A 57671-nucleotide genomic window follows, 5' to 3' on the forward strand; every position below is an offset into this window, starting at 1 on the left:
CGCGGTGCGCAGCTTGGGCAGATGTTTGACGTCGATATGGACAAAGCCCAGGTCATAGTCCTGGAAGCGCCCCTGTCCTTTACGCGGCTGCGCCGTGGGCTTGGGCGGTCGTCGATTGAGCCCTTCGACCTTGAGTACCCTGTAGATGCTGTCGCGATTGAGGTGTGGCAGGAAGTGCCGGAGCACGAAGGTCAGGTCATCCAGGGCAAAGCCTGTCGCCCTGCGTACAGCACAGATGATCGCGCGTTCTTCCTCATTCATACGCCAAGCCAGACGATGGGGCCGACTTGGGCGATCCAGGATCGCCTGCTCTCCTCGCTTGCGCCATTTGCGGACCGTCTCATCGCTGATGCCATAGCGTTTCGCCACGACACTGGCAGGCTCGGTCGAACGGGCAATTTCCGCCCTTACAGCAGGCGTGGTTCGAGCCTGGGGATGTATCTGCACCATCACGAAACCTCATCAGCAAGGACGGCAAAGCGCCACGCGTGATCCGCGATGGCATTCTTTACCATATCCCAATGATGTGTCGCAACCAGACAGCTAGTCCTCCCCTGATTGCGTCATCACGCAGATACCCAACAGGAGGAGGAAGAAGCGCGCCGTCACTCGGTCAGCGCCCCTCCCCGGCATGGTTGCACAACGGTCACCGCTGGCTCCATCCAAGTCCCAACGCCTTTTGCAGGGCGACAAATGCACGATCAAGTTCGCCAGTCGCCTCCAGCACCGACTGATCGGCAGCCAGCGCCGCCCGTTCGGCATCGATTGACGTGGTCATCGGTATCGCTCCCTGCGCGTATCGCTGCCCGGCATAGGTCGCTGACTGCCTGGCGCCGTTCCGGCTTGCGATACTCGAAAACAGATTACGGCGCTGATTACCGAAGCGGGTCAGGCTGGTTTCCGCATCCGACAGCGCGCCGAGGACTGCCTTGCGATATTGCGCTTCCGCCTCGTCGCGGTCGGCCCGGGCCTGCTCGACCCGAGCACGATTACGGCCGAAGTCGAGGAAGCTCCAGCTGATCCGCGGCAGAAGAAGGCCCGCGATGCTGTCAGGATCGATCACATCGGCAATATTGGGGCCACCGAGGCCGATGATACCCATGATGCTGACGGATGGGAACTGCCGGGCGACGTTGACTCCGATCTTTGCGTTCGATGCCGCCAGCTGCCGCTCGGCTGCGCGAATGTCCGGCCGGCGTCGCAGCATGGCGGCCGGATCGCCAATCGCGACAGTCCCGGGGATCATCGGGATCGGCGCGGGGGTAGACAGCGCGGCGTCGTGTGCACCGGGTTCGTCGCCGGTGAGCAGGGCAAGCTGGTCGAGCGTGGTTGCGATCTGCCCTTCAAGCGGCAACAGCCCGGCCTCCGTGCGGGTCAGCTCAGTCTGGAGCCGAACCACCTCGTCGCGCGACGATGCACCGCGTTGCTCACGCTGTTGAAGCAGGGCGAGTGATCGCTGCTGAAGCTCCGCGGAGCGACGGGCCAGGATCAGGCGCTGCTGAAGTTCCCGCAGGGTCACATAATTCTGGGCGACCTCCGCCGAGAGACGAACCTGCGCATCGGCCCTGCTGGCTTCGGCTGCCTGAGCCTGGGCTTCGGCACCTTCGGCGGCACGGCGTCGCCCGCCGACCAGATCGATCTCCCAAGACGCGTCCAGGCCGGCGTTGTAGAATTCGGCCCTGATACGATCGGATTGCTCGCCTTGCGTCGGCAGCGCGAGCGAGCCGGCGGGAAGATCGGCAACGATCGCAGTCCCCGACGCCGAGACGGTGGGAAGCTGGTTTGTGCGCTGTTCGCGCAAGCTGGCGCGCGCCTTGCGGATGCGCGCCTCGGCGATCACCACGTCCGGATTAGAGGCAAGCGCGCGGTCGATCAGCATCGTGAGTTGCGCGTCGCCCATGCCTTCCCACCAGCGTGCGACAAGGGGCTGCGGTACCGTGACTGCCTGATCCGCGCGGCGAAATGTCGATCCGGCGCGCTCGCCGCTCGCGACGCTCGGCGGGCCTCCATAGTCGGGTCCGACGACGCATCCGGTCAAAAGGGCGGGGAGAATGGTCCAGCCAAGTCGCTTCATCAGTGCATCGCCATCTGCGTGTCGGAGGAGATCGGGCGGAGGAACAGCGCCAGCGGCGTGGTGATCGCGATCGCGACGCCGAGCGCGAAGAACAGGTCGTTATAGGCCATGACGGTAGACTGTTTGAGGAGTTGACCTGCGAGCTGCCGATAGGCGCCGGCTTCGCCGGACGGCATGGCCATAACCCTCGTGAACCATTCCTGTGTGGTCGCCGCGTTGGCCGACACCGTTTCGCTCAAGCGATTGAAATGGAGGAAGGTCTGACGGTCCTGAAGGGTGGCCATCATGGCAAGGCCGATCGATCCGCCGAGGTTGCGCCCGGCATTGAACAGTGCGGAAGCATCGCTGGCATCCTCGGGCGCCACGGCGCTGATCGCGGCTTGGTTTAGGAACATCATAGCGAAAATCTGACCGGCGCCGCGAATAATCTGCGAAGCCGTCAGATCGCCACCCGCTGACTGCGCCGTTAGGTGCCAGTCCATGGCGCAACTGATACCTATCAGCGTCATGCCGAAGATCACTGCCACACGGACATCCAGATATTTGAATGCGAGAGGAAGAAACGGCATTAGCATGATCGCGGGAATACCTGAGACGAAGACGACCTGTCCCGATTGTAGAGCACTGTAATTTGCCATTACTGAGAGAAACTGCGGGATTAAAAAGGTGACGCCGTAAAGGACAACGCCGATGACAAGGCTTAGAATGAAAACACTTCCAAATGACCGGCTGAAAATCAGCGTTAATTTGAGAACGGGTTGCGAAGACCGGACTTGCCCGATGGCGATGAGTGTGAAGCCCAGCAACGTCGCTAGAGCGAGCTTCACGATCATGGCGGACTCGAACCACATCTCGCTCTGCCCTTCCTCAAGCATCACGGTGAGCGCACCTAGGCCAATTGCGAGCCCTGCGATTCCGAGCCAGTCAGCATGGCGCAACTGGTCGAGCCGAAGATGCTCATGCTTTAGCCCTAGCAGAAGGAGGAGGACGAGCCCGACGCAGACCGGCACGTTGAGGAAAAAAGCATAGTGCCAGCTGTAGTTATCGGTCAGCCACCCACCGATGATCGGTCCAAGCACCGGGCCAAGGATGGCCGTGCCGCCGAAGGCAGCGGTGCCGATCGGCTGCTGTGATGGCGGTAGCCGGGTTGCGATGATGGTCATTGCGGTCGGAATCAAGGCACCGCCGGTAAAGCCTTGGCCAACGCGCCCGGCGATCATCATCGGCAGTGTCGTTGAAATACCGCACACTATCGAGAAGCCGGTGAAGCTGACCGCTGCACCCAGAAGGAAGTTGCGCAGGCCAAACAGGCGCACGAGGAAGGGGCTGAGCGGGATCATGACGATTTCCGCCACGAGATAGGAGGTCGCGACCCAGGTGCCCTCAGTTCCGCTCGCGCCGATCTCGCCCTGGATGGTGGGCAAGGCCGCATTGACGATCGAGATATCGAGCAGCGCCATGAATGACCCGATTGTTCCCGCCGCGACGGCGAGCCAGTCGCGCAGGCCTGCGCGTTCGGCGGCCATCAGCGCGCGCCCTGCATCTCACCGCGCTTCAGCCGCTCGGTTTCCTGCTCGATCCGTTCCCGGCTTCCCTTTGCGCCGATCGTGTCGACCGTGACCTCGACTGACAGGCCGGGCCGCAGCACCCGGCGCGCTTCCGGACCCGCCTCAATGCTGATGCGCACGGGCACCCGCTGGACGATCTTCGTGAAGTTCCCGGTCGCGTTCTCGGGCGGGATGAGCGAGAACTGCGCGCCTGTCCCTGGAGAGAAGCTGGCGACCCGGCCTCGCAGTTCGGCGCCGTCCAGTGCATCAACCTTGATGGTCACTGGCTGCCCGACGCGCATCAGAGCGACCTGCGTCTCCTTGAAATTCGCCTCGATGTAGAGCTGATAGACCGGCACCACCGACATCAGCCGGGTCGCCGGCTGGACATATTGCCCGGCCCGCACCGCCTTGTCGGCGACAACGCCGTCGATGCTGCTGCGGATCTCGACGGCACCGAGATCCGTCGAGGCGCGCGCAAGCTGCGCCTGCGCGGTGCCGCGCTGCGCCTCCGCCTGGCCGATGCGAGCCGCTTGTGTCGCGATACTGCGACGGGCGGCGAGGTAGGCGGCGCGCTGCGCGCGCAGATCGGCGGCGGTTCGATCACGCTGAAGGACAAGGTTTGCCAGACGCTCACGCGATTCCGCCCCTGTCCGAGCGAGGGGCTCGTAGCGTCTTACCTCGTTCTCTGCCGCTGCCGCGGCAGCCTCGGCGCTCGCAACCTGGGCGGCGGCCTGAGCGACAGTGGCCCGTTGCTCGTCAAGCGTCCGGCGTGCGGTCGTGATGTTGGCGCCGGCTGCGGCGATCTGAGCTTGCGCCTGATCGACATTGGCGCGGTAGTCACGAGGATCGAGGATGGCAAGCAGCTGGCCGCGGCGGACATGCTGGTTGTCGGCGACGAGGACACGCTCGACGTAGCCGCCGACCTTCGGTGAAACGGTCACAAAGTCCGCGCGCACATAGGCGTTGTTGGTCGATTGGAGGTACTGGCCGCTTGCGCGGTAATTCATATACCAGACGATGGCCGCGATGATGCCGGCGGCAAGCGCGGCGATGAGGACGTAGCGGACTATCGGGTAGCGCTCGAGAAGCGAGGGCTTCTTCTCAGCCTGGGTCTCCGATTGCGCATCCTGCTTAGGGTCACTGCCGTTTTCTTCAGCCCGCTCGTCAGCCACTCTACAACCCTATGATATGTAAACCGCGCCGTATCATAGTGGGCTTCGGATATTATTCCACCTGTTCTGATTGATTTTCGTATGGAGCTTAACTCCGGCAGCCCGACAGAGCGGCGAGTGTTGGGTTCGCGTTGTTCCACCCCCCAATCTTTAATGATCGAGGAAGTCACATGAACCCCACCTTTAAATGCTGAGCTTGTTAGCGTGAGCTCATCAGAGACGACAGCCTCGGGATATGGCGGCTCCCCGTAAAAAGCCCCGCCGCGCAAACCCCGCATCGATTGCGGTATTGAGGCGACGTAGTGCTGGGGCTGCGCCTGTTATTTCCCTCACCAAGCCACGAAAAGGTATGATCGAGTTGACAATCGTCTTTCCACCAGCTTCCGCCACTTTACCAAGACGATTTTCGTTACGGTCCGCTCCTACATCGTAAGCGTGGGCTGGAGCTTCCAATTACCCACATCTCGCCGCACGACTGATTCCGCTCGACTCATGGCTATTGCCTGAAGGGAGCGGCCCATGATTCATCCCCAAGCACCATTTCGCTGGAGCGGGGGTGCAAGGTGGGAAATTCTGTTTTCGATGCGGCCGGATGGGCTGATGGAGAAGTTGATCCCGGCGCCTTTCGTGATAAGCGGCTGGGCGAACGGCTTCGCACGATGCTTGAGCAGATGGCAGGTGCGATCGGCGCGCCGATTCCGATGGCTTGTCAGGACTGGGCCAATACCAAGGCGGCGTACCGCTTTTTGTCGAACGGCGCGGTCAACGAGGGTGAGATTCTCGCCGGGCATTTTCAGGCAACTCAGGCGCGTGTGGCTGCCCTTGACGGGTTCATCCTCGTTTTGCAGGACACCACCGAATTTTCCTATCAACGGCGCAATCCCGAGCGGATTGGTGCCATCGGTCTTTCACCGAGCCGGCGCGATGAATGGTCGGCTTCGGCTTCATATGGTCTGCGGCCTGCTCATGCACTCCAGCCTGGCGGTCACAACCGAGGGATTGCCACTGGGCCTGACAGCGGCGAAATTCTGGACCCGTACCAAGTTCAAGGGCACCAACGCGTTGAAGCGGCGGATCAACCCCACTCGGGTGCCGATCGAGGAGAAGGAGAGCTACCGCTGGCTCGAAAATATGCGCCAGTCGACGGCGCTGCTGGGCGACCCGGGGCGACTGGTTCACATTGGCGACCGGGAGAACGACATTTACGAGTTTTTCTGCGAAACACAGGCGCTCGGCACGCATTTCCTGGTGCGCACCTGTGTCGACCGTCTGGCCGGTGACGGTGGCCATACAATAGCCGATGAAATGAGCGAAACCACCGTGAAGGGCGTGCATCGGGTCAGCGTTGGCAAGGATGATCATGCCGACATTGAGCTACGCTATCGGCGCATCCAGGTTTTGCCGCCGATTGGAAAGCAAAAGCGCTATCCCTCCCTCAGCCTGACCATCTTGCACGCCCGTGAGTGTGGAACACCGGAGGGTCGACCCCCGATCGACTGGCGGCTCATCACCGATCTACCGGTAACAACGCCGGACGAAGCCATCGAAAAGCTCGACTGGTACGCCCAGCGTTGGAAGATTGAACTTTTCCACAAGATACTCAAATCCGGCTGCCGAGCCGAGGATGCACGGTTGCGGACCGCCGAACGCCTCGCCAACCTGATCGCCATATTCTGCATTCTGTCCTGGCGTCTGTTCTGGATGACCATGATCAACCGCACCGCTCCTGATGCATCGCCTCGGCTGGTCCTGACCGATGGTGAAATCACGCTGATCGACCGTCTTGCGGCGTACCGGAAGAACGGATCCGCAAGCAGAACCCTCGCCGATTATCTGACCCAAATCGCTCGACTCGGAGGCTATCTTGCGCGAGCCCATGATCCACCTCCCGGCAACATTGTCATCTGGAGTGTAAGCGCCGACAGAAGGTGGCGTTGACGCGGCCAGTCAGGCTTTGCGGCGTGTCCGCGGCGCCCATTTTTTCGCGAGCGCTTCCAGCCTTGCCTCGATCAGGGGGATATCGGGCTGGGCGTTGGGATCATGGTCGTCGCCGAGGGTCTCCAGCGCCTCTTCATGATATTCATGTTGGGGGTCGCCGAGCGCTTCGAGCTTTTCAGCATAGCCCCACGGGCCACCGCAGTCTTCTGGCGGCCTCATGCCTACTGCGTCGAGGATGAGCGGATATGTCAGGTCCGGCCTGGCCGGGCTGACGCGCTCGATCTTGACGCTGTGATCCCAGGCATCGCCAAAGTCGTAGAGATATTGGAAGGTCTTGCGCCTGGTATCCGCCAGAACCTGGGCGAGGGTAGCTTTACGGGCGTCGAGCGGTCCGTCGAAGCCGTATTCAGGATCGGGGATGCCGAAGCCGGTTTGCCCGAAGCTCATTTCCCACAGGTGAGAGTCCGTCCAGGAAAAGGCCGTCTGGAAGACGGTGTGCAGGCGATCGAGCCGGATATTGAGCGGGACCTCCAGCGTCCGACTGACGGTCGGTGTGACATCGTCCAGCGTAATCTTCATCCGCACCACGGTGCCGTTGCTCACGCAGCCTTCTCCAGATCGTTGGTCATCCTCGATGTCTGCCAGTTCCAGGGCAAGAAGTCATCGATCCGATTGATCGGATGGTTGCCGATGCGCTCGATGACGTCGGTAAACCAGGCCTCGGGCTCGACACCGTTGAGGCGGCATGTGCCGGCCAGCGAGTAAAAGAGCGCGGCGGCCTCTCCACCCTTCATGGAGCCGACGAACATCCAGTTCCGGCGCCCAAGAGCGACACCGCGCAGCGCGTTTTCCACCAGATTGTTGCTGATCTCGAGCCGACCATCATCGCAGTAGCGGATCATGGCCCGCCAGCGGTTGAGCGGATAGCGACAGGCACGCGCCAGATTGCTGTCGGAAGACAGGCCACGATTCTGGGTTTCGAGCCAGACGCGCAATGCCTCCAGCTTCGGCATCGCCTTGATTTGGCGGATACGTCTTCGCTCATCAGGTGGCGCACCCTTGATATCGCGCTCGATGGCGAAGAGTTCGGCGATCCGCACGACCGCCTCCGCCGCGATCGGTGACGGGCTCTTTTCCAGTATGTCGGTAAATTTCCTACGACTGTGACTCCAGCATCCAACTTCGACGATGTCCCTGGGAGCCTTGGTTTTGGGGTCGCGGTAAAGCGCGTTATAGCCCGCAAAACCATCCGCCTGGAGATACCCCTGATAGCCGGCGAGATGCTTTGCCGGATGCGCTCCGCCACGATCTGCGCTGAAGCGGAAGGCCACGGCGGGCGGGCTCATGTCGCCGCTGGAGCGATCATCGCGCAGATACACCCAGAAGTGCCCGGTTCGACTGCCGTCGCCATTGCCCAGCAGCGTGACCGACGTGTCGTCCCCATGGATTTTGGCGGCTTCCCGGATATAGGCGAACAACCGCTCGCCCAGCGGCGCCAGCAGCCACGCCAGTTTTCGCGCCCAGCGGCTCATCACATCCCGATCAATGTGAAGCCCAACGCGGCGGAAGATTACCGACTGCCGGTGCCAGGGCTGGTGATCGACAAAGCGATTGACGACGAGGTGGGCCAGCAGGGCGCTGCTCGCCATCACCTTGGGCAGCGGCAGATCGACAGCGGGCGCTTGTCGGATCTGTTCGCAGGATCGGCACGCCAGCCTGGGCCGGACATGGCGGATGACCCGGAAGCGCGCCGGGACATAGTCGAGAACCTCAGTGACGGCCTCGTCGATCTGCACTGACGGTCCATTACAACCGGCACTGCACGGGCCGGGCTGATGATCGACGGTCTGACGCGGGAAGTGTGCGGGAAGCGGAACGCGGCCGCCGGCTTTGCGGGCCGATTTCATCACGGGCGGCGCTGACACCTCATCGTTTGCCGGTTCCGGGGCTTCGACCTCCTCGAACATCAGCCGCAGCTGGGCGATATCCATTTTCTCGGAGCTGCGGCCGAACTGGACGCGCAGCAGCCGCGCGACACGATGCTCGAGCTTTTCGATCCGCAAGGTCTGGGCTTTGACGGTGGCTTGCGCCGCCGTCAGTTCGGCCCGTTCCTGCTCCATGACATCGGCCATCTCCAGCAGCATTTTCTGCAAGAGAACCGGGTCTGTGGGAAGGCGATCAAGGGCGAACCGCATGCCGCCGATAATAGCCGAAGCCCACGGTAAATCCTACATAAAATGGCGGTTTTCCTGATCTTTTTGGCTATGCGAGCCTCGGCGTGATCACCTCGTCGTGGACGATCGCCTGCTTCCAGTTCAGCCCTTCAACCAGCATCGCCATCTGGGCTGCCGACAGGCGGAGCGCGCCCTCATGAGCACGAGGCCACACGAACTTTCCGCGCTCGAGACGCTTCGCATACACGCATAGCCCGGACCCGTCCCAGACCAAGGCCTTCAACCTGTCGCCCCTTTTCCCGCGGAACAGGAAAACCGCCCCCGAGAAGGGATCAAGCTGAAGAATATTGCGCACCTGCGCCGACAGCCCATCAAATCCCTTGCGCATGTCGCACGGCGCCAGCGACAGATAGATTTTCGTCGAAGGCGGGAACGCCAGGCTCAATGATCCAGCTCCCGCAGGACATCGAGCACCTGTTTCAGGGCGGCCCGATCGACCTCGCCATCAACCAACACCGTCAGGCCGCACCGCCCGCGGACCTCGATCCGCCCTGGTTCCCCAGTTTTAGCCGACGGCGAAGACGATGCCAGTTCGACCGGCACGAAGCCTGCCATCGCTCCGCGGAGCAGCTGCTTGCGCCAGGTATAGAGCTGGCCTGTTCCAATGCTGTGCCGTCGAGCTACGGTCGATATGATCGCGCCAGGCGCCGTCGTCTCCTTCAGGATCGCCAGCTTCTCCTCGTCGCTCCAGTTCCGACGCCGCTCCAACCGTACAAGCGCTCCGCCATCACCGCGACCGCTCATACGAGGCTCGTTTGACTGCTCGATGTCCATGCTCACGCCTCCTCAAAAGCCGCGAGCTTTCCTATTCCGCTGCCGGCAGCAAGGCCGCCTTCCGTCGGCGCTTACTCTGGAGTGGATGGTCCCGACTGATGGACATCAAAATCGGTGCCGACGTCAGCCGTGTCACTTGTGGGTAATTGGAAGCGTCAGACCCCGCTTACCCTACATCGAAATCCGGTCCGAGAACATCGTCCAACTCAGCGATATTACGCTTTATCTCGTTGCAGGTGCGGGTCGATGCCCGATCATATGGGTTAGAAGAAGCGCTTAAGAGAATGGGTGGGATATCCTGCTTTACCGCTCCAACGTCTTTAGCTGGTTGGGAGGCAATAGATCGAACTGAATCCGTTCCGGTATTTTTGGATTCCTTGTGTCCCTCCTGAGCCGCGCCGGCAGACGCAAAAGTCAGTACCAAGATAGTAAAGGCAGCTGAAAATTTCGTCATATCCGTCCCTATCTACTATGATAATATTCAGATATTCCTGTACCACAGGGTAATCTCTTGTGTGATATTGGAGACGCCAGCACGATAAGCTGCAACGATGGACGTCACCGTCGCATCAGTGGCTCTTGTTCGCGATTCGAAGGACCGCACTGCCACATCACGTGCTGCCCCGCTTGTGACCTCTGCGCGCACGACAATAGTGATCAATGGGGGAGCCTTCAGTCCCTGATCAAAGGTGGCCGTGAACTGCGAAATTTCCGCCGACATGATGTCCGCCGGTTTTTGGAAGTCGCTTCGCGCAACTCGCGTTCGGGAAGACTGCTCCAGCTGGTCAATCAGAGCTAGACGGAACATCTCCGGGACGGGTTGGGACCAACGTGCTTTTGCGAGAGCAGCAACCCGCGAGTTGGCATTGGTTTCAATGCTGTCAGGCCGCAGATTATTCGGAAATGAAAGCTGGCGGACAGCAACAACCCGTGCATCGGCATCAGGCTGCCTTTGCGGGGGCTCACTGCGAAAGGAATATAGGTCCGCAGGCTTACCTCCGCCCAGAAGCCCACCAACACAGCCCGACAGCGAGACTAAGAGGAGCGCTGAAGAGATTTTTAGCAAACTTTTCACTTTGGCAGCTCCACTTCTCGCGCTTTCCCTCTTCCGAGAACAGAACGCGGATCTTGCTGTATTTGTCGGGTAAGTCGATCGAGTGACTCGGCAGCCTTTTCAAGCCCACGTAGAGCCCCCGCCACACGATTACCTTCTGGCCCCTCAAGACCTTCTGCACTCGCGTTCAACTTAGCTATAAAAGCCCGTGCATCGTTCGTCGCGCTCTTCGCATTCGCGGCCGCTTCTCGGATGTCTGCAAAGGCTTGCGTACCATCGCCCTGAATAGCGGTTCTCGCAGCCGCCGCAGCCTGCTCGATGTCACCCGACGCTGAATCAAGGCGACGGATTGCATTTTGAGCATCCGCAAACATTGCCTTTCGACTGTTAAGTTCTGCCGTCACTGATCTGATGTCAGCGAGCATGCCATCGACCTTTGCGATATTTCGGTCAGAAAGCACCCGATTGACCCGATCGAATGATTCAGAAACCTTAGCGAGGGTCTGCCCTCCCGCTTCCAGCACCGAATCCAACGACCCGGGCTTCGCCCTTATTATCGGGGGCTGCTCACGCGAAGCATCGCGAAGCAGTGGCCTTGTAGGCGAACCAGGAGTTAACTGGATAATGCTGACCCCTGTCACACCTTGGGACTCTTTTGAGGCAAATGTATCTACCCTTATGGGTGTACTCTCTTCGACCTTCACATCGATAATCACACGGCGAGAATTCGATGGATCTACACGAAGCTTCGTGATCTCCCCGACCTTGATGCCGTTAAAGTCAACTTCGCTACCTTCGGTTAGGCCGCGCACAGGTCCGTCAAAAACAACTCGATAATGGTCGAAGCCTTTACCAAATTGGTCGTTACCTAGCCAGAGAATGAAGCCGATCGCTGCCACCAGCAGACCAACTGTCAGACTACCCACCAGAGCGTAATTGGCATGCCTCTCCATTTAGTCGCCACCTGAGTTGAATCGCCGTGCTCTTCGGCTTTGAAAATAAGAGCGTGTCCATTCGTCTTCAGAATCACGCAGTTTCTCGACTGCGTCAGACGCGACGATCCTTTTGTCCGCCAGAACCGCTACTCGATCAGAAATTTGAAACAGGCTGTCCAGGTCGTGGGTGACCATGACGACAGTCAATTCCAAGGCATCACGCAGCGATACGATCAAGTCGTCAAACTCTGCAGCCGCGAGGGGATCGAGGCCTGCCGTTGGCTCATCTAAAAAAAGAAGCTTGGGATCGAGCGCTAGTGCACGTGCAACGCCAGCACGTTTTCTCATGCCGCCGGAAAGTTCTGCCGAGCGCTTATAAGCTGCATCATTAGCAAGCCCAACCAGAGAGATCTTCATCTGGGCCAATCGGCTTAGAAACTTGCCTCGAATTTCGGTATGTTCAAGAAACGGCGCTTCGACATTCTCTTGAAGCGTCAGGGACGAAAATAGCGCACCGTTTTGAAACATGACGCCCATGTTCGATGCGAGCCATTGCCGATCAGGACTATTAAAGATGTCCTGACCGTCTACTATTACCGATCCAGAAACTGGTCTCTGTAATCCCAACATCGTATTGAGCAACACGGATTTTCCGCCGCCCGAAGCGCCAACTATTCCAAGAATCTCCCCGCGATAGACGTCGAGGTCTAAATCTTCATGGATTACCGTTTTACCGAACGCTGTTTTAAGGTCGCGTACTTCGATCACCCTTTCCCGCTCGGCCATCACAGGTCCAATTTCATGAAAACGAGGGCGAAAGCTGCATCGAGGAGGATGATGGCGAACAATGCCTGAACGACTGCGGTCGTGACGTTTCTACCCAACACCTCGACGTCGCCACGGACGGCCATTCCCTGGCGGCAGCCAGTCAGTGCAATGATGATGGCCATTACAGGTGTCTTGATCAGACCAAGCCAGAAATGCTGAAGGTCCACCGTCTGCCGAAGACGCTCTACGAAAAACACTGGTGAAATATCTAAAGAAGCCCAGCTCACAAGCAGGCCACCAAGAATGCCGGCAATCATCGCTGCGACTGATAAAAGCGGGAGAGTAATGATCATCGCCAGCACGCGTGGGGTTACAAGCGCCTCCGTGAGATCGACACCCATGACCACCATTGCATCTGTTTCTTGGTTCATTCGCATAGCTCCGATTTGGGCAGCGAATGTAGACGTCGATCTGCCAGCCAGAAGAATTGCTGGTATTAGCACCCCAAACTCGCGCAACACCGATACCCCAACGAGCTGAACGGTGAAAACCGATGCCCCCAAGTTCCGCAGCAGGTTCGTGCCGACCAAAGCCACCACTGCCCCGATGAAGAATGTCATCGTCATGATGATTGGGAGCGCCTCGAGACTTCCCTGCTGCATCACGCTTACTAGCGCTCGCACGCGTAACCTGCGAGGGTTGATAACCGCTCTTCCAACGCCCACCTCAGAGCGGCCCAGGAACAGGATGTTACCATATAGTTCGCTTAGTCCTGCAACCACTTTGCGGCCTAAGCGTGTGAAAAAACCGTAAGACTTTTTGGGTTTTTCGGTCGCATGTTCCTGGATTGCGGGGGCAACGATGTCTAGGACACGCCGAAGCCGATCTGGTACATCGTTTCCTAGATCGCTGGCACCAAGCGCCTGAATAAGCGCGAACGCGCCTGCACTGTCGACCCGCCCTAATTGGCTCCAGTCGATCTGCTCGTCTGAAGCCAGCAAATGGCCATCGGTCGTTGCTCCCGCCGATTGGACCGTTGAGGCCAACCAATCGCCCGAAATTTTCGTTACGTTGTTTTCGGAATGAATGACGGGTTCAGAGAACGGCAAAATCACACCCAAAACCGTTTATGGTACGATACGGTATACTTAACGTGAGGGGATGTGCAATAGGGCAGGCTTACCGTGCTGTTCGCACACCGAGAATCGGCGTCCTTCAGGCACTGGCTGATGTGCGGGGACGGTACGGCCTAAAACTTACCTGCCGCCTTAATGGGATATCATCTCGATGGAGACACGGTCGAACAGCTTTCTGGTTCTCGCGGTGACGGGCTTGCTGCTGGGCACCTTGGTCTTTACGCTGTGGCTGTTGGAGCCTCGCAACGGGAACCGCAGGCCCTATATGATCCGCTTCTCGGGAAGCGTCGCCGGCATTGAAAAGGGATCACCGGTGACATTTTCGGGCGTGCCGGCTGGGCATGTTACATCTGTCGGATTCGACAGCCAAGACCCGTCCGTGGTTCTGGTAGCTGTCAATTTGGAACCAGAAATCCCTATCGTTACCGGCGTCAAGGCTACGATTGTCCGATCAGCATTAGGCGGAACGGCGAACATCAGTCTCGATGGCGCAACACATGATGCGCTCCCGATCGTTGCCGCAAAAGACGGGGAGTTCCCGATCATTCCTGCCAAGGAGGACGGGCTTCTTGGTGGTGGGGGAGACCCGATAGCACTTGTGGAGAAGGTAAGCCGCACCGTGGACTCCGTTTCACGCAACCTTGGTGCCGCTCAGCAGCAGCGCGCGAACGAGCGTCTTGCGGTGCTCGCGCACAACTCCGCGGGGTGGGTAGACAAGGTTGGAACGGCGTCGGAGGGACTCATCGGTGCGCGAGGGCGTATGGTTGCCTTGGGAGAGGGTTTGCAACGGTCAGGCAATCGCGCCGAAAGTCTGAGGGTCACCTTGAAAGATCGCGGTCCATCCGCTCTTGCTAAGGCGAACCGCAAATTAGGGATCGCTCGTGACTCAGCTGAAGGATTCGCTGCCCGCGCCGAGGCTCTGAGGCCCGAGATCGAGCGGGCGACCGCCCTGCAGGACCGCCTGGTCGAGACAATAGGTTCAGTAAGGAGCAAGGTAAGCGCCGTCAGGGAGACGGCCGTTCGTATCGATCAGGAGGGGCTGGGTCTAGGCTCTCCGTCCCTCCCCACATACAAGCCTGACGCAGAGCCTGGGAAATAATCTGCTTGCAACGTTTTCAAGCCGTCGGCGGAGTCCGAGCCGCGGCCACGGAGCCTACGGTCCTTGCGGCATTGCTCGTCAAAGTGCTCGGATCGCGCTATTCTCGGTCCAGGAGAAAGAGATTGAGCGATGATGAGAAGAAAAAGGCGCGGCGCCCCCGAAAGATGGGCAGACCGACCACCGAGGACGCGCTCCGCCTGACCTCGCACATCCTCAAGAGCGCTCGCCAACTGTTCTTCGAACACGGGTTCGATGGCGCCAGTGCCGACATGATCGCGGACCAAGCGCGCATCTCCAAACGAACACTGTACGCGCGCTTCGGTAGCAAGGCGCGCGTGTTCGAGGCGGTGATCCTCGACGAGATCGATACGCAGCTGCGCGCGCTCGAACCCTCCGGCAGCGACGAACCCGACATTGGAGCGCGCCTTCACGTGATTGCCGATCGCCTGCTCGAGTGGCTCCTGACGCCCCGGATCGCCTCCATGGAACGCGTCGTCATTGCGCAAGCGGTGCGTTTCCCCGCGCTCGCGGCGAACATCCACGACTTCGGTTACCAGCGGGCCGTCCAGTGGGTGGCATCGATCCTCGCCCACGCCAATGCCAAGGGAGAGCTTTCGCTGGCCGACCCCGTGTTCGCTGCCGAGCAGTTCGTCACACTCGTCGTGGTTGCCCCCATGCGCCGTGCAGCGCTGGGGTTGTCTCCGCCAGCTTATGACGAGGCGGCGCGCGATCGTATCTCGCGCGGTATCGACCTGTTCCTTGATGGCTGCCGCCCGCGAGACGGGGATGGTTGCAGCAAGTGATGCCCGCCACGGACGACGAGCCTCAGATCGGTGAGCGTGCGCGCCTCGCAGAGCTTATCCAGATCATGGGGCGCCACGGCCTGAACGGGCTCGCCTCTCGCCTGGGCCTGCTGCCCGGTCGTTCCGAGCAGCCGGTGGACGTCGGTACGCCCGAGCGGGTCGTCGCGCTGCTGCGGGACCTTGGACCCGTTGCGGTCAAGCTGGGGCAGGTGCTGGCGACCCGTGAAGACCTGCTCGGGCCGGAATGGGTGCGCGCGCTGTCGACGCTGCAGGACCGGGTGACCCCGTTGCCGTTCGAGGCGCTGGAGCCGACGATCCTGGCTGCGCTTGGCTCCCCGATCGCGGACGTGTTCGCGAGCTTCGACCGCGAGCCGATCGCCGCGGCCTCGATCGCGCAGGTTCATGCAGCCACCCTGAGCGACGGAACCGAGGTCGTGGTAAAGGTACGCCGACCGGGGATCGCGGAACGTGTCGATGCCGACCTGAGGCTGCTCCGCCGCATTGCGCGGCTCGCCGCGAGACACTCACCGGAGATCCGCCGCCTCAGGCCCGACGAGCTGCTCCGGTTCTTCGCGGAGAGCCTGTCGCAGGAAATGGACCTCAGTGCCGAAGCGGCAGCCTGCGAGAGCATCGGCGCGTTCCTGCAGCCGCTCGGCGTTCGCACGCCCGCCTTCTACTGGGATCAGGTCGGCCGCCGGATCAATGTGCAGCAGCGGCTCGACGGCATGCCCGTCCGCGCTATCCTTGATGGAGCGGGAGACTGCGGTGCGGATATCGCCGGCAGATATGCAGATGCAGTCCTGCGGATGATAATCTTCAACGGCCGGTTCCATGCGGACCCCCATCCCGGCAATGTCTTTGTCCTCGCCGATGCGTCGCTGGCGTTCATCGACTTCGGGGCGGTCGGCGTGCTCAGCCCCGCCCGACGAAACGAGGTTGTTACGCTCGTCCTTGCGATCGCCGGTGAGGACACGCGATCGGTGACGGACGTGCTGCTGCAATGGTCGGGCGAAACAGACGTCGATCGCCAGGCGCTGACCCGCGAACTCGACGCGCTGATCGGCCAGTTTCGCGGGGCGGTACTCCAGCAGATCGAGCTCGCCGACGTCTTCGGTCGCGTCTTCGCGCTGCTGCGCACCTACCGCCTGGCGCTACCACCCGATCTGGCCCTGCTGCTGCGAACCCTGCTGATCGCCGAAGGGTTCGTACGACGGCTCGATCCCGGCTTCGACATCGCGGCGCGCGCCGCACCGATCGCGCGCGAACTGCTGCGGGAGCGGATCGGCCCGGCCGGCCTCAAGCGGGGCGGACGCCGGCTGGCGACGAGCCTGGGCCGTCTCGCCGCCGCCTCGCCCGAGCTGGTGGCTTTCGCCGAGCGGGTAGCGCGGTCGGGCGCGCTGCCGATCGAATTACAGGGAGGCGCGGTTTCCCCAAATCCGACGTCGCCCTGGCGCGCCGATCCCAACATCCTGTCAGCCGGGCTGCTCGTCGCCGGCGCGATCCTTCAGCGCGACCATGATGTTGTCGGCGCAATGATGATGGCATCTGCGGTGCTGCCAGCAGCCTGGGCTTGGTTCGCAAGCAGGCAGAGGCGCTGAGGGAGTGGAACAATCCAGGACAGGTGGCGTTTTTCCGAAAAGTAAACCGGTCGGTATATATATTGCCGCCTAATTTCATCGAACAGGGGCCTATCTTTCTTGTCCGAACTATTGGAAAACCGATCGCATGTATCGACTGAGGAGTGGCCGGAATTTGGCGCCGCATTGAGCGACCTGATGCCTAGGCTGGCGAGCTATGCGCGATCGCTGGTCAGGAATTCCGATACTGCACAGGACCTTGTTCAGGAAGCCGTGCTGAAGGCCTGGCGCCACCGCGCGTCGTTTGAGCCCGGTACGAATTTGAAGGCTTGGACTGTCAATCGGCGTGCAAACGGGACCCCCTTTCGAGTATGGCACGACGGTCGAGGAATGCTCCTTGCACTGCGAGCGGCGTAGGGAGGGCGGAGCCCGACCGGAGGCGCGCGCAGCGCAAGGCATCTTAATCCCGGCGTGCCGCAGGGATCAGTTTCGGTTCTTGAAGCGCCAGCTGTCATTGCCGGTCTCGATGATGTCGCAATGATGGGTGACACGATCGAGAAGAGCGGTGGTCATCTTGGGATCGCCGAACACGGTTGGCCATTCCCCGAACGCCAGATTGGTCGTGATGATGACGCTGGTCTGCTCGTAAAGTTTGCTGACCAGATGGAACAGCAACTGCCCGCCTGAGCGGGCGAACGGCAGATAGCCAAGCTCGTCTAGGACGACGAGATCGAGCCGGGCGAGCTGGGCGGCAAGCGCGCCGCTCTTGCCGATCCGGGCTTCTTCTTCGAGGCGGGTCACCAGATCCACGGTGTTGAAGTAACGCCCCCGCGCCCCGGCGCGGACCACATTGGCGGTGATGGCGATGGCCAGATGGGTCTTGCCGGTGCCTGTGCCGCCGACCAGGACGACATTGCGCTGTGCAGGCAGGAACGCGCCGCTGTGTAGCGAACGGACCAGCGCCTCGTTGATCGGCGTCACTTCGAAGTGGAAGGCATCGAGGTCTTTCACCACCGGCAGCTTGGCGGCTGTCATTCGGTATCGGATCGAGGCTGCGCGGCGGTGGGTTGCCTCCGCGCGCAGCAGATCGGTCAGTATCTCCATCGTCGTGCGCTGCCGCTGAAGGCCGGTGGTAACGGCCTCATCGAACGCGCCAGCCATCCCCTTGAGTCCAAGCCCGCGCATCGCGTCGATCATGTCATGCCGCTGCATGGAAGTTCCTCAGTTGGTCGTAACGGGGTTCCCGTACCACTTTTGCCAAAAGTAGCGGTAAGAATAGTTGTGATAAATCAGCATGTTGCCGACACGCCGCATTGCCGCTCCGCGTAATATCAATGGGTTGTGTGGCATTCAGGTTTTCAAAGACTCTCCGCAAGAATTCCCATAGCCTTGTCTGTCGGCAAAGGAGAGCTGCCGATGGAAAGCTGGCGAGAGCAATATCTGGGCGTTGACGCGTTGCCCACTTCACTGACCCATGCGGAGATCGAGTACTTTTTCCAGCCGGCCGAGCATATGCTCCCATATGTCTCTTCGCGTCGGCGGCCTTTGACCCGCTTAGGGCGCTCCTGCACATCGGATTCCTGCGTATGACCGGCCGTCCGTTAGCCGGGTTCGAAAGAATTCCGCCCGGAATCCTCGAGTTCGTTGCCAATCATGCCGGCATTCCAGCGCCACAGATCGCAACGTTGCGTGCAATCTATCGACGCCGGAGACGCTGTTCGCGCATCAACGGCTGGCTGCCGAAGCGATCGGCTGGCGGTCTGCGGAAGACGGTGTGCTGCGAATGCTGACGGCCTTCTTGCGATGCCAAGCCGAGACACAGATCTCGAGGCCCGATTTGATACGTCAAGCGCGTCGGTGGTTGTACGATCGTTCGTATGTCTTGCCAGGGGAACGGTTGCTTGAGCGACTTGCCGCCGCGGCGCAGGATCATGTATTGGAAGGTCTGAGATCGGAGATCGAAGCTGCAGTTGGGGCCGAACTGACAGGCAGTTTGAACCGCACCGAGATTGCCGGAGGCCTTAACTCCTGAGAGTGAGGGTCTACGATGAGCAAGACGACGAACAAGTTCGCCCCTGAGGTTCGGCAGCGAGCGATCCGGATGGTGCTGGATCACGAGGGCGATTATCCCTCACGCTGGGCTGCGATCACATCGGTTGCCGAGAAGATCGGGTGTTCCGGTCACACGCTGCTGGAATGGGTGAAGAAAGCGGAGGTGGACAGCGGCAAGCGCGGAGGCGTGCCGACGGAGACCGCCGAGAAACTCAAAGCATTGGAGCGTGAAGTCCGCGAACTGCGGCAGGCCAACGAGATACTGCGCAAGGCGTCGGCATATTTTGCCCAGGCGGAGCTCGACCGCCCGTTCAAACGATGATCGCCTTTATCGACGAACATCGCGATGCCTATGGGGTCGAGCCGATCTGCCGGGTTCTGCCGATCGCCCCATCCACCTATCACGAACGCCTTGCCAAGCGGCGAGACCCGGCTTTGCAATCTGCTCGTGTCCGGAGAGATGAGGAGCTGAAGCCCGAAGTTCTGCGGGTCTTTGCCGAGAACTTCGGTGTTTACGGTGCGCGCAAGATATGGCGGCAGATGAAGCGCGAAGGCTTCGATGTCGCGCGCTGCACTGTGCAGCGGTTGATGCGAAATCTTGGTCTGCAAGGGGTGATCCGCGGCAAGCCGGTTCGCACCACGATTGCAGACAAGGCGGCCCCACGCCCGCTCGATCAGGTCAACCGCCAGTTCCATGCTCCGGCGCCGAACATGCTATGGGTTTCCGACTTCACCTATGTCGCGACCTGGGCGGGGTTCGTCTACGTTGCCTTCGTGATCGACGTCTACGCCCGTTACATTGTGGGTTGGCGCGTCAGTAGAACAGCGCATGCCAGCTTCGTGCTGGATGCGTTGGAGCAGGCCATCCACGACCGACAGCCCGTTCATCGCGGCGGCCTGGTCCATCATAGCGACCGCGGATCGCAATACGTGTCCATCAAGTACACCGAACGCCTCGCTGAAGCCGGCATCGAGCCATCCGTCGGCAGCGTCGGCGACAGCTACGACAACGCTTTGGCCGAAACGATCAACGGCCTCTACAAAGCCGAAGTGATCCACCGTCGAGGACCTTGGCGCTCGTTCGAAGCCGTCGAATACGCCACGCTGGAATGGGTCGATTGGTTCAACAACAGGCGCCTGCTGGAGCCGATCGGAAACGTTCCGCCCGTCGAAGCGGAGCAACGCTACTACGCCATGCTGGACGACGTCCCACTGGCTGCCTAATTTAAGAAAACTTGCCTCCGGCAATCTCGGTGCGGTTCAGTTGGTCAAGTCGTCTTTCCGCCGCGAGATCCATCCCCAAAAGCGTATCCTTGCTCGACTGGCTCCGCGCACCTGCCAAAGGCTTCGGGCGGAACGATATCCAAATGATGCAATCCCGTATCACTGAACTTCAATCGCTTGGTGCTGATCGGCTTGCCTTGCCGAACCTGACAGTCGGCCGGATTCGCCTCCACGCTGTCCGTATTGCGCGCCAAAAAGCGGCCACCCTTTCCCGCCTCACCGAGCCCCGGCGCACGGTCGAGATTGGCTGCTGGTTGAGGCTGCAATTACTGGAAGCGACTGACGCCGTTTTGATGCAGACCGGTCGTCGAATTGGGCAGCTGTGGAGTCAGGCGCGGAATACGGTGGAAGAGCGCGCGCTGAACGAGCTGAAACTCTATCGGTCCAGTTTAGGCATCATGATCGGCGCGCTCGACGACCGCCAAATGATCGATGCCGAATTTCGACAGGTCGCGCTGCGCGCGATGCAGCCCTTGCGATCCTTGCCTGCGACAAAAGGCAAGGTTGCCGCCATTCGCGTTCAAATGAGCGAAGCGCCATCGCGACTTCGCGCCCTCATGCAACAGGTCTGCACGTTGCCGATCGATGTCGCGGCTGCTCATCCGCTTCAGCAAGCACTGGAAACCCTCGCTAGTAAATATTCCAAACGCCAAACAGATCTGATGGAGTGGGAATGCGAGCCGTTCCTTCGGTCGCCTTCCGGCGCCGCAATATTGGGCGGTAACCCTGGCCAGAGGTTTGCAGCCTTCGAAGTGGCTACGGCTATGTTGTTGAAACGCGCCCTTCGCAATGGATCTGCCAGCTCACGCCACAGCGTGCATCACCGTAGTATTGCCGATCAGCTCATGCCAGCTATCACCTGGGCGAATTCTCGGGCACAAGCCTTGCGGAACAATGGCTGGCCAACGACGATCGAGGCTTACCTTCGCCGGTTTCAGGAACCGCTTGCATTGCGGATGGAAATGCTCGGCGAAGCCATCGCCGATGGCGAAATCGGCATTGCCAACGATCGGTTCCAGGTTCCGCGGCTGTCGGCTGCGCCAAAGGATCCCGCTGTCGACGAAACTAGGTCTGCGTTGTTCGGTCAGATCGGCGACGTCCAACTTCCCGCGGTGATGGTCTCCGTCGACTGCTCGACGGGATTTTCGAGCGTGCTTTTGGGCCGTGCCCCTACCCGTCCTGCCGAGCTGGAAGTGCTCTACGCTGCATTGCTGGCGCTTGGTACGGAAAAGACCGCCGCCGACATGGCTCGCATGTTGGACGGCGTGAGCGATGATCGCATCGAGATGATGATGCGAACGCTGGAAGAGAACGCACAGTTTCGGGCTGCAAGTGACCGTGTGGCTGCATCGATGCTCGCCAATCCCATCACGCGCCTGTGGGGCTCCGGCATTGCTGGCTCGGCCGACATGATGAGCATGGATGCGACGCGCCATCTCTGGCTGGCCCGGATTGAACCTCGGCGGCGCACTCCGGCAGTTGGCACGTACACGCATGTCGTCGATCAATGGGCAATCATCTACGATCAGCCCGTGCTGCTGAACCTCAGACAGGCGGGCGTCGCGATCGAAGGCGCGCTGAACCAGAAAGTCTGCGAACTGCAAAGGCTCGCCGTCGACACCCATGGGTTCACCCATTTTGCCATGGCCGCCGCCAAGCTCCTTGGTTTTGATCTGGCTCCACGACTGGCCGATCTGGCGACGAGGAAATTGTACCTGCCCGATGGCGTAGCCGTTCCGCAAACCCTCGAACCCATGGTGGTGCGCGTCAAAGTCTCGCGGCTTGCCAAGGAAGGCTGGGACAGCCTGCTCCATGTGATCATGTCGCTGAAGACCGGCCACAGTTCGGCCGCGACAATCATCGATCGGCACGGAAGTGCGGCAAGAGGCACGGCAACCTATGAGGCCGGGACATTGGTCGGGAAGGTCCTGCGTAGCCTTTTCCTGCTCGATTACCTGGTCAAGCCTGACTTTCGACGCGAGGTGCATCGCAATCTGTCTCAGGGAGAATCCGTGCACCAGCTGCAACGGGCAATCCTGGCGGGCAGGATCGAGGCGAAACACGGACGCAAGCACAGCGAGATTGTGGCAGTCTCAGGCGCGCTGACGCTGCTGACAAACATCGTCATGGCTTGGAAAACTGCAGCGATGCAGGAGGTCGTTGATGCGCGACCGGGCCGCTACCCGCCGGAATATCTCGCGCACGTAGCACCTGTCGCGGTCCGCCACAGCAACATGCACGGAAAGCTGCACTTCCCGATCAGGGAGCGTGGGCACCCGCGCAAGGCTGCGACCCCATAACCTGCACAAAATCCCAAGCTACTGAATTAATGAGGAAACTTCACGATGGTAATTTCTAAATCGTTGAATTTATCCCGTTTTCCTACCGCTACTTTTGGCGAAACCCGTACGGGAACCCCCGATACGGCGGTTTCGCCGCCTCTGACACGGCGCTATCAAACCGGAAACGACCCAGAATCGGGTTGGAGGGAATATTGACGGTCCGGCCACAGGCACATTCGATACGCATGTCGATCCGCGACTCAGCCCAATTCTGAAGGGTTGCAAATTGATCGACTGCATCCATTCAGCGCTTCCACCGTTTGGGACCAGCGGCTCAAGCGATACAGTGTTTCGGCAGTTAGAGCGGAACTCAAGTTGAATTAAACACCTGATATTGATGAAGAACGTCGGTTCGAATATAAGCCTCTTGGAGGCTGCTGTGCTTAAGATCGACCTGAACACATATGGAATGACGCAGGATAGCCCTGCTTGTCCAATCGTGCACATGACGCAGGATGAGTTTGATCCGCTTCAGCCCAATCAGATTGGAGACGGAGACGAGACTACCGCCCAACGTATTGGCTACGCCATCGCCTATCTCATCGCATTCTCGTGCGTCGCCTATTTCATCTACATTTGATCCCAATCTATCTCCGTAAGCGGGGATCCTGGAAGAAGCCTATTTCATGATCAGCGTTCACATCTGCCTGAACATCCGCTGATCCCCGTACCGCAGACGCACGCTGGATTTCTGCATTGTCGCGAACATTATCGATCGAATCTTTACCCTGATTGATGATTCGGCCTGCTGCTCCTGCATCGCCGGTATCTGGTCCATTCGGAATCCCCTCCACGGAATGCGGATGATATGTCGCGCGGACGGTGTCGAAATTTCCGATCTCTCGATGAGGAACGTCCACAAGGTTTGGGCTATGTATCAATTCCTGCACATCCTCTCGGATCGCCGATTGCTTTTGCTGCATCCATGAACCGATCAACGCATTCCTCGCATCACGCTGCTGATCGGTCAGCGTGGTCACCCACAATTCTGGAGCACCCATTCCAGGATTGCGGGACTGCTCCATGCGATACCAATCCGCTAATTCTTGCGAAAGATTGGCGCTTAGTTGCATTCCATGGGTTTCGGCATAGCTCGCGTCACGACTAAGCTGCTCCGATAGTTCGTGGAGTTTTCGTGCGGTCTCTTGGTACGATTTGGCGCGCGAAAGTGAATCCTCCGTACTTCTGGATGAACTCGCAGACATTGAAGCCCGATCGAATGTTCCATCACGGTCATAGGTTCCAAGCGTCTCGTTGGCATTTGAACCATTTGCATGCTCGTCACGCATATTGACCGAAGAGGAATTATTTGATTCCGTATTTCGTTGATCGGAGTTGCTGTGACGCATCGTATCAATTTGCTGCCCGGTTTTGCTAACTGTCCCACCAACACCTGGTAATACGCTACCAATACCGCGGCCGCTTTTTCCCTTTGCACCAGCCCCTGCACCACCGATGCCGGCACGTATCTCGCCAGCGACGGCGTCAATTGTTCCAGCCGTCCTATCATGACCTTGCGAAATGCTTTGACTTTGACCAACCGACGACCTCTCCTCTGTTCCTGCACTGGACGACGCCGTGTTACGATCGAACCGTTCGATCGACGTCCCAGATGAGCGTCCGCGGCTGCTGTCCCACCCGGAACTTTGCTCACTCGACGTGCCAAAGGCGCTGCGATTGGTGTGGGTACTGGTGAGGATGTCCGAAGCCGCGGCTTCATAAGCTTTGGCCTGCCGCTCCGCGACGCTCGCCTGCTCCCTGAGTTCGGACACAAAGCCGGTCGATGCGCGGGGTTCGACATCAAGGCGCGAAATCGCCTGATGCATGTCGATCACCTCGCTGCCATTGCCGAACGCCGACATCACGGACCCATTGTCATTGCGGAAGCTATAGGCCGGCCCACCGTCCTGGTACGTCGCCGCAGTGTTCCACTGGTCGCTCTGCCGCATATTGGACGTCTGGTTTGCCCAGCTCACATTGCCATAGGCGTAATTGCCGGTGGTCTGCTCGAGCGCGGCTGCCTCCGCCGCATTCTGCGCCGGCGCCAGCATCGACATGGATTGGCCGGCGATCGACATGGCGCCCCGCGCGAGCCCGGCGGCGAGAAACGGCACGCTCATCAGCATGAACCCGGCGATCGTCGCGGTTTCAGCGTTGACCGCGCCAATGCCGGCATAGGATCCGAGCGTCATGCCACCCTCGGCCACGCCGGTCGCGGCTTCCTCTGCTCGCGTCATGCAGATCATGTGAAGCACCACATAAAGCGGTCCCCAGGCAGCGAGATAGAAAAAGCCCGTCGCATAGCCCTTGAGCGCCGACACCCCGGTTTGCGGCATGAGGAACAGCGGGAAAATCACCGGGAACATGGCGAAGAAGACGACCGTCAGCACGATGTTGAGGATCGGAACCCAGGCCATCGCCTGCTGGGCGATGCTGTTATAGGTGTTGCGCGCCTGCATGTCGGCGCGGGTCTGCGCGAAGCTGTCGATCGCGCCGGCCGCCGCCCCACCCACCATATTGTTACGCGCCTGCATGAAGGCGTTGATCGCCGTATTCTGGCGCATCGCCTGGGCAAAGCCATCGCCGGACCCTGTAAAAGCGCCATTGACGACAGGGATGTCATGTTTGAGCTTGTCGGCGGCCAGCGTGTTGCTGAGCTTGGGATAGGCTTCCTTCCCCCAGATCGGCGCATGCGCATCGATCATCGGTGCCCATTGCGCGTCGAGCATCTGATAGGCCTGGCGGCAGGTCACGATATAAGGCGTGACCGTGGTGCCGCTGCGTTCGAGCCATTCCTGTGAGCGCGATTCCGCCTCGGTGGCGATCGCCGCCCAGAGATCGGTCGCCTTGGCCAAATCGGTCAGCGATTTTTGATAGAGCATGATGTCGCCGAACACGCACTGCTTCATATATTGCTCAAGGTTCGTCGAAAATTCAGCATCGCGGATGATGAAATTGCGGGTCGCGTCAAAGAGCCGCGCGCCGTAGATGAGGCCGTTGGTGGAATAATTGAGCTCGCTTGGCATGACGAACACGGTCTCGGCCGTGCGGGTCAGATAATCGCCGATCTGGGTGGTGAAGCTTGCCAGTACGCCGAGGCCTAACGGCACATTTTCGACGGTGGCAGGGGCAAGGCTGGGATTGATGCGGTCGGTCACCTTGATGCTGACCGTCGGGACCATCAAGCACATATAGATAAGCGTCGCCTGCAGGAACCAGTTGAGCCAGGCCTTGTAGTTCAGGGTGAAGGCGACGACGAACAGCGAGTAGATAAGGCCCATCACCATGGCGACGCGGATCATAGAGCGATAGCCCCCGCCGCCTGACCAGGCCGCGACGGCGTTGAAGGTGTTGACGAGATATTCGCCGCCGCCGACCGTGAAGACCTCCAGCATCGCCCGTCCCTCCCGCCTAGTTGAGGCCCTGGGCGGACAGCCCGCGTGAGAAGCTCAATGCCGCGGCCATGCCTGGCGACATGCTGTTTTGGAGCGTAGATTCCAGTGCCATGGTCCGGTTGATCACCTGCATGGTCACCTGGAGCTTGGTGTTGAGCTTCATCTCGCGCTGGGAGAAGCGCTGCCGGGCTGCGGTGATCTGCTGCTTCCACTGATCGGCGGTCGCCTGGTCGGCCGTCTGATAATGGACCTTCGACTGCTCGACCCGGTCCATCATATTGTCGAGCATGGCGTTCAGAAGGTCGACCGCGACGATCTCCGACAGCGCCTCGGTTTCGCCATAGGTGAGCTGCGTATGCGCATAGGCGTAAACGGTCAGGATCTTGTAGAGCGGGACGGTGGCGAGGTTGAGCAACTGGCGTTCAGCGGCGGTGAGCGCCGTGTTGGAGCGGACCTTCCCATACATGTCATCGATCATCTGCTGGATGCGGGGGCGAAGGGCGCTCGCCCGGGGGATGGTCAACGTCTGCTCACCCACATCATAGCAATCCCCATCATTGCATTTGAGAATCTTGACCGCCGAGCCGCCTTCGGTGCCATCGAGCAGCGCCGTCACCACCGCATCCTCGGCAGGCCCGAACATCACCACCTTGCCGCCGACGCTGGCATCGGTCGAGGGCGTCGTGACGATCGTGCCGACCAACGTCATCACATATTCGGAAAATTCCTGGTCGAACGCCCCGAATTTGGCGGATTTGCTGAGCGCCTCCCAGGTATAATTATGCTTCTCGCCGACCAGCTGGTCCTTCATCGCCGCGTCGGAATTACCCGCGATTGTGCTGTCGCGGCTCCCGCCATTATTGCAGCCCTGGCGCGAGGCGGCCCAATCGGAAAAGACACCCTGGCTGTTGCCGACCGCCTCGCAGATAGTGGCGCGGGTCGTGTCCATCTGCGGCCATATGCCGCCGACCAGCGCCTGCGCGGTCTCGCAGCTGGAGATGTTCATCTGGTTCAACAGTTGCGCCTTTTGGCTGAACTCGTCCATGACCTTGCCGATTTCAGGCGAGACGGAATCGATCGCGAGCTTGAAGGCAAAGCCCAGCGCATTGTTGGCGGTGGCCTTGAGCATCGCCACGATCTCGGACGCGTTGATGAAGGAGAAGGAACCTGAGAAAAGATCGATGCCGCCGCAGCCCGCACGCGCGCTCGGAAGCTGGAGGTTGAAGGGCGAGACGCTTTTCTGCGGAAAGCGCGTCCAGACATTGCCCAGCGAATAATAGCCCGCCGACTGGCCCTGGAAGGCGGTGGGCCCGGTGATGTTGGCAGCGCCCCCCGCATCATTGAAGAAGCTGTTCATCTCGGACGCCACATTGGCGTCGGCAACGCCGATGACGCTCAGATGCACCGCCGTCATCAGGGTGACGGCAGCAGCCCCGCGCTGAAGTAGAGAACGGAGCCTGCTGTCTTTGCTTGGCTGTGCCATCAATAATCACTCCCCACCTTGGTGTTGGTCAGCATGAATATCCGATCCATGATCTCGTCGGCGCTCAGCATCCCGAACCCGACGGGGACCGTCCGCTTGGTCGCGGTGTCGAACAGGACCAGCGCCGGCGTCTCGTTGCCCGGCACACCCATGCGCACGCGCTGGCCCGCATCCACCACATAATCGGGAAAATCGCGGTTCGGCCCGCCGTCCATCGACACCGCCATCACCGCCATGCCATGGCTGTCGGCCACGGATTTGAGGATCGGCCCGAATATCTCGCAGGCGCCGCAGCTTTGCGCGTAGAAATAGAAAAGCCCGTAGCGCTGCCCCAATGTTTCCAGCACTGCGTCTCGATCGGCCTTGCGATTATCGAGCCAGGCGCGCTTGCCGACCGTACTGACCGGCCGCTGAAGCGTGTAATCGAGATCGGGGTTCTGCCAGAGCGCCCGCTGCCAGGTGTCTGAGAAGGTCGAGGCGCGATCGAGTTGCTCCCGCTGGAAACGGACATAGGCGATGACATTCTGCTCTGTCGGTTCGAGGATCGCTCGTGCCTTGAGCTCATCCAGTTCCTTCGTGATCGCCGCCATCCGATCGGCGGCGCTTTGCTGGGGCGTTTGCGCTGGCTTTTCCGGTTCAGCCTTGGGCCTGACGCAATAGAACCACTGGCCGAGGCGGCGTTCCCGGCAATAGAAATCGTCTCCCGCATCGGACTGCTCCACGCCATCGGTCGCCGCACCGGGTTCGTCCGCGTGGACGGGAGCGGAAATTATGGCCGATGCCAGCATCCACGCCACAAGCACGCTTTTCATCGCCATTTTATCGACCCTCCTTGCCTTAAACACGCGACCTCAATGGCCGCCGGGCGCGCTGTCCAGTTCCCCCTTGGTGAGCTGCAGCACCGACATCATCAGCGCGACATCGAGCAGCCGCGTGCCCTGGTCGAGCATGCGGATGATGCCGTTCATGAGCGGTCGGGCCATGTCGCGGCCCTGGATGGTTGCGCGAAACCGGTCGCCGCGCTTGATGAGCCAGCCGCGCCCGGTCATGTGGCCGACGCTATCGGCAAGGGACTCACCCGGAATCCCGCAGTCGAACCATCGCCCTACTCCATCGTGAATCTCCTGCGCGCGCATCGGCGAAGGGCTGCGATAGACGCAGATGAAGATGGCAAGCTCGAAGGCGGTCATGTCCCATCCAAAGGGAGCGCGGGGCGCCATCATCTCATTGGCCATGGAGATCATAATATCCCTGTATCTTCGCTTGAATGTCCGTCATGGTCTGGACTTCATCAGGCAGCTTGGCCGCGTCCATGAACTCGGAATAGACTTCGGTAAAATCCATCACCGAGAGATCGAGGCTCGCAAACTCCTCGATGGTAAAGCCCTTGCACTGCTCCTTCTTGGGCTTGTCCCAGGGCTTGTTCAGCTGGATACGGCCCTGTTCCTGCAGGATGCGCGAGAGCTTGCTCTCAAAACAGCAATAGGCGGTACGCTTGGTCTTGCAGATGCCCAGGATGCTGGACGAGCAATAGGTGCCGACCTTGTGGCAAAAGCCCATCCGGTCCTTGATATCGAGCTTCATCTCGCCCTGCGAGCAGGCGAAGAGCGTCAAGAAAGGCGTCGCCAACGCCGCGATCGCGGCGGGGCCGCCGGCAAGCGCCGCCGCGCCCGCGCCGATGGTCAACAGCCCGGAGGTCTTCCCCGCGCAGCAGTTGATGAGCCCAAATACCGGCTTGTGGCAGCTGTCCCGTTCCCCTGAAAAGACGGTGAAATTATTTTCGTCAAACTCCTTGCCGGCTTGGTCGATCGAGTGGAGCGCCACCAGCGCGTCCTTGAACTCGGTCGAGGCCTCACGGACGATCGGTTCACAGTCGCCGTTGATGCAGTAGACGTCGCCGCCGCAAATATATTGCTTCTCCGCACCCCGTTCGCTCTGCGGCACCGGGCAGCGATAGACATTTTCAAAGACCTTGCAGGCGCCAGGGTCGTAGGCCGGATCCTCCTCGTCATCGATGCATTCCTTGCGCAGGAAGCTGCATTGGGCATTGGCCTCCAGATCAGCGCAGTCATTGCCCTCGCCGATAATGGTGCATTGGTAGCTGTTCGCTTTGGCCCAGCAATCCTGTGTGACGCTCACCCCATCGACCATCCGGGTCCTGGGTTCGCTGTCCGTGCAGACCGACGATGTGAGCGTGCATTGTCCATTGCGGACCGGCGCAACGCAGGAAGCCAGGTCATCCGCCGTTCCGACATGCACCTTGGTCGTGCCGCTCCCTAAGTCCACCACCGGCGCCGGGGTGAAGCAGCCGAAGGCATCGCAATATTTCTTGCCGTTTGTCGACGCTGCGGGCGCCGTGCAGCTATAGGTGCGCACGGTGTTGGATTGATAAAGCGAGCGATCCTTATTGAGGCGGCCCACATAGCGGCGCTCTACGGTGAAGCTCGTGCTTTCGAGGCTACACGTCGGGGCGGTTTCAAAGCCGGTGCAACTGCTGCTGCTCGTGTTGGGATCCCATCGGATCTGCTTATGCCACACCTCATTATACCAGTAGCCGCAGCTGTACCGGTATGCCGTCTTCTCCTCAAACTGCGGAACCTGGGGCACGGTGCAGCTGGGCTGGCTCTGGTCAACGCTGGCGCCGGCATTGCAGGTTGCCTCATAGCTGCTGGACTGCCCGTCGCCCGGCGGCAGCGCGGTGCAACTGCCACTCGTGCCGCCGATCTCCTGGCCCTGCAAATAGCTGCCCGGATCATTCTCAATCGTGGTCGCCCTGCTGGCTGTCGACTTGATCTCGTCATTGTCGAAGGTCGCCCGTGTTCGATCCGCGTCCGTGGTGATCCGGTAGCTCTCGCTCGTGGATTTGAGCGCCGCACTGTCATTTTCGAGTTTCTCAGGGTCATCGAAATAGTCCCCCTGCTGCAGGCTCGACCCAGCATAGCCCGGCACGGCCTCAGCCTGCGATTGCTCGCTGGGCACCAGCGCGCCGTTCGACCGCATGGCGTTGCCGAGACCCTTCCCCTCTTCCCGCGCCTGTTCCTGCGTCATTTGCGCGTATAATGGCGCTGCCGCGGCCGCAGCGCTGATCAGCAGCAGCAGCGCGGCCCTGTATCTCACGGCTTTGCCCGGTCCATATGAGCGAGCGCGATTCCTGCAACCTGTGCGCCTGGCCCATGGCCTTCCGCAAAGCTGCTGAGCGCATAGCGGACCGTCACATTGCCCGTCATCCGGTCATGCGGCGGCACCCGTGTCTGGCAATCAAAGCCCGCACAGACGTCAAAATCGGAGGAGACCGCGACATAGGTCGGGACCGCCGCCACATCGAAGGCGCGGAAGAGACGTGGATCGATGCCGATATTCGCCATATCCTGTTCGTCCACGATTTTCCCAAGCTGGCCGGCGAAGACCTTCATGCTGTTGCCGGGAAAACCGCGAAATACGACGATGCCGCCGGCCGCCGCTGTATCCCGCACCATCTGCTTTAAAGACGCTGGCGGCATGGAGAGGCTGGCAAAGGCGATGAACTGCGGTGCCTCGCCGGGCTTGGCGGTGAGATTCTGCGCCGCCCCCTCGACGATCGCGTCAAAGTCGATGGGGCCGGCAGGTCCGGTCGGGAGATCACTCGCGGCGACCCGCTTCATATTTTCCGTGCCGTACTCATGCACGCTGAGCGCCTCTTCCCGGAATGCGTCGCCCCGATCCTTGACCTCATCGACAAAGGCATTCGCTTCCGCCTGCATGTCCGCCGCGCGCTTCTTGACCGCCTGGACGTCGATCCCCTCGACAGTCTGGGCGAGCAGTGCCGAGAGGCCGGCGGTGGCGAAAAGGGCGGCAAGCCCGATCCTGGCGAGATGCATGGCGTCCCTCCCCTAAAACACGCAGCAGTTGCGCTTGCGCCAGACCAGATAGCCCATATCCTCGCCGACGGCGGGGAAGGCCCGGCCCGCGTCGGGCGGAAAGGTCGAGGCGCCGATCGCCGAACATGCGAAACGTCCCGAGACCGTCGGGATTGGGTTCACCATCTGGAAGCGATATTGCTGCTTGCGCATGATCGGCATCAGATATTTCTTGCACAGGCCCTTGGACCCCATCGTCCCCCAGGCCAGCGCCTGGCGGTGCATCTTGTAGGCGAAGCGCGACAGGGCGAGCCGGGAGGATTGCACATGGCCGATCGATGAGGGAATATTTCCGTTCATGGGATACATGGACCCCTGGCAGCCCGCACACCAGAAGAGCGGATCGAGCGGCACGCCGACGGTGCCCGCGATGCAGTCCGCGGCGCAAGCGGCCTGCGCGACGGGGTTGGCAAAGACGATCGCTTCGGGGTTGATGAGGCCCGAGAGCGCATCATCCTGCCAGAGCGGGTCGACCTCAGTCATATAGGCGATGTCGAAGCTCGCCTGCTCGAAGCAGACGAAGTCGGTCAATACCTCCATCCAATAGAGCAGCGGATAGACATACCAGTGGACATGCCATTTGGCGGTGCTTTGCGAGCGCCCCCCGACCATCGAGGGCCCGGTCATATAGCCCTGGCCGATATCGAAGCCGGGCGCGACGCGGATGCCGCCGAGATTGGGGAAGCACCAGGGCTTCATGGTGACATCGGCGAGGCGTGCCGGTTCCCAGAAGCCGACCGAAATGCCGATGCGCGGGAGCGGGTCGGCGCAGGCGCAGATGGGCGAGGCGGGATTGCCGGTATCGGGCCGGTTGCCCGGCCAGATCTTCGTGCCGCCGACCGAAAGAGGAAACAGGCAGGACCAGCAGACATCCGTGATGGGATTGGCGAATTTGCCGTGACAGGTCGGCCCCGCTGCCTCGGCGCGCTGCGGGGTGAGAGCGAACGCCGCCAGCAGGCCGAGGATCATCAGCAAGGCGCGAAGGCTGCGCATCATTCGCCCTCCCCGGCTTGGGTGAGCCACTCCGTGTCCGCCCGATTCTTGACGCGGAGATAGATGAGGCTGTGGGTGGCGGTGAGGAGCATGAGCCCGGCGATGAGGAGCGAGGCCCTGCTGCCGAGGAGTTGCTTCAATGGGTCGAGCAGCAGGATGGTGGTGGCGAGGGCGAGGTAAAGACCCTGCCAGACATGCCGCATCGCCCGCAGGAACCGGGTTTCGGGCGCCGCCATCGGCGTGCGCAGGAGATCGAGCCAGAGCGGCATCATCCGGCCCTCTTCGCGTCGAGCAGCAGCTCTTCGATCTGCATGACCCGGCCCGCAGGCCGCACCACGGCGGGCGTGTGCTGGATGCCGAACCTGGCGGTAAGCCGCCCCTCCTGATCGAAATAGAAACGGCGTTTGCGGTTGGTCATCTCATCGATCGGTGAGCCGCTGACCAGGATGATCTTCGCCTTGGCGTCGCTGTACCGGGTCGTCGCCCAGGTCATCTGGGCCGCGTCGTCGCCATTGACGAACACCAGCGCCTGGGTGAGCCGCACAAAATCGAGCGGATTGATCTTCTGCCCCGCCGCCGCAATAAGTGTCCCCTTCTGGTCCCTGATATCCTGCTCGAGCGTGACCGTCGGATCGAACTGCCAGCTGCGCGCCGCCTGCGCAGGCGTGATTCCGGCCACGGGATCGGGCCGGCGGACCTTGGCTTCCACCCTCTTGGCAAAAGCCGCGTTCATCCGCGCCAGTTCGCCGCTCGCCTCGGCGCGTTTCAGCCGCGCTTCGATAGTGGCCAGGAGATCGGGTTCGATGACCGGGAAGGTTTGGCCGACCGCGCCATAGTCCCGCGCTTCCGAACGCATTGGGCCGATGATCAGCAGGGCACCCGCCAGCGCAGCGCCGGCGATGGGGACGGTGAGCAGCACCCTCACAGCACGGGCACCCCTGCCCCGAAGATTTGCCGCGCGCAGACAAGACCAATCTCGCCATAGCGGCTGTCGAACCCGTCCTTGTGCGGCGTGCCGACATAATAGCAGCTATTCGGGATCACGCCGGTCGGTCCCGGCGTTAGCCGCTCGCCGAGGCGCGTACGCGCCTTCCTATGCGCGACCGGCCGACCGTTGATGCGAACGTCGGTGCCGTCATGGCTGATGACATCGCCCGGCATGCCGTAGACAATCTTGCCGAATAGCGGCGTTGGGTTCCCGAAGTGCCGTCGCACCAGCGCATTGGCGGGCGGATCGAAGAAGATATAGTCACCGCGCGCCGGAACCTTGGTGCGGTGGATCAGGAACGCCCAGTTGGGCAGCGAGTCGGTGAGGTTGATCAGCACCGCATGGCGCTCGCGCCAACCGTGAAGGGCCTGCCAGGCGCCATAGCCGATGACGGCGATGCCGAGCAGCGCCCAGAGCCGCTTGCGCGGACGCCAGCCCGATACGCGCGGGCTATCACTGACCACCAGCGCCATCGTGCCCTCCAAAGCTTGAGACCGAAGCGCCCATCCCGCCGGGATACTCACCTGCCAGAGGCACGGGCGCGAATGGTGACGAGGCTCCGGCGGGCGACGGCATGGCGGGCATCGGCGACGGAGCAGACGCCTGCGATTGTGGAGTTGGCATTGGCCCTTCAAGACCACCGGTCTCGCGCTGAAGGCTCAGCAATTGCTGGGCGCTCGCTTGCTTTGGCATGGCGATGCCCGAGGCATAGACGGCCTTTTTGATGCTCTCGGTGATGTCCGGCACATTTTTGGACAGGACCGCCTCGCCCACCATGACGATCTCGCCCTGGCGCGAGCGTCGTTGCAACTCCTGGTCGAGCGTGCCCATGAAACGGCGCATTTCGGCCTCGACCTGGGCGGGCGAGGATGCCGAATGCGCCTGCGCCTGGACATATTCGCCGACAATGGTCGAGAGGCGCGCCGACACGATCCGCTCGGCCGGTGGCGCGAGCAAGGTCTTGGTGACCCACATGCCCCAGACCAGGGCCGCGGCCAACGCCGCGCCACCCAGAAGCTGGCCGCGGGTGAAGCCTGCAAACAGGCTGGTACGGCGTGGACGGAGGACGGGGTCCGGCGCGGGCAGATCGAGTTCCTGCTGCTCAGCCATGGCGGGCGCTCCTCTGCGGCGCGGGCAGGATATGATGGCGGCGCAGGATCATGAGGAGAAGGGCCGCGCCGCAATAGATGGCGACGGCCAAGTGCCGGAAAGCGGCAAGCCGCGCAGGATCGGCCGCCAAATAGCGCGTGGTGAAATTATGGAGCTGGATCACCATGCCATCGATTGAAAAGCCGCCGATCGCGAAGAAGAACAGGGCAAGGAGACCCCAGCTCAGGAGCAGGGTCGTGGCCAAAAAGCCCGCCAGTTTCAGCGTCAGCGCTGCCAGGCCCGCCCAAAACTGGCGCGACCGCCGCCGCTCCGCTCTCCGCACGATCTCCTCACTAGCACTGATTGTCAGTTCTCGCATGACTCCATCACTCCGCTGTCAGGGGAAGATCGCCCGGGTCCGCCGACCATTTTTCCGGCATGTCCGGGAATGCGACGCGCTCGATCGCCTGCTCCATGGTGAGACCCTGCGCCACCAGGTGTTCGATCGCAGCGAAGGTCCTGGGGCTCGATGAAAAGAGCGTCGCGCTATAGGGATCGAGCACGAGGCGGCCGACCGCCAATGTCTCGGGTCCCTTGATCATGATATCGGAATACTCAAAACCGTTGCGTTTCAGCGACCGCAGCAATGCATCGGTATAGTCATCCATCTCGAAGCGGTCATGCTTCTTGAAGTCGGCAATGGTTTCCGGCTTCTGCTGGAGAATGACGAACCAGTCGCTATTTTCGAGTGCCGCGATCGATCCTGGCGACTTATAATAGTCGTTCAAGGACTGGGTCGCCGTTACCAGCGACGCGCCATATTTGCGGCAGGTGCGCGCATAAGTCTCGATGAAGTCCGCCATCGCGCCGCCGCGCAGCATCTGCCAGGCCTCGTCCAGGAGCAAGGCCTTGGGGATCGATCGGTCAATCTTGCGCATCATCTGCTGGGAGAGGAACATGATCGCGGTGAGCACCACGCTGCGCAATTCCTCGCGCGCGGAAAGATCGGAAAGCTCGAAGACGGTGAGGTCCGCCGACAGTTCGAACGACACCTCGCCTTCGAAAAATTTGCCGAACGTACCGCGCGACGAGAAGGGCCGCATGGCGATGCCCAGCGCATTGGCAAGTTCGTTGCCGGTCCGGTCGAGCGCCGCGATCACATCATCGATGCACCCGGATCGCCCCTTTTCTTCCCAGACCTCATTCACCGCCCCGTCGATGAGGCCCCGCTCGGTATCGTTCAGCCGGTCGATATGGCGGGCCATCTGGTTCACAATGGCTTTCAGCATCGCCATGCAGTCGAGCTGATAATCCTCGTCGCGCGCGGCGAGATCGGCGTCGATCATGCTGAAGGGATTGAGGCAGAAGCCCGAGGACATGGTGAACTCGACAAAGGCGCCACCCTGGAGCTTGGCGCTGTGCTCGAACGAGCGACCGTCGTCGATCACCACCACCCGCGCGCCCGCGCCGCAGAGCGAGGCGCAGAGTTCCTGGAGGGCGACCGATTTGCCCGACCCCGATTTGCCGAACACCGCGACATTATGATTGCCCGCCGCATTCTCGAAGGGTGACCAAAAGAAGGGCTGGCCCCGCCGGCCGATCAACAGCAGATGCGGCGTCCGGCCGCCCAGATACTCGCCCTGGATCGGCGCCAGATTGGCGGCCGTAGTGGTCAGCATCGTGCGCATCCGCTTCATGCGCTCGAGATCCTTGGAAAGGCCGTTCGCCATCGTCATGGGCATGGCGCAGAGCAGGCCCATGACCTGGAGATAGCGATCGTCGAGCAGATCCCAGCCCGCCGCGCGATAGACGGATTTGAGGACCCGCTCATGGGTATCCCCCTTCCCCTTGGGCGAGAAGGCCGTAACCGAATAGAAGAGGCGCACGAGCTTGCGTCCCTGCTTCATCTCGTCATTCACATAGCGCCATTCCTGGCTCTGCTCCTTCAATTGCGGCAGGAAGCGCGCCGACTTGCTGTCGGCCAGGCTGGTCGTGCGCATGAATTTGAAGCCCGCCTTGCTGGACGCTGCCTCGACATCGGGAAAATCGATGCAGAGATTGGTGGCGACCGGACAGGGCATGCGCAGCTTGTCGGTGAACATGTCGCCGATCAGCCGCGCGACATCCCAAGGCGCCCAGCGCTGGGGCAAGTTGCGCACCGAAAAGGAGCGGACATCGAAGGTGTCGGGGTAAATCTCGCCGATCTCGGGGGTACCGTCGATCTCGCGGCCGGTGGGACGGAAGCGCTCGGTGCGCAGCAATATGCGATCCGCCTCAACCCGCATCTCGACATCGCGCCGGATCGCCTGGTCGGCGATGGGATCGAACGCATTATAGCTCACCGCGTCGTCGCCCGGCGCGGTGGTGGGCGAGGTGATGTCGTCGATCCACGCGATGAGCGCGGGCGGGTCCATTTTGCGGGCGGTGACGTTGATCGAGGCCAGCGCGGAAATGAGCCCGTCCATGACGCCGACAATCTCCTCGTTGGAGACGCGCGAACTTTCCGGCGTCGAATAGGAGATGGCGACACGGTGGTTTCGCAGGCCAAAGGGCGCGTCGGCCGAGAGCGAGGTCCAGACGCCCTGGGTCATATGCTCGACCCGGTGCTTGGCCATGCGCTCGTAAATCCCGTGCGCCCGGTAACGCGGCACATACCATTTGGAGAGCAGCTCGCCGACGCGCGGGCTCATCCATTGGTGAAATTGCAGGCAGCCGGGCGTCGGGATCGCTTCGGAGAGGAATTGCGCAAGGATCTCGCCGCTGCGCTCATCCGCGCCCACCATCGGCGCCACCTCCAGCACGAAGCCGCGCGAGGCGCTGTTGTAGAAGATGCCGCTCTTCGCGTCGTAGCTGCGGTAGGGCAACCAATGCGCCAGCATCGGGACGCCGAGATCCGGGCGGCCGCTGTCCGGGCGCTTGGTGTCGCCCAGCATCCCCGCCATCAGGCGCTCGAAAATATTGGGATCAGCCATCATTCATCCTCCGGGATGGCGGCAGGAAAGGCGGTTGCCCGCACGATGGGTTGGACGACCGGCTTAGGCGACGCGGGCACGGAAACTGCGGCGGCGCCTTTCGCCGGAACCAGCTTGCTCGGAAGCGCCGCTGGGGTAGATGAGGCCGCTTGCGGCGCGGAAGGTGTCGGAACCGACGGCGAACCGGCCCGCGCGGCGGTCCCAAGCCGACGCGCCACATCAGCCTTGATGGCCGCTACGGGATCCGCCTTCCGCGCCCGCGCCGCTTCGACGGCTGCCGGCGTCGGCAGATCGGGATCAACGGCGAGCGGTGGTTCGGTGGTAGTGACGGCCTCGGCCAGGCTCTGCATCTGCGGCGCGGCCGAAAACGCGTTGCGCGGCAGGACCGCTTCCTGAGGTTCGGGCGCGCTCTGCCATTCTCCCTGGGCGACCACGGCGCGGATGGCGCTCGCTTCATGGAGCCGACCGCCTTCATCGATGAAAGCCGGGAACACAATGCGCATCAACCGCTCGCGGCTGCGCGTGGCGTCGGCGCTGACCGCCATGCGCACCGGCTCAGCCGCCGCGACCTTGGTGGCCGCCGGACTCTTGCGCTGCTCCTCATAGGGCCCTGCTGGGGTCGGCGTGGCCGAGGGATCATCGGTGATCATGGCGAGCGCTCGATCATCGATGACCGCGCTCGGCGCACAAATGCCATCGGGCGCGGCGCAGGCGAAACTGCCCTTCACATTACCGCCAAGGCTCGCGCAGCCGGTTGAAAGAAGGCAAGCCAGGACGCTGCTGATCATCGCGGCCAGCGGCCTTGTCGTGACGGCCCCGCTCACGACCGTGCGTCCTTAAGCCAGGCTTCGAGAAATTCGCGCGGGCGATACCCTTCCAGCACCGCACCGTCGCTGCGGACGATGACCGGCGTGCCATTGAGGCCGTGTTTGTGAGCAAAAGCCTCATTGGCATCAAGCCCCGACGTGTCGCAGGTCGCGCCGCCCGCCAGCGGCTCTCCGGCATAGGCGGCGTGTACGGCCCGCTCCTTGTCCTTCGCGCAATAGACGCGGTCGGCAATGTCGCGGCTGCCCAGGACCGATATCGGCCGCTCGATCACCTTGACGTTCATCGAACGCAGGACATTGGACAGCGCGCGGCAATAGCTGCAGCGAAAATCGGTGAAGATGGTGAGGCTCTGGCCCTGCGGATTGCCCCAGATGATGGCGCCGTCCTTGCCGAGGCTTTCGAGTGAGAGCTTGGGCGATCGGCGTTCCGGTGTCGGCTTTTCCATCCGGCCACCCTTGGCGGCAGCGGCGAAGGCGGCCTTTTGCGCATCCTCGCCCGTCAGGTTCGCCGCCGCATTGGCCGAGGCTGCCGCGCCCACCAGCATGTCGGGGTTCATCTCCAGCAGCTTGGCTGCCGTCAGGTCCTGGCGGGTCTGCATGTCATAGACACGGCCGATGATGAGGTAGCGTGCGGCGGGATCGACATAGAAGAGATTGGCGCCGGCGGTGATTTCGCACAAGCCACTGACCTTCTGGCAATCGACTGCGCCAACCTGGGTCTTGGGGAGCCGGGCCTTCAGCGCCTCTCTGACCCCGCCCTCCGCGCCGCCAACATCGGCCGCGAGGCTGAGGCTCGCGAGGCCGACGCAACCGAAGGCTAACCCGATCGATGCAGGTCGATATGAGAGGAAGCGCCCAAGGCGCCGCAGCCTAGTTGCGAACATAAACACCCTCCAGGAAGACGATCTCGACATCGATGCCGGTCGGCATCTCGATCACCGGCTGATATTGCTCGGCCCGTTCGATCAGATATTTGGACACAATGTCGCCGGTTTGGGCGACGCCTTCGCCAAGCCCGCCTTCGAGGATGTCCCCGGTCGAGAGCTTGTCACGCTTGCCATTGGTCGAGATGTTGGTGCCCTGGAACACACTGTTCGCATTGGCCGAAAAGCCGCGGCCAAAGCCGCCCACCAGGCCCGCCATGAAGGCCTGGGTGACCAGCGATCCCTCGCGCGACACCACCCGGCCGCGCACGCCCGTCTTGCCGCCAAAGGCGATGAACCCCTTGACCTCGGACACCGCATAGCGGCCGCCCGGTTGCGGGCAGGTCATCTTCTGGAGCTTCACATAGACTTTCTCGCTCGAGAGATCGCCGCGCGCGGCACCATTGATGAGACAGCCTTCGATTTTGGTCGTGAGCAGCTTGCCATTGGCGAAGACCGAGCGAGCGGGACCGGTGATGCGCAGCACGACGGGCAACGGATCGGTCTGGCTGTTGACGCCCGCGCTTGCATCGACCCCGACAATCACCCGCGCGCGAGCGAAACTGTTGGGCGGGAGATAATTGGGGCTGTCGGTATAGACGGTATTGCCCTTGGCGACCTTGGACGCGATCCCACTATCGCTGCTGGTGAAACTCACCATCTTGACCTCATTGCCGCGGGGGAGCGCATCGGCGCGCACCGCACCTGCGTCGCCCGGTGCATCGGGCCGCTGATAGACTTGCGGGCCATTGGGGCCGTAGAGCGCGGAAGGGCCTGCCATCGCTGGCTGTGCCGTGCGCCGCTCGGAAATCTGGCGCTTCAATTGCTCATTTTCTGCCTGATAAGCGGTCAGCACCCGCTGCCCGTCGGCCTGCATCGACTGGTTCTGGGCTTTCAGCGCCTCGACCTGCGAGGCGAGCTGGTCCATCCGCCGCTGCTGGCCGCCCACGGCCTTCAGCTGATTTTCCTGGGCCTGGAACTGGTTTTCCGACATCGCCATCCACTCCTGCTGGGAGAGGTTGCGGTTCACCAGATCCTTGGTCGAGACATCGATTTCTTCGCCGCTTGTGGCTTTGGGATCCTCCTTTTTCTCGTCACCGCTGAAGATCCAGAAGGAGGAGGCGATGAGGCCGATGCCGGCTGCGCCGGCGAGAAGCAGTTGCTGCTTGCGGCGGACGGCCTCGTTGCCGGCGAGGTCAGCGCTGACAGGGGAGACGCCCTCGCCCGCCTCCTGATCGGCATCGAGCGTCCGGCGCTTGCGCGAAAAAAGATCAGCCAATGCCATCAGGGCCTCCCATTTTGCGATACGAGATAGGCGGTCGTGATCTTGCCGGGGCCGAGGCGCGGCTCGGCGATCGAGACGGCCAGCGTGCCCGACGGCGCAACCGTCGCTTCATTAAGCTCGATGGCCGCCGCCCCCTTATTCTCGATGCGCAGCACCTTGCCGGTCAAATCCGCGCCGCGATATTCCGCGATCATCTGCACCTTGAGCGTGCCCACATAGACAGGGCGGAGCGAACGCTGCCGCATCTCGTAGCCCGGCGCCGAGCCATTGGCGGCCATCGCCTGCATCAAGGCAACCGCCGCGTCCTGCGGTCCGATCTTGCCCTGCGGGCTATTCTCCTCCGCTCTCTCACGAGCGATGGCGGGATTGGTGACGAAGATCTGCGCGGCCTGATCGCCTGTGATCCGGCAGAGGAACTTGTAGACATAGCCGCGCTTGCTCGTTCCGAAGAAGGACAGCGCACCTTTCTGGAAACCGTCGGGCACCGAGAGATAGATGTCGCCGCGAACAGGCTCGTTCACCACCGAGAAATCCTCGGTCGGGTTGCCGGTCGAGATTTTCGACACGCTGGCAAACTCATCTTCAACCAGGCTGATGCGGGTCAGGTCCTTGGCTGATGCCTGGCAATCGACCTGCGCACTGTCGGCCGCCACGATATTCTGGTCGGCAAAGGCCGGTGCGCTGATGAGGAGCATCGCCAGCCCGAGCAGGAGCAGGCCGATCATCCGGCTTGCAAAACATTGGAGACGGGAGAGAAAGGCAAGGCCGCCCGCTGCGCTGCCGATGACATAAGCCGACATCATGACGCCCTCCCCTTCTCACGGTGGCCCTTCTCATCCTCCACCATGCCAAAGCCGATGAGCCTCAGGGTGAGGCCCGCATATTCCCAGCGGTAGCGGAAGGTGCGCAGCTGTTTGGAGACGACCTTGCTGCCGACGATGGTGTGGAGTTCGCCGGTCACCTCCGAGCTGAGCGCCTTCGTATCGATGGTCATCGACTGGATGGTGAAGAACTGCGATATCGACGACCCGCGCTGCTCCTCGACAATGCGCATAAGATCGGCCTTGAGTTTGCCCTGTGCCCGCGGCGAAGCGATGGCGAGCACGCTCTCCATCCAATATTCGAGATTTTGCGGATTGCGATCGAGGGTCAGCACCACGACATCACGCGTGATCATCTCCAGATAGTCCCGGCTGACGCCCGAACTGGAAATGGTGAGCGGCGAGCGCAGGACCGGCTGGAGCACGATCTCCCGACCGCGAAAAAGGGTCATGGTCAGCAGCAGCAGGCTGAATGCCCCGAGCGCCGCGACGGCCGCGAACAGCAGATTGCGTTGCCGCAGGATTCGCTGGTGGTGCGAATGTTGGTAGCTAAGGTCCATATCAGCCTGCCATCAGCCGGAGATAGGAAGGTGGTGTGGCTCTCAGGCCCGTAAAACCGGCCGGAAGATGCCAATAGGCCAGGTGCAAAAGCCATGATCCCGCCCGGCCAGCCTTTGCCTTTTTAAGTCCCCACCAACCCGCGCCCGCAAGCGCTACGCCAATGAAGATATGCTGGGTCAGGATACCCCACGTGAACGGTATGATCAGCGCGAGGAACTCATCCAGCGTCCAGAGCCCTATCAATTCAGGATCATCCAGATGAGCCGGGATCACATATTTGTCCTGTGCCATACACCACCCTCTTGTCGGTCCGGCGTGGCTGAAAGCCACTATGGACCACTTGAAGCTTCAGATCGTCGCGGTGACGGTGGAGGTGACGATGGGAACGCCGGTGCCCGCGCCCACGCCGACGCCCACGGGGATGGCGATCTGTCCCAGCGAGAAACGGCCCGATGCGAGACCCACGACCCCGCCGACCAGCGAGAGGATGGTGATGATCCGACCGCCCGAGCCTTCGAGAAACCCGGTGAAGGTGTTTTCCGCCGTATCGAAGGTCGTGTCGGCGCCGGCAAAGGCGGGGCCAACCATCAGCAGCAGGGCAAAGCCGAGAAAAGCGAGCGCGAGCACCGCCATCTCCAAGCGCCCGGCCTGTTTCAGAACAGACTGCATGAGATGTTCCTTATGTTCCGAGCGCGGCTGATCCGTGCTCCAGAGAAAGGCTGGGTGCGTTCCGGCTCTTCACCAAGAAGGAAGCGGCGAAAAAGTCCTCAAATCAGAAAATAAATGGACAATCCCGTGAGCCTCGACAGAAAATTGCGCGAAACTGTCCGCGCTCGCGGGCAACTGTCCGATCTCGCGGATTTCTGCCCGCGATTGCGGACAGTTGAATATTGCATTGAAGCTGATTCGGACAGTCTTCACGGATTTGCCGATTTGAAGATATCATCCATCTCAGGGCGTCATGATATCGAAACCGACCAGAACTTCACTTGCTCCGGCGGCAAAACAGGATGCTCGGGCTCGCTCCTTTGACTCGGTTCCCGCAATCGCATGAAAATTGATTGAATATCGAATTCGCCGGGCCGCATCTTGCACTGCGGCAAGTCAGTTGGTCCCTTGAATTCAAGGGCCAGCAGCTTTCCGTTTGGGCCAAGAACGATGGGTCGGGCAGCCCATTTCTTAGCCCAACTATGCGCAAATCCGGGGGAAAAGTAACGAGCGACCAACAGGGAGAAAGACATGGTATGGCAATCTGACGGTGATGACCCCAATCAATCCAGTTCCAGGTCCAATGACAGGCGCGCGGATGTGCAGGCGGGCTTTCTTGCCGTTATCCTCGAAGATATGGCGCACAAGCGCCTGAGTGTCCGCGATCTTTCCGGCGCGACAGGCATCGGCAAAAGTCGCCTGGGCGCTGTTCTGCACCGCAATGTGGCCAAGCGGCCGCCGATCACCGTGCCCGAGCTTGCAATGCTGCTCGACGCGCTCGACATCCATATCCTGCAGGCCTGGCTCAGGGGCGAAGCACTCATCCATATCGGATTATATGGCGATAGCCGGCTGAACCGGCTCTTGCCCCTGCTCGCGGAATTCTATCTCGATCTCCCCCGCAAGCTGCTCGACGCTCTGGCGCAGATCGAAGGCGCTGACGGCACGGAGCTGCGCCGTGGATGGTCGGAGCCCTTCTCCAACGCGGTTGCCAAGCGCATGGCGCATGAGATCACCCGCGTCGTTGAACGGCGCAATGCGCTCACCGATCTGCGCTTCTGATCCGTTCCTGAAATGTCGAAACTCGCACGATGCGGTATGGGCCTTGGTCCCACCCATCGCCGGGCATCGGCAGCGTTTCCATGCGCCGGTTCGGTACCGCGACACCGCTCAGCAGCGACCAATTGTGCAATATGGCGTCGACATAGAGCCGGGTTTCTCGGATGCGCGGGATCGTCGCGTTGCGAACCCGGCCAGGCCCGGCATTATAGGCGGCAAGCGCCAGATGGACCTGACCGAAACGATCGAGCTGTCGGCGCAGATAGCGCGCACCACCGCGCAAATTCTGGTCAGCCGCGTAGCGATCGACCCCCAATTCCGCTGCTGTGTCGGGCATGAGCTGGGTCAATCCATAGGCATTTTTGGACGAGAAAATATGATGGCGATAACGACTCTCCTGGATGATCATCGCGTCGAACAGGCCGACCGGGATGCCGAATTCGCAGGCAACCTGGCTCATCAGGCCATAATAGCCCTGCCGCCGGTTCTCCGCGTCCGCCTTGAGAAACCCTGTCGGGCGGTAGGCAATGGGCAGGCAAGCCGGTACCCAGCGCGCCGCCGCCGAAGGATAGAGCGGCGAGCGGGTCATCCACGACGGGATTGTCAGGGCACCCGTGGGCGTTTCGGTGTTCGCCGGGCCGCCGCGACCAAGGTCGTTCCAGCTATCAATGGGCACCGGCCCCCGCTCCGCAAAACTGTTCGCCATCTCGATTTCGACCGATCGACGATGAGGGCCACCTGCAAGCGCGACGTGCCCTTCACCAAGGCGTTCGACGACTGCGCCGGTCATCGCATTCGGTCCGTTTTCCCCATCTACAGATGGACTTCCGCCCATCGTGATCATCTGCACGATCCGCACATTCCTGGGAGGCGCAGCATCTGCGGCATCGGTCCCCACGAGCATCATTCCAGCAAACAGCAACGCCTTGTGCATACCATCCTCCTGACTGTTGAAGCCCAAGTGGAGATCAGCGCCATGGCGGCTGTCAATTCGGAGCATCCGGACACCCCTCCCCTCGGTGCCGCTCGGCGAGGCCCTCATGTGGTTAATTGATCGCAATAGCGACGGCCTCCAGACACGGCGCATAGCCCTCCCTCCCCCTGTCCGCATGGCGCTCGTCCGCTGGTATGAAGGCGTGGGTGATCATCATGATGAGGAGGCGGGCATTCTCCTCGTCCAGCAGGCGCGCATTGGCGAGAAGTGGATTGCCTGTGATTGCCTGGAGGAGGGTCAGCCGCCGCCCATCCTGACGCCGGCCTATTTGAGCGAAGCGGAAACCTATTATCTGCGGCGGCTCACCAGTGCGAAGCGGCCCGAACATCGGACCGACTGCCCCTTCTTCCGCGACCAGGCGACGAACCGCATTACCGAGGTGCGAAGCCCTCTCAACCCGGCTGATCCGCCCGCAGGCTTTTTCGAGGTCTTGCGCCCCGCCCCTCAAAATCTCGCCCAAAAGCCGGAAGAGGATTTGACCGATGACCGTACGCGAAACGCGTCGATCCCCCGTCTCGCGCGCTTACTCTGGCGACTGATCGACGCTGCGGGCCTCAACCATTGCCAGCCTATCAGTCACCAACACCGTCCCATGTCGATCGGGGACGAGTTCAAAGCCTTGGGACAGGCCGCCGCCAAGATCGAGATCGCGCCTGGCATGGAACTGGCGAGCGCGTTCTGGACCCATGCCGGGCCGCTTCACAGCAAACAGGTCTATGCCTCGCTGCGCAGGCTCTCCGAGCGATGGCCGCACGGCCATGCGCCCCAGGCTTTCCTCACCCTGTTCGCCCCTGCCTTCCAAGGCAGCAGTATCGATGTGCCCGGCTGCGATCCGGTGCTGATTGCCAATCGCGTGCAGTCGCCATCGGTGCGGACCAATGTCATCAAAGGCCCCTATCTCGCCCTGGTCGTTATCGGGCAATATCCAGAGTCCCGCGGCTTCGCGCCACTGCGCGCCTATGCACAGCCCATCTACTCAGGACGCCGCTTTGTTCCAGTAGATAGCGAGTTCGAACGACTGGTCCTGCGACAGCTTTTGGAAGCCCAGCAGCATCTCAATCGCATGAATATTGATCTCTCGATCGAAAAGCCGGTCTTCGATCGACTAACCGACTTCGGACCATGCAGGCCCGATTTCATGATCGAGGCTCGTTCGCGGGAGTCCGGCGAAGTACGGCAATTGATCATCGAGGCGATGGGTTTTCACGACGATGTCTACCTCGCGGCGAAGGCCGTCACCTTGCCACGCATGCAACAGATCGCGCCTGTCTTGCCAGTCACACCGAAGGACGCGGAGCGCCGACGAATAGGGCCAATGTTGATCGACATGATCCTGTCATGACTTTAATCTGATTCACCATATTTTTTACAGGACAGACGCAACTGGAACCATGGCAGACGCCAAGTCGTTCACTCATCTCGTCTTGATCGATGCAATTGGAGATTTACATTTTTCTGGATTGCGCGCATGAGGCGCAGAACATCCCTCGAAGACGGGTCCGCGAGCATGGCCGACAACAATTCTTCCGATATCACTACCCTCACTGTTCAGTTGGTGAGCGCATTCGTCTCCAACAATACGGTACCGAGTGCCGACCTTGCCGGCCTGATCCAGTCGACGCGCGCCGCGCTCGTCAATGAACTCAATCCGGCCCCGGCAGAATCCGAAGCGCCGACTTACACGCCGGCTGTCTCGGTACGTAAGAGCCTGTCTTCGCCCGATCACATTCTGAGCCTGATTGACGGCAAGCCGTATAAGACTTTGAAGCGCCACCTCGCCTCGCATGGCCTCACCCCGGAGGAATATCGCGCCCGCTATAATCTGGCCAAAAGCTATCCGCTGGTCGCCAGCAGCTACTCGGACGCGCGCCGCGCCGTTGCCTCGAAGATCGGCCTTGGCCGCAAGTCCGTTACTCCGGCTGCCCCCGCCGCCGAAGTGAAGCCGGCCGCTGCCGCCCCGAGCGCACCCGCTCCGGCAAAGTCGAAAGCCCCGGTCAAGGCAGCGCCCAAGCCCGCTCCCGCCAAGAAGGCCGTGAATGGTGATGCCAAGGCGAAGCCTGCTGCTCTTTCGGCCGCGGCAACGGCCGCGCCGAAGAGTTCCACCCCGGTGAAATCAGCGCCTGCCGCAGAGGCCAAGGCCCCACCGGCAAAGGCTGATGCGCGCAAGCGCCTGTCGATCGCCGCACCCAAGGATGAAAAGCCCGCTGCAAAGACTGAAGCTGCCGCCAAGCCGGAAGTGAAGACTGTTGCCGCTCCCAAGGCGAAAGCCGCGCCCAAGGCCAAGCCGGCTGCTGCGCCTAAGGCGGCCAAACCTGCGGATGCCCCGAAAAAGGCCGCCAAGACAGCCGCCCCGGCGTTGAATGGGGATGCGAAGGCCAAGGCGGAGGTGCCCCCGGCCAACGGCTGATCGCCGGACGCCAAATAGACCTGCAATTTTGAAGGCAGCCCCGCATTGTCGGGGCTGTTCTTTCATCAGCAGTCAATCGATGTCGGACAGCCGCAAAAATCTCCGGCGTTTACGCCCAGCATAATTCTCATCTTTAGTGGCCTTCGAAGTAACGCTCGATGTCCAGGCGACCATTGAGAACATTCACGATTTCCACACGCTCCTCGCCGTAACGAAAGAAAATGACATACCCCTGATGCGGAAGAGACCGGATGTCGGACCGCAATTCAGGGCGATGGGTTCCAAGCGTACCGGGCAGATCGGCAAGATTGTCGCATCGGGCCACGAGTTTTTCGACAAAGGCTTGAGCGACCGCCAGATCCCCGCTTTCAGCCGCGATACGACGCAGGACGTCAGCCAGATCGTTTCTGGCTGACGTCAGATAGACGAGGCGACGCACTCAGTTTTTTGCTGCGGTTCAATTCTTCCGACACACGCGTCAGATGACTCCGCACATCGTCAGCGTCATGTTCGCCACGCGCGGCGATCGAAGCGTTCAGCGTGTCTCGCAGCGATATTAGCTTGACCTCCCGTTCCTCGACCAGGCGAAGGCCTTCGCGCACAACCTCACTTGCCGAACCGTAACGGCCGGATTTAACCACGGTTTCCACAAAGCCTTCCCAGCGTTCGCCAACAGAAACGTTCACCCGACCCTCCATTCATGTCCCTCAGCGGCATAGCATGATAACATAAGATGCGCAATTTTTGACATAGCGGCCTGCCGCACCACTACAAGTGATTGGAGGGCAGACAGATTCGAAAGGCGCGGTTCGAACTGGCATTCGGGTCGACGGCCGTCGACTCTGAGGACGGTGGTCGGGATCACGTTGGCTCTATCTATGCGGATCCCGAACCGTCGCGATCCACTGCGCCAAAGTGCAGGCAGCTATCGCTGTTAGCCCAATGCGGAGACCTAAACTTTCACAAAAAAGCCCTTTTGGTTTGAAATGTTATTCCGACGAAAAGATGCACCGAACATGATGGCTCGCTCAGGTTTCGGCAAGCCGCCCCTTTCTCAACCCAGCCGGCAAAGCGGCGGACTTACGCGATTTGCCTTTCTGCAGCTCCAACCATTTCTCGGCATAAGTGTCGCGCTGGCGGACGTGCGCGACCCATTCATTGACGAGCCTAGACATGCCGCCAATCATGGCGCCGGGTTCCAGGAATATCATATCCTCGCCGAGTTTTTCATGGAGTTCGCGCATGAAAGAAATGACGATACTCATCCCTTTATTGTCAGCGCAGAGCAGAGCAAACTCCGGCGACCCGATCTGGAGAACCGACCACAGTGCATCGGCATCGCTATTCGTTGCCTCGGCAAATCGGCAGACCCGCTCATAGCTTATCCGCCCCTTGCCAGATTCCAGATGCTCGTAGGACCGCACAGGGAGACCCATGACCTTCGCGACCTCGGATGGCTTCAGACGGCGCTCCGTGCGGATCATGCGCATGGCCTTCGCGATCAGCTCCACGTCGAGCGTCTCTTCGGTCGATTTTTCCCTCATCTCCACATCTTTCCCATGCATTCCGGCTGGCCCGGCGCTGACAGGGAGCAACGCCAGTTGCACAAGAAAACCAGAAAATCAGGCACAAATAAACCGTTGATTTTAAATGGATCGGCTAAATGCCGAATCCGCGCCATTTTTTGGCGTGATATGCGCAAATAGCTGCGGGAAATCGGCAGACAACTGCGGGCTTTGACCCCAATATCCGAAACGTGCTCCATTTAACCCCATATGGATCAAATTGTCCTCGCCAGCGGCTTGCATGACCGCAACTTCCATGATTCCGAATTGGAAGGGACGCAGAATGTTCATGGGCACCTCAGAAGACAGGGCGTATCTACAAGCCTATAAAGCCATCCGTCAGGCACTACGCGAGCGCTATTGGCCCGAAGGCCAACATGTCTCGGTCGCCAGGTGCGCAGAAAGCTGCAAATTCAGCCCAACGCCGGTTCGTGAAGCCATGGCCCGCCTCGCGGGCGAAGGCCTGCTCGATGAGCGGCGCGGCCTTGGCTATTTCGTACCCCGGCTTGGCCCGGTGGAGTTGAGCGAGCTCTACACTGTCGCGCAGAGCACGGCGGTTTCGCTGCTGAGTGAACCGGTCGTTCTGTCCGCTAACGTCGCGGGCAATGGCGCTGAGGAAACACTGTTCGACAGCGGGACCATATTGGTGACGCTCGCTGGCCAGACCGCGAATTCACTGCTCTGCCTGATCGCCGCCAATCTCGATGCAAGGCTGGCGCCCGTGCAACCCGCCGAAGCGACAATGTTCAACCCGACAGCTGAGTCCGCTGAGTTTCTCGCCCTTATTGCCGCGGGCGATCGGCGACTCCTCCAGCGCTTTACCAACGCCTATTACAGCCGCCGTCGCAAAGCCGCCCTTGAAATCGCGCGGCGACACGATTCCCTCGCACGATCGGCTACACAATGAAAATAGTCTCAATATCATTTGAATAGCTTCGGGCCGGGGCGCCTCATGAACATGCCGATGTTCGGCAAATCCAATGAAGGAGGTTCGTGATGACCAAAGTGAAGACCATTCGCTTGCGGCGCCTCGGCAGCGTCTCCCGCGACACCAAGGCGATCGTTCAGACCGGCGAACAGGAAGAATTTCTGCCCGTCCTGTCCTACGCCTGACCCCACCGGGAGCGGCCTTCTTTTGTGGAGGCCGCTCCTCCCTTTCATGAAATAGCTCGGCGCACTGTGACCTTCGCGGCTCACCGCCGGGACGATGACCTTCATACCCCCAAGGAGGTTTGTAATGACCAAGCCACTGACCCTGCGCCTTCGGCGCCTAGGCAGCGTTTCGCGCGATACCCGTGCGATCACGCAGATGGGCGAGAGCGAAGACTTCATGCCTGTCCTCTGCTGGCCCTGACCTTCAACGGGAGCGGCTCCAAATCTGACGCCGCTCCCCATTTTCCTGGGCTGCTTTCCATGCCACTCACCACTGCACCCCATGTTCGTGCCGCCGATGTCGGCAAAGACCTCATCCTCCTCGACCTTTCCGACGACAGCTATCTGTGTCTGCAGGGCGCTGATGGCGAGGATGTCATTCTCGCCCTTCGCGGTGATGACCATGATCCCGGCAATCCCGTCATCCGTGAAGTGATCGATGCAGGGCTGCTCCGCGCAGTGGACAACCATGTCCCGACCATACTCGATCCGACATGGCCGGTCGATGGCATGCCGCCGCGCGGCAACGCCCTTGCCAGCCTGACCCTCATTCCCGCTGTGATCCTGGGCCTCGTCCACTATGGGCTTCGCCGCAAGGCGCTGCTGCGCCGCCCGATCCGTACCGCTGCGAAAGTGAGGCTGGATGATGCAGGGGTCATACGTCTCGTTCAGCGTTTCAGGCAGTTGCGGATTCTGCTGCCGCGCAGTGGTCGCTGTTTTGTTCAGTCCTGGCTCCTGCTCCGCCTGCTGCGCAAGCGCGGCGTAGCGGCAGAATGGATTTTTGGCGTTCGCACCTATCCCTTCGAAGCCCATTGCTGGGTCGAATGGCAGGGGCGTGTTCTCAATGACTGGGCCGATCATGTCCGCTGGTACGACCCCATTGCCCGCTTCTGATCCCCTGCGGTTTTGCGCACTCCTGGCGCCACCGGGTGCCTCAACCATGGAGCGCGCTCGAACCATTGGCGGAGCGCTGCGCTCGCGCCTCCCCGACCTCATGGTGCAGGCAGACGACCCCGGCTTTTTGCTGCTGGCGGGCGCTCCGAATCCGGGATGGGCCTTGCACGCTGCGCGCGAGGGCAGAACCCAGGTACTCGGCTCCCTGTTGCCGGGAACGCTGCCGAAGGATTCGCTGCCCGCCGCGCTGGAGACCTCCACCGATCCCGTCGAAGCTATGTCCGCGATCACCCGGCTGTGCTGGGGCCGCTACGTCGCGTTCATTCACGACCCGGAACGCCAACAGACAAGCTTGATGCGCGATCCGTCGGGGGCGCTGCGCGCCTATATCTGGAAGGTCGATGGTCTGACGCTGATCACGAGCGGCCTGCCCGACGCATTGCTCGACAGCGTAGGCGTGCGACCCGTGGTCGACTGGTCCGCGCTCGCAACACTGACGGCCTTGCCCGAACGGGTGGGAAGCCTGAGCGCGCTGACGGATGTCACCATCCCCCTGCCGGGAACTATCTATCATGTCGGCAAGGACGGCATCACCACGCAGGGCATCTGGTCTCCGACGGCGATCGCCCGCCAGGATCCGGCGCCCCTTGCCGATCTCCCGCGCGTCCTGGCGAATTGCATTGCCGGTTGGGGCAATGGCTCCAGCCCGGTTTCGATCGAACTGTCGGGTGGCCTTGATTCTTCCCTCATTCTGGGAGGCCTCGCCCGACGCAAAGACCGACCGGCGATCCACGCGCTCAATCTCGTGCCGGGCGCGACCGGAGGCGGAGAGAGCCGCTTTGCCAGCGCGGTCGCCGATCACTGGGACGTGCCCCTGGTAGAGGTCGGTATCCACCCCAGCGAGATCGACTATATGGCGCATATGGAGCGATCGCGACCAGAGCAGCCGCTCGTCTATGGTCTCGACCATATTGCCGACCAGACATCGGTGCGCTCCGCCGACCTTGTCGGCGCAACGACAATATTGAGCGGCCAGGGCGGCGACGCGGTGCTGTTCCAGCCACGCGGTCCCCACATCGCGGCTGACCGGCTGCGCGCCAAAGGGCCTGGGCCGACCTATTGGCGCCTGCTCGCTGAGAGCGCCGCATCGACCAACCGATCCATCTGGTCGTCGCTCTGGCGATCGCTGCGCCCACTCCCCATGCGCGCGGCCGCCAATTTCCAGCCGGCTTTGGCCGGAGCGCTGCTGCGTGCCCAGTTGGAAGCAGGTCTGCCGCTCCATCCCTGGATGGAGGAGGCGAAGCGACTGCCGCCAGGCAAGCGGCTGCAGATCGCCATGCTCTCCAACTGCCAGATATTCCACGCACCGACGCTGACGTCCGCTGGCCTTCGGCTCGCCCATCCCATGCTGTCGCAACCGGTGGTCGAGCATTGCCTTCGCGTGCCGACATGGGAGCTGGTTCCCGACGAGCGCGACCGGGGCGGCGCGCGCGACGTCTTGGCAGACTGGCTGCCGCCAGCGGTGCGCGAGCGTCGTACAAAGGGTGAGGCCACCGGCTTCTACAGCCGGGCCATCGCTCTTCAGCTCGACCGCCTGGGGCCGCTTCTGCGCGAGGGTCATCTGGTGCGGCAAAATATTATCGACCGCGCAGCGCTGGAGCCAATGCTGAACGGTGAAGCGCTGCTCTGGCGCGGTGATCATTCGCTGCTCGCAACGCTGGTGGCGATGGAATTGTGGGCGCAGCGCTGGGCTTGAGGCTTCCTCCGACCGCCAGCCGATCGCCAAGCCAAGCGGCAATGTGCTGCCACATGTCGCGGATATTGCCGGGGCTGCGAAGGTTATGCGCTTCGCCCCAATAGCGCAGCAAGGTCACGTCGCGGCCGCGACGGTGCAACTGCGTGAACATCCGCTCGGAATTGATGGCGAGTACCGGATCGATATCACCGTGGATAAGCAGCACCGGATCGCTGATCGCATCGGCCTGATAATAGGGACTGCTCAACCGATAGCGTTCTGGCGCTGCCTGCGGCCCTGTCTGCATGCTCCCCTGCCCGCCCTCCGCCCAACCAAAGCCGACCGTCAGCGGAAACCCCTCCTCAAGTGCAACCCGGTCGGCCGGCGACAGCGCGCCATGCTGAATCGCAAGGTCAGAAGGTGCCGCGCTCGCGATATAGGCGCGGAAGCGATGACTTTGGGTGGCGATCTTGAGGCTGGTGTAACCACCGAAGCTATGGCCGTAGACTGCCACCCGCTCACTATCGATTAAGCCGGTCGCAATGGCCCGATCTACCGCCTGCTCAACCTGCGTGCCAAGGGTCGCACCTCGGTCCATGCCATCCCGCGCATCGACAAGGCTGGGCATCAGCACGGCGTAGCCAAGGCTCGTGAGCAGCAATGGATTGACTGACGCGGCGACCATGTCGGGCGCAACGGCCGGTCGACGATCCATGGTGAAGGTCATCCCAGGATAGGGCACGACAATGAGCGGTAATGGCTTGCTCCTATTTCCTGCTGGACGGATCAGCCAATCCGTAAGGCCCGTAGCGGGGTTGGTCAGCGGCCGCATGTCAGGCAGATCGACATCTGCCAGATGGGCGTTGGTCCGATCGATCTCGCGAATGCCGGCCGGCCCCGAGGCCATGAGCCGGCCGACACCGCAGGCATCGCGCGTGATCAAAAGCGCGATACCTGCACGCCTGCTGCCGAAAAGCAGGCGCGTGATCGGATCGGTTGTGTGATCAGTCGTTCGATTGGCCCAGCCTAGCCAACGAAGCTGCGCCTGCGCACCCTGCGGGATGACAATGGGGGCATCGTCGCTAATGGCAGTAATCGAACGATGGTTGGCGCGAATGCCGATATCGAAGCTTTCGCTCGTCGATCGCGGCATGCTGATCGGCCCACCTTTTATGATCCTCCTGGAATTTCCAGTGCGGTCCATCGTCCATAGTCCATCAGGGCAGGCGAGGAGCAGTCGGGCGCTCCCCGCCTGCAGCAATGGTGGCTGACAGGGCAGCCGCTCCAGAGCTTTGTTGATGGAGGCTGCGGCACGCGGAGCACTCCAGCGGCTCGATCTCCCGCCCCGCTGGCCAAAGACGAGTGGAACTTCGCCCCACCAGCCCGCGCGCACCAAACGCACGCCGCTGTCGTCGGGCGGCAGGAAGGGGGTCACGTCGTCGAAAGCTGCACGAATGCGGCCAGTCCGCGCGTCAAACAGACGTAGCTCGCCTGCCGCCCAATCTTGGCCGGGCGCTCGCGCAAAGAACATCAGCCGGTCGCTCCTCGGTGCCCATTCGAGGAAACCCGGCTGGATGTCGCAGCCGATGCAGGCCTCCCGTTCCAATCCGCCCTTAGTGCGCAGGACCGACAGTCGATATTGCCGGTTCTGGTCACTCGACCGAACCGGGACGTTCAAAGGGATGACCGGCTCCGGTCCCTCGCGGAGCAGCGCGATCGAGGCGCCGTCAGGAGAAATGGCGACATCCGCAATCGGTCCATCGCCAAGCTGGGTGGTCTGTCCGGTTTCGACATCGATCATGAGAAGTCGACGCTGCGGAAGCGGCGCAGCCTCGCCTGTGCCGCCAACGACTGAGACACCGGGCTCCTGCCCCCGTGCCGTGCGCGCCCAGAGAGGGATGACCTCGGCCTGATAGCGGCTACCCGTCGCGAACGGCCACGGCAGCGCCGGACTGTCCGCTGCAACCAACAACAGGCGCTGATCGTCCAGCCAGTCTGGTGCCGGATGCAACAGTGAGGTCACGGGATGCTGCAGGAGCCAGCGCACCTCCCGCGTCGCCATATCGACGATCCCGAGCGAGAGCATCTCGTCCTTCAGCCTGAAAACCGCTAGGCGCTTGGCCGAAGGCGACAGGCTTGCGATCCAATAGCCCGCGCCATCATCCTGCGAAAAAAGCGGTTCAAGACGCCCGCCATGCTGAAGGTCGAGACGCATCACGACCCCCAGCCCCCGCCGGGTAAAGCCGTCATAGCGGTAGCTCGCGGCGCTGTCATAGCGGCGATAGCGATCGATCACCACCCATCGGCCGTCGGGATCGATGAGCGCCTGGCCGTAGCTTTCGACGCGCAGCATATCGTCCACGCCATAGGGGCGTGCGTCGGCGATGCCGGCCATCGCCAGGCATAGCGCCGCCAGCCATGGGAAACGCATGTCACGGATTCCTGATTGGTGGGGTCTGAGCGAAGCGGCGGCCTAGCCGCGCGGCGCTACCATCGTTTTTTCACCTGCATCGATACGAAGCGGCCCAGCACATCGGCATTGGCCGGGTCGTAGGCAAAGCCCAAATTGCGGTCGACAAAGGGCGGATCGCTATCGAAGAGATTCTGCACGGTGACAGCCAGGCTCAGCCCCTTGCGCCAACCCTCCGCTGTTCGCGGTTCATAGCGCAATTGCAGGTCGACGCCGTTCCACGACGAGATCGGACGCGCGGGCGCACTGATGTTGTCAGTGTAGGGACCAACATGGTTGAGCGAAAGCGTTGCCCCGACGTCGCCTCGCGCCCAATCGAGAGTGCCGCGCAGGCGGAAGTCTACGGGATTGCCCAACGTCCCTACTCGCTCGATCATGGGTGAAGCAGGCGTGAGCTGATCCTTATAATCAATGAGGATCATGCTGTTGACCGAGATGTTCAGCCGGTTCGAACCCAGGGTGAGGCTCTGACGCATCTGGATATCGACCCCGCGCACATCCACCCGGGCGGAGTTGACATAGCGCCCGTCGAGGATCGCGCGGAAGGATTCCGGGGCGAAGGTCGTCGGCACGCTCGACCCTGGCACCGCGAGCAGTTCCCGCACGCGAGCCAGATCGGCGGCGTTATGCGCGGGATCGATCAGAGTTACATAGGGCGCATAGATGGGGTTGGTGAGCGCCTGGAGAATATTCTCGGTGACCGGCTGTCCGATCCGGTTGGAGAAGCGCGTCTGGAAATAGCTGGCCTCCAAGCCAAAGCCCGGCACAGCCTTGGGCTGGACCCTGAAGCCGACAGTCAGCGATTTGGCCTTTTCTGGTTCGAGACTGCGATTGCCGCCGCGTTGGGTGAGGACCGGCAGGTTGCCACCACCCGTGGTCGGGAGCTGGGTGTAGGAGACGCGGAACGGGTCGAAAATCTCTGGGAGCGCAGGCGCGCGGAACGACGTTCCCCAGCTTCCCCGTAGCTGCAATCCTTGCGCCGGCTCCCACACCAACCCAATCTTGGGATTGGTGGTCGAACCGAAATCGGAATAGCGCTCATGGCGGACCGCGACCGACAGGTCGAGGCGCTCAACACCGGGGCGCGCATTGCCCGGGCCGACCATCGGCACGGCCAGTTCGCCAAATACGGCAACGATCGTCCGGTTCGCCTTCGGCGTCACCGGCGCGGGCGGCGTGACGCCCGAGGCGAAGGTCTGGACCGAGCGGGAGAAATGCTCCTCGCGCGCCTGCGTCCCGAAGGCGAGCTTCAGCGGCCCGCCGGGTAGGTCGAAAAGCGTGCCGTCGGCGATCATGCTGCCATTCAGCAATTCGCTGCTGTAGCGCTGGCGGATGAAGCCGCTGCCGATAAAATCGATGATGGCGGCGCTGTTGCTGCTGCCATCACCGAAAGGATTGAAATAGCCGTCGCGCGCCGCGCTATAGGCGGTTAGCGGATTATCGGCGGTGAGGCCCAGCGCTTCATTGAGCGCGCTGCTGTTGAGCAGATGATCGCTCAGCTGCCGATCAACCTGACGGGCGTGCGACATATAGGCGTCGACCTGCCAGTCGCCGCCCAGTTCCGCCCGGACGCCCGCTGTCACCGAATGGCTGCGCACCCGGCCACTGGTGAGGATCGGGCCGATATCCCTGCCAAAATCATAGGCGATCGCCACTGACGAACCGCCGGTGGGCGAAACGAACCAGGGATTGGCGCGGGTCACGCTCATGATGGTGAGCGACGGCTGCGATTTCGCATCGAACTTGCGATCGGAATAGCGGCCTTCGGCATAAAAGGTGAGGCCGGCGGTCAGTTCCTGTTCCCCGCTCACGAACAGGCTGTGCCTGTCCTGCTTCGAGAGCAGGTCGACATGGGCGCGCGGACTGGAAAGACTGGCGCCGGGTAGGAAGTCGCTGGGCTCAAGATCCGTGCCATCCTGTCCGTCGGGAATGGCATAGGCAGGGACATAGGTGCGGCTCACGGGGTCTAGCACCACAACGGTGCCGGGAGCCGAGAAATATTGGCGGTAGTCATGGCCGCCGAGCTGCCGCAGGTCGGCTGAGCGCGTATATTTGCGCGCCGATCCAGGGAGGCGACCGCGATGCTGGTATTCATAGGCCGCAAGGATATGACCGGTCGCCCAGCGGGCACCCACCACCTGTCCGGCGATGATGTCCTCACTGCCGCCTCGCGTCACCGTGCCGAGGCGCAGCCGACTCTCAGCCCCTTCGAAATCCTTGCGCAACAGGATGTTGACCACGCCGCCGATCGCGTCCGAGCCGTAAAGAGCCGACGCGCCATCAGCCAAAACCTCGACCCGCTCGACCGCAACTGCAGGAATGCTGGAGAGATCGGTGAAATCGCCCTTCCCGCCCGCGCCCGCGGTCCGGCGGCCATTGACCAGGGTCAAAGTTGCGTCTGAGCCTAAACCGCGCAGATTGATGCTCGCCCCAAGACCGGGGTTGATGCTGACGCGGTCCGAGCCGGTAAGGCTGGTATCCTCATTGGCCATGCCGCCGAAATTCTGCGGCAGCAGCGCCAGCGCCTCTGCAACCGTACCCGCGCCGGAGCGGGCGATGTCGGTGGCCGTCATGCTGATCACCGGCGATGAGGGCGGCGCTGCCGAGCGGATATTTGTGCCGGTAACGACAATCCCAGCTGCTGCCATGTCCGGCGCGCGAA

Annotated in this window: 57 protein-coding genes, 1 pseudogene and 1 other annotated feature (1 of these 59 running past the window's edge); of the genes and pseudogenes, 15 read left to right on the forward strand and 43 right to left on the reverse strand. The window is 61.4% G+C overall.

The genetic code is table 11. From position 1 onward, the window contains the following. The 6 genes and pseudogenes from HHL26_RS21185 to HHL26_RS24355 all read right to left on the reverse strand — a co-directional run. The coding region (locus tag HHL26_RS21185; protein ID WP_346765611.1) for a helix-turn-helix domain-containing protein at nt 1-450 on the reverse strand (450 nt) is incomplete at its 3' end. Between the two features lie 196 nt (nt 451-646). Continuing rightward, complete coding sequence (locus HHL26_RS21190; RefSeq protein WP_046766331.1) at nt 647-2074, reverse strand: efflux transporter outer membrane subunit; 1428 nt, start codon at nt 2072-2074, stop codon at nt 647-649. Then, on the reverse strand, nt 2074-3600 hold the full coding sequence (locus HHL26_RS21195) for a DHA2 family efflux MFS transporter permease subunit (RefSeq protein ID WP_046766330.1): 1527 nt from the start codon (nt 3598-3600) through the stop codon (nt 2074-2076). The genes HHL26_RS21190 and HHL26_RS21195 overlap by 1 nt, the downstream gene beginning before the upstream one ends. After that, nucleotides 3600-4796, reverse strand: a complete 1197-nt coding sequence (locus HHL26_RS21200; RefSeq protein ID WP_061938787.1) for an HlyD family secretion protein — start codon at nt 4794-4796, stop codon at nt 3600-3602. The genes HHL26_RS21195 and HHL26_RS21200 overlap by 1 nt, the downstream gene beginning before the upstream one ends. Nucleotides 4797-5009: 213 nt before the next feature. Next, nucleotides 5010-5210 (reverse strand): annotated as a pseudogene (locus HHL26_RS24350) (hypothetical protein); the annotation flags it as partial. 110 nt (nt 5211-5320) lie between these two features. Next, the gene (locus HHL26_RS24355; protein ID WP_212611298.1) at nt 5321-5668 is read right to left on the reverse strand and encodes a hypothetical protein; all 348 of its coding nucleotides are present in this window, start codon (nt 5666-5668) and stop codon (nt 5321-5323) included. 52 nt (nt 5669-5720) lie between these two features. Here HHL26_RS24355 and HHL26_RS24360 point away from each other — a divergent pair, with 52 nt between their 5' ends. Further along, nucleotides 5721-6734: an IS4 family transposase gene (locus tag HHL26_RS24360; RefSeq protein ID WP_052757582.1), complete on the forward strand. Its 1014-nt coding sequence runs from the start codon at nt 5721-5723 to the stop codon at nt 6732-6734. Between the two features lie 9 nt (nt 6735-6743). Here HHL26_RS24360 and HHL26_RS21215 read toward each other — a convergent pair whose 3' ends face one another. From HHL26_RS21215 to HHL26_RS21255, 9 genes are all read right to left on the reverse strand, one after another. Then, entirely contained in the window at nt 6744-7337 is a 594-nt protein-coding gene (locus tag HHL26_RS21215; protein WP_232307734.1) for a plasmid pRiA4b ORF-3 family protein, read from the reverse strand. Beyond that, nucleotides 7334-8929, reverse strand: a complete 1596-nt coding sequence (locus HHL26_RS21220; protein WP_082718743.1) for an IS66 family transposase — start codon at nt 8927-8929, stop codon at nt 7334-7336. The genes HHL26_RS21215 and HHL26_RS21220 overlap by 4 nt, the downstream gene beginning before the upstream one ends. 67 nt (nt 8930-8996) lie before the next feature. Beyond that, nucleotides 8997-9353, reverse strand: coding sequence for an IS66 family insertion sequence element accessory protein TnpB (tnpB, locus tag HHL26_RS21225; protein ID WP_226869714.1), 357 nt, complete (start codon nt 9351-9353; stop codon nt 8997-8999). Further along, a complete protein-coding gene (locus HHL26_RS21230; protein ID WP_082718744.1) occupies nt 9350-9742 on the reverse strand; it encodes a transposase in 393 nt (130 codons plus the stop codon). Before HHL26_RS21230 ends, tnpB begins: the two co-directional genes overlap by 4 nt. 166 nt (nt 9743-9908) lie before the next feature. Then, on the reverse strand, nt 9909-10196 hold the full coding sequence (locus HHL26_RS21235; RefSeq protein WP_139111431.1) for a hypothetical protein: 288 nt from the start codon (nt 10194-10196) through the stop codon (nt 9909-9911). A gap of 27 nt (nt 10197-10223) precedes the next feature. Continuing rightward, nucleotides 10224-10817, reverse strand: a complete 594-nt coding sequence (locus HHL26_RS21240) for an ABC-type transport auxiliary lipoprotein family protein (RefSeq protein ID WP_076605791.1) — start codon at nt 10815-10817, stop codon at nt 10224-10226. Beyond that, entirely contained in the window at nt 10814-11749 is a 936-nt protein-coding gene (locus HHL26_RS21245; protein WP_046766224.1) for an MlaD family protein, read from the reverse strand. The genes HHL26_RS21240 and HHL26_RS21245 overlap by 4 nt, the downstream gene beginning before the upstream one ends. Further along, nucleotides 11750-12517 (reverse strand): ATP-binding cassette domain-containing protein, encoded by a 768-nt coding sequence (locus HHL26_RS21250; protein ID WP_046766225.1) that lies wholly within the window; start codon nt 12515-12517, stop codon nt 11750-11752. Next, complete coding sequence (locus tag HHL26_RS21255; protein ID WP_046766268.1) at nt 12517-13614, reverse strand: ABC transporter permease; 1098 nt, start codon at nt 13612-13614, stop codon at nt 12517-12519. Before HHL26_RS21255 ends, HHL26_RS21250 begins: the two co-directional genes overlap by 1 nt. A 172-nt stretch (nt 13615-13786) precedes the next feature. On the opposite strand from HHL26_RS21255, the gene HHL26_RS21260 reads away from it, so the two are divergent. The 4 genes from HHL26_RS21260 (at nt 13787) to HHL26_RS24365 (ending at nt 17531) form a co-directional block, all read left to right on the forward strand. Continuing rightward, a complete protein-coding gene (locus tag HHL26_RS21260; RefSeq protein ID WP_046766226.1) occupies nt 13787-14734 on the forward strand; it encodes an MlaD family protein in 948 nt (315 codons plus the stop codon). A gap of 122 nt (nt 14735-14856) precedes the next feature. Beyond that, complete coding sequence (locus HHL26_RS21265; protein ID WP_226869715.1) at nt 14857-15537, forward strand: TetR/AcrR family transcriptional regulator; 681 nt, start codon at nt 14857-14859, stop codon at nt 15535-15537. Continuing rightward, entirely contained in the window at nt 15537-17135 is a 1599-nt protein-coding gene (locus HHL26_RS21270) for an AarF/UbiB family protein (protein WP_046766227.1), read from the forward strand. Before HHL26_RS21265 ends, HHL26_RS21270 begins: the two co-directional genes overlap by 1 nt. A 177-nt stretch (nt 17136-17312) precedes the next feature. Next, nucleotides 17313-17531 (forward strand): sigma factor, encoded by a 219-nt coding sequence (locus tag HHL26_RS24365; RefSeq protein ID WP_226869720.1) that lies wholly within the window; start codon nt 17313-17315, stop codon nt 17529-17531. 66 nt (nt 17532-17597) lie between these two features. On the opposite strand, the gene istB is transcribed toward HHL26_RS24365, so the two are convergent. Further along, on the reverse strand, nt 17598-18326 hold the full coding sequence (istB, locus tag HHL26_RS21280) for an IS21-like element helper ATPase IstB (RefSeq protein WP_046766228.1): 729 nt from the start codon (nt 18324-18326) through the stop codon (nt 17598-17600). A gap of 835 nt (nt 18327-19161) precedes the next feature. Here istB and HHL26_RS21290 point away from each other — a divergent pair. The 3 genes from HHL26_RS21290 to HHL26_RS21300 all read left to right on the forward strand — a co-directional run bounded on the left by HHL26_RS21290 (nt 19162) and on the right by HHL26_RS21300 (nt 23372). Then, a protein-coding gene (locus tag HHL26_RS21290; protein ID WP_099187114.1) for an IS3 family transposase occupies nt 19162-20390 on the forward strand; the annotation gives its coding sequence in 2 pieces (ribosomal slippage) (nt 19162-19450 and nt 19450-20390; 1230 coding nt in all). Continuing rightward, nucleotides 19443-19559: a sequence feature (AL1L pseudoknot), on the forward strand. (Overlaps the previous gene by 117 nt.) An 89-nt stretch (nt 20391-20479) precedes the next feature. Beyond that, nucleotides 20480-22750, forward strand: coding sequence for a Tn3 family transposase (locus HHL26_RS21295; protein WP_062017345.1), 2271 nt, complete (start codon nt 20480-20482; stop codon nt 22748-22750). A 421-nt stretch (nt 22751-23171) separates the two neighbouring features. Beyond that, complete coding sequence (locus HHL26_RS21300) at nt 23172-23372, forward strand: hypothetical protein (RefSeq protein ID WP_139111429.1); 201 nt, start codon at nt 23172-23174, stop codon at nt 23370-23372. 7 nt (nt 23373-23379) lie between these two features. Here HHL26_RS21300 and HHL26_RS21305 read toward each other — a convergent pair whose 3' ends face one another. From HHL26_RS21305 to HHL26_RS21400, 20 genes are all read right to left on the reverse strand, one after another. Further along, nucleotides 23380-26187, reverse strand: a complete 2808-nt coding sequence (locus HHL26_RS21305; protein ID WP_046766235.1) for a conjugal transfer protein TraG N-terminal domain-containing protein — start codon at nt 26185-26187, stop codon at nt 23380-23382. Between the two features lie 16 nt (nt 26188-26203). After that, on the reverse strand, nt 26204-27604 hold the full coding sequence (locus tag HHL26_RS21310) for a conjugal transfer protein TraH (RefSeq protein WP_046766270.1): 1401 nt from the start codon (nt 27602-27604) through the stop codon (nt 26204-26206). Between the two features lie 65 nt (nt 27605-27669). Then, entirely contained in the window at nt 27670-28488 is an 819-nt protein-coding gene (locus tag HHL26_RS21315; protein WP_046766236.1) for a conjugal transfer protein TraF, read from the reverse strand. Nucleotides 28489-28521: 33 nt separating this feature from the next. Further along, complete coding sequence (locus tag HHL26_RS21320; RefSeq protein ID WP_226869716.1) at nt 28522-28905, reverse strand: hypothetical protein; 384 nt, start codon at nt 28903-28905, stop codon at nt 28522-28524. Next, complete coding sequence (locus HHL26_RS21325) at nt 28895-30787, reverse strand: conjugal transfer protein TraN (RefSeq protein ID WP_046766237.1); 1893 nt, start codon at nt 30785-30787, stop codon at nt 28895-28897. The genes HHL26_RS21320 and HHL26_RS21325 overlap by 11 nt, the downstream gene beginning before the upstream one ends. After that, nucleotides 30784-31527 carry a type-F conjugative transfer system pilin assembly protein TrbC gene (gene trbC / locus HHL26_RS21330; protein WP_046766238.1) on the reverse strand — a complete coding sequence of 248 codons (744 nt, stop codon included), beginning with the start codon at nt 31525-31527 and terminating at the stop codon, nt 30784-30786. The genes HHL26_RS21325 and trbC overlap by 4 nt, the downstream gene beginning before the upstream one ends. A 12-nt stretch (nt 31528-31539) precedes the next feature. Next, complete coding sequence (gene traU, locus HHL26_RS21335; RefSeq protein WP_046766239.1) at nt 31540-32562, reverse strand: conjugal transfer pilus assembly protein TraU; 1023 nt, start codon at nt 32560-32562, stop codon at nt 31540-31542. Continuing rightward, complete coding sequence (locus HHL26_RS21340; RefSeq protein WP_319024297.1) at nt 32559-32831, reverse strand: hypothetical protein; 273 nt, start codon at nt 32829-32831, stop codon at nt 32559-32561. The genes traU and HHL26_RS21340 overlap by 4 nt, the downstream gene beginning before the upstream one ends. Next, the gene (gene traW, locus HHL26_RS21345; protein ID WP_046766240.1) at nt 32828-33484 is read right to left on the reverse strand and encodes a type-F conjugative transfer system protein TraW; all 657 of its coding nucleotides are present in this window, start codon (nt 33482-33484) and stop codon (nt 32828-32830) included. Before traW ends, HHL26_RS21340 begins: the two co-directional genes overlap by 4 nt. Continuing rightward, nucleotides 33481-34020: a S26 family signal peptidase gene (locus HHL26_RS21350; protein ID WP_046766241.1), complete on the reverse strand. Its 540-nt coding sequence runs from the start codon at nt 34018-34020 to the stop codon at nt 33481-33483. Before HHL26_RS21350 ends, traW begins: the two co-directional genes overlap by 4 nt. Beyond that, nucleotides 34001-34657, reverse strand: coding sequence for a type-F conjugative transfer system protein TrbI (locus HHL26_RS21355; protein WP_046766242.1), 657 nt, complete (start codon nt 34655-34657; stop codon nt 34001-34003). The genes HHL26_RS21350 and HHL26_RS21355 overlap by 20 nt, the downstream gene beginning before the upstream one ends. Next, nucleotides 34650-35015, reverse strand: a complete 366-nt coding sequence (locus tag HHL26_RS21360) for a hypothetical protein (protein ID WP_046766243.1) — start codon at nt 35013-35015, stop codon at nt 34650-34652. The genes HHL26_RS21355 and HHL26_RS21360 overlap by 8 nt, the downstream gene beginning before the upstream one ends. Before the next feature lie 7 nt (nt 35016-35022). Next, nucleotides 35023-37608, reverse strand: a complete 2586-nt coding sequence (gene traC / locus HHL26_RS21365; RefSeq protein ID WP_046766244.1) for a type IV secretion system protein TraC — start codon at nt 37606-37608, stop codon at nt 35023-35025. Further along, nucleotides 37608-38432, reverse strand: coding sequence for a hypothetical protein (locus tag HHL26_RS21370; RefSeq protein ID WP_061938797.1), 825 nt, complete (start codon nt 38430-38432; stop codon nt 37608-37610). Before HHL26_RS21370 ends, traC begins: the two co-directional genes overlap by 1 nt. After that, nucleotides 38429-39319, reverse strand: coding sequence for a DsbC family protein (locus HHL26_RS21375; protein WP_046766246.1), 891 nt, complete (start codon nt 39317-39319; stop codon nt 38429-38431). The genes HHL26_RS21370 and HHL26_RS21375 overlap by 4 nt, the downstream gene beginning before the upstream one ends. Next, nucleotides 39306-40643 carry a TraB/VirB10 family protein gene (locus HHL26_RS21380; RefSeq protein ID WP_046766247.1) on the reverse strand — a complete coding sequence of 446 codons (1338 nt, stop codon included), beginning with the start codon at nt 40641-40643 and terminating at the stop codon, nt 39306-39308. Before HHL26_RS21380 ends, HHL26_RS21375 begins: the two co-directional genes overlap by 14 nt. After that, nucleotides 40643-41446: a type-F conjugative transfer system secretin TraK gene (locus HHL26_RS21385; RefSeq protein ID WP_046766248.1), complete on the reverse strand. Its 804-nt coding sequence runs from the start codon at nt 41444-41446 to the stop codon at nt 40643-40645. Before HHL26_RS21385 ends, HHL26_RS21380 begins: the two co-directional genes overlap by 1 nt. Further along, nucleotides 41443-42024 carry a type IV conjugative transfer system protein TraE gene (locus HHL26_RS21390; RefSeq protein ID WP_046766249.1) on the reverse strand — a complete coding sequence of 194 codons (582 nt, stop codon included), beginning with the start codon at nt 42022-42024 and terminating at the stop codon, nt 41443-41445. The genes HHL26_RS21385 and HHL26_RS21390 overlap by 4 nt, the downstream gene beginning before the upstream one ends. A 1-nt stretch (nt 42025) precedes the next feature. Further along, complete coding sequence (gene traL / locus HHL26_RS21395; RefSeq protein ID WP_046766250.1) at nt 42026-42316, reverse strand: type IV conjugative transfer system protein TraL; 291 nt, start codon at nt 42314-42316, stop codon at nt 42026-42028. 57 nt (nt 42317-42373) lie between these two features. Then, complete coding sequence (locus HHL26_RS21400) at nt 42374-42694, reverse strand: hypothetical protein (protein ID WP_046766251.1); 321 nt, start codon at nt 42692-42694, stop codon at nt 42374-42376. A 114-nt stretch (nt 42695-42808) separates the two neighbouring features. Here HHL26_RS21400 and HHL26_RS21405 point away from each other — a divergent pair, with 114 nt between their 5' ends. Both HHL26_RS21405 and HHL26_RS21410 read left to right on the forward strand, forming a co-directional pair. Beyond that, nucleotides 42809-43057 (forward strand): hypothetical protein, encoded by a 249-nt coding sequence (locus HHL26_RS21405; protein ID WP_139111428.1) that lies wholly within the window; start codon nt 42809-42811, stop codon nt 43055-43057. A 207-nt stretch (nt 43058-43264) separates the two neighbouring features. Further along, entirely contained in the window at nt 43265-43795 is a 531-nt protein-coding gene (locus HHL26_RS21410; RefSeq protein ID WP_052757584.1) for a hypothetical protein, read from the forward strand. Here HHL26_RS21410 and HHL26_RS21415 read toward each other — a convergent pair. Continuing rightward, nucleotides 43776-44792 carry a lytic transglycosylase domain-containing protein gene (locus HHL26_RS21415; RefSeq protein ID WP_052757585.1) on the reverse strand — a complete coding sequence of 339 codons (1017 nt, stop codon included), beginning with the start codon at nt 44790-44792 and terminating at the stop codon, nt 43776-43778. The two genes, HHL26_RS21410 and HHL26_RS21415, sit on opposite strands and share 20 nt — an antisense overlap. A 40-nt stretch (nt 44793-44832) precedes the next feature. Here HHL26_RS21415 and HHL26_RS21420 point away from each other — a divergent pair, with 40 nt between their 5' ends. Both HHL26_RS21420 and HHL26_RS21425 read left to right on the forward strand, forming a co-directional pair. Beyond that, nucleotides 44833-46128 carry a hypothetical protein gene (locus tag HHL26_RS21420; RefSeq protein WP_061938803.1) on the forward strand — a complete coding sequence of 432 codons (1296 nt, stop codon included), beginning with the start codon at nt 44833-44835 and terminating at the stop codon, nt 46126-46128. 165 nt (nt 46129-46293) lie between these two features. Continuing rightward, nucleotides 46294-47193 carry a MucR family transcriptional regulator gene (locus HHL26_RS21425; protein ID WP_046766253.1) on the forward strand — a complete coding sequence of 300 codons (900 nt, stop codon included), beginning with the start codon at nt 46294-46296 and terminating at the stop codon, nt 47191-47193. A gap of 133 nt (nt 47194-47326) precedes the next feature. Here the strand turns inward: HHL26_RS21425 and HHL26_RS21430 are convergent, their stop codons facing one another. From HHL26_RS21430 to HHL26_RS21445, 4 genes are all read right to left on the reverse strand, one after another. Beyond that, nucleotides 47327-47632 carry a type II toxin-antitoxin system RelE/ParE family toxin gene (locus HHL26_RS21430; protein ID WP_076605793.1) on the reverse strand — a complete coding sequence of 102 codons (306 nt, stop codon included), beginning with the start codon at nt 47630-47632 and terminating at the stop codon, nt 47327-47329. After that, on the reverse strand, nt 47586-47879 hold the full coding sequence (locus tag HHL26_RS21435; RefSeq protein WP_076605794.1) for a type II toxin-antitoxin system ParD family antitoxin: 294 nt from the start codon (nt 47877-47879) through the stop codon (nt 47586-47588). Before HHL26_RS21435 ends, HHL26_RS21430 begins: the two co-directional genes overlap by 47 nt. A 342-nt stretch (nt 47880-48221) precedes the next feature. Next, nucleotides 48222-48737 (reverse strand): helix-turn-helix transcriptional regulator, encoded by a 516-nt coding sequence (locus tag HHL26_RS21440; protein WP_052757586.1) that lies wholly within the window; start codon nt 48735-48737, stop codon nt 48222-48224. A 102-nt stretch (nt 48738-48839) separates the two neighbouring features. Further along, nucleotides 48840-49049, reverse strand: coding sequence for a hypothetical protein (locus HHL26_RS21445; RefSeq protein ID WP_046766255.1), 210 nt, complete (start codon nt 49047-49049; stop codon nt 48840-48842). Between HHL26_RS21445 and HHL26_RS21450 the strand changes: the two genes are divergently transcribed. The 3 genes from HHL26_RS21450 to HHL26_RS21460 all read left to right on the forward strand — a co-directional run bounded on the left by HHL26_RS21450 (nt 49048) and on the right by HHL26_RS21460 (nt 52560). Next, a complete protein-coding gene (locus tag HHL26_RS21450) occupies nt 49048-49665 on the forward strand; it encodes a GntR family transcriptional regulator (RefSeq protein ID WP_169576699.1) in 618 nt (205 codons plus the stop codon). The two genes, HHL26_RS21445 and HHL26_RS21450, sit on opposite strands and share 2 nt — an antisense overlap. Before the next feature lie 506 nt (nt 49666-50171). Further along, nucleotides 50172-50804 carry a lasso peptide biosynthesis B2 protein gene (locus HHL26_RS21455; protein WP_046766257.1) on the forward strand — a complete coding sequence of 211 codons (633 nt, stop codon included), beginning with the start codon at nt 50172-50174 and terminating at the stop codon, nt 50802-50804. A 46-nt stretch (nt 50805-50850) separates the two neighbouring features. After that, entirely contained in the window at nt 50851-52560 is a 1710-nt protein-coding gene (locus HHL26_RS21460) for an asparagine synthase C-terminal domain-containing protein (protein WP_158230105.1), read from the forward strand. Here the strand turns inward: HHL26_RS21460 and HHL26_RS21465 are convergent. After that, a complete protein-coding gene (locus HHL26_RS21465) occupies nt 52442-54970 on the reverse strand; it encodes a prolyl oligopeptidase family serine peptidase (protein WP_046766258.1) in 2529 nt (842 codons plus the stop codon). The genes HHL26_RS21460 and HHL26_RS21465 overlap by 119 nt on opposite strands. Before the next feature lie 56 nt (nt 54971-55026). After that, nucleotides 55027-57671, reverse strand: partial view of a TonB-dependent receptor gene (locus HHL26_RS21470; RefSeq protein WP_169576700.1) — the 3' portion only. The gene runs 364 nt beyond the window's last position; the window shows 2645 of its 3009 coding nt (coding positions 365-3009); its start codon lies beyond the right edge, outside the window; the stop codon is at nt 55027-55029.

This window comes from Sphingobium sp. TB-6 (genome assembly GCF_012927365.1).
Classification (GTDB): domain Bacteria; phylum Pseudomonadota; class Alphaproteobacteria; order Sphingomonadales; family Sphingomonadaceae; genus Sphingobium.

Coding starts and splice junctions, on each gene's coding strand:
- HHL26_RS21190 (WP_046766331.1), bottom strand. CDS start 2,074: ATGAAGCGACTTGGCTGGACCATTCTCCCCGCCCTTTTGACCGGATGC.
- HHL26_RS21195 (WP_046766330.1), bottom strand. CDS start 3,600: ATGGCCGCCGAACGCGCAGGCCTGCGCGACTGGCTCGCCGTCGCGGCG.
- HHL26_RS24360 (WP_052757582.1), top strand. CDS start 5,721: ATGAATGGTCGGCTTCGGCTTCATATGGTCTGCGGCCTGCTCATGCAC.
- HHL26_RS21220 (WP_082718743.1), bottom strand. CDS start 8,929: ATGCGGTTCGCCCTTGATCGCCTTCCCACAGACCCGGTTCTCTTGCAG.
- HHL26_RS21230 (WP_082718744.1), bottom strand. CDS start 9,742: ATGGACATCGAGCAGTCAAACGAGCCTCGTATGAGCGGTCGCGGTGAT.
- HHL26_RS21235 (WP_139111431.1), bottom strand. CDS start 10,196: ATGACGAAATTTTCAGCTGCCTTTACTATCTTGGTACTGACTTTTGCG.
- HHL26_RS21245 (WP_046766224.1), bottom strand. CDS start 11,749: ATGGAGAGGCATGCCAATTACGCTCTGGTGGGTAGTCTGACAGTTGGT.
- HHL26_RS21250 (WP_046766225.1), bottom strand. CDS start 12,517: ATGGCCGAGCGGGAAAGGGTGATCGAAGTACGCGACCTTAAAACAGCG.
- HHL26_RS21260 (WP_046766226.1), top strand. CDS start 13,787: ATGGAGACACGGTCGAACAGCTTTCTGGTTCTCGCGGTGACGGGCTTG.
- HHL26_RS21270 (WP_046766227.1), top strand. CDS start 15,537: ATGCCCGCCACGGACGACGAGCCTCAGATCGGTGAGCGTGCGCGCCTC.
- HHL26_RS24365 (WP_226869720.1), top strand. CDS start 17,313: ATGCCTAGGCTGGCGAGCTATGCGCGATCGCTGGTCAGGAATTCCGAT.
- istB (WP_046766228.1), bottom strand. CDS start 18,326: ATGCAGCGGCATGACATGATCGACGCGATGCGCGGGCTTGGACTCAAG.
- HHL26_RS21305 (WP_046766235.1), bottom strand. CDS start 26,187: ATGCTGGAGGTCTTCACGGTCGGCGGCGGCGAATATCTCGTCAACACC.
- HHL26_RS21315 (WP_046766236.1), bottom strand. CDS start 28,488: ATGGCGATGAAAAGCGTGCTTGTGGCGTGGATGCTGGCATCGGCCATA.
- HHL26_RS21320 (WP_226869716.1), bottom strand. CDS start 28,905: ATGGCCAATGAGATGATGGCGCCCCGCGCTCCCTTTGGATGGGACATG.
- trbC (WP_046766238.1), bottom strand. CDS start 31,527: ATGCATCTCGCCAGGATCGGGCTTGCCGCCCTTTTCGCCACCGCCGGC.
- traU (WP_046766239.1), bottom strand. CDS start 32,562: ATGATGCGCAGCCTTCGCGCCTTGCTGATGATCCTCGGCCTGCTGGCG.
- HHL26_RS21340 (WP_319024297.1), bottom strand. CDS start 32,831: ATGATGCCGCTCTGGCTCGATCTCCTGCGCACGCCGATGGCGGCGCCC.
- HHL26_RS21350 (WP_046766241.1), bottom strand. CDS start 34,020: ATGGCGCTGGTGGTCAGTGATAGCCCGCGCGTATCGGGCTGGCGTCCG.
- HHL26_RS21355 (WP_046766242.1), bottom strand. CDS start 34,657: ATGGCTGAGCAGCAGGAACTCGATCTGCCCGCGCCGGACCCCGTCCTC.
- HHL26_RS21360 (WP_046766243.1), bottom strand. CDS start 35,015: ATGCGAGAACTGACAATCAGTGCTAGTGAGGAGATCGTGCGGAGAGCG.
- traC (WP_046766244.1), bottom strand. CDS start 37,608: ATGGCTGATCCCAATATTTTCGAGCGCCTGATGGCGGGGATGCTGGGC.
- HHL26_RS21375 (WP_046766246.1), bottom strand. CDS start 39,319: ATGTTCGCAACTAGGCTGCGGCGCCTTGGGCGCTTCCTCTCATATCGA.
- HHL26_RS21380 (WP_046766247.1), bottom strand. CDS start 40,643: ATGGCATTGGCTGATCTTTTTTCGCGCAAGCGCCGGACGCTCGATGCC.
- HHL26_RS21385 (WP_046766248.1), bottom strand. CDS start 41,446: ATGATGTCGGCTTATGTCATCGGCAGCGCAGCGGGCGGCCTTGCCTTT.
- HHL26_RS21390 (WP_046766249.1), bottom strand. CDS start 42,024: ATGGACCTTAGCTACCAACATTCGCACCACCAGCGAATCCTGCGGCAA.
- traL (WP_046766250.1), bottom strand. CDS start 42,316: ATGGCACAGGACAAATATGTGATCCCGGCTCATCTGGATGATCCTGAA.
- HHL26_RS21400 (WP_046766251.1), bottom strand. CDS start 42,694: ATGCAGTCTGTTCTGAAACAGGCCGGGCGCTTGGAGATGGCGGTGCTC.
- HHL26_RS21405 (WP_139111428.1), top strand. CDS start 42,809: ATGGACAATCCCGTGAGCCTCGACAGAAAATTGCGCGAAACTGTCCGC.
- HHL26_RS21410 (WP_052757584.1), top strand. CDS start 43,265: ATGGTATGGCAATCTGACGGTGATGACCCCAATCAATCCAGTTCCAGG.
- HHL26_RS21415 (WP_052757585.1), bottom strand. CDS start 44,792: ATGCTCCGAATTGACAGCCGCCATGGCGCTGATCTCCACTTGGGCTTC.
- HHL26_RS21420 (WP_061938803.1), top strand. CDS start 44,833: ATGTGGTTAATTGATCGCAATAGCGACGGCCTCCAGACACGGCGCATA.
- HHL26_RS21425 (WP_046766253.1), top strand. CDS start 46,294: ATGGCCGACAACAATTCTTCCGATATCACTACCCTCACTGTTCAGTTG.
- HHL26_RS21440 (WP_052757586.1), bottom strand. CDS start 48,737: ATGAGGGAAAAATCGACCGAAGAGACGCTCGACGTGGAGCTGATCGCG.
- HHL26_RS21450 (WP_169576699.1), top strand. CDS start 49,048: ATGGGCACCTCAGAAGACAGGGCGTATCTACAAGCCTATAAAGCCATC.
- HHL26_RS21445 (WP_046766255.1), bottom strand. CDS start 49,049: ATGAACATTCTGCGTCCCTTCCAATTCGGAATCATGGAAGTTGCGGTC.
- HHL26_RS21455 (WP_046766257.1), top strand. CDS start 50,172: ATGCCACTCACCACTGCACCCCATGTTCGTGCCGCCGATGTCGGCAAA.
- HHL26_RS21460 (WP_158230105.1), top strand. CDS start 50,851: ATGGAGCGCGCTCGAACCATTGGCGGAGCGCTGCGCTCGCGCCTCCCC.
- HHL26_RS21465 (WP_046766258.1), bottom strand. CDS start 54,970: ATGCGTTTCCCATGGCTGGCGGCGCTATGCCTGGCGATGGCCGGCATC.